At 62.1% G+C, this 55,441-nt stretch carries 53 protein-coding genes and 1 pseudogene (2 of these 54 only partly in view); 25 read left to right on the top strand and 29 right to left on the bottom strand.

All coding sequences use genetic code 11. The annotated features are described in order from the left end of the window. Both tagQ and DWF74_RS15020 read left to right on the top strand, forming a co-directional pair. Positions 1–441 carry the 3' end of a type VI secretion system-associated lipoprotein TagQ gene (tagQ, locus tag DWF74_RS15025; protein WP_102862278.1) on the top strand. Its footprint begins 489 nt before the window's first position, so the window shows 441 of its 930 coding nt (coding positions 490–930); its start codon lies beyond the left edge, outside the window; its stop codon occupies positions 439–441. A gap of 140 nt (positions 442–581) precedes the next feature. After that, positions 582–965 carry a helicase gene (locus DWF74_RS15020; RefSeq protein ID WP_102862277.1) on the top strand — a complete coding sequence of 128 codons (384 nt, stop codon included), beginning with the start codon at positions 582–584 and terminating at the stop codon, positions 963–965. A 34-nt stretch (positions 966–999) separates the two neighbouring features. On the opposite strand, the gene DWF74_RS15015 is transcribed toward DWF74_RS15020, so the two are convergent. From DWF74_RS15015 to exbB, 6 genes are all read right to left on the bottom strand, one after another. After that, positions 1,000–2,400, bottom strand: coding sequence for an aminoacyl-tRNA deacylase and HDOD domain-containing protein (locus tag DWF74_RS15015; RefSeq protein ID WP_102862276.1), 1,401 nt, complete (start codon positions 2,398–2,400; stop codon positions 1,000–1,002). A 79-nt stretch (positions 2,401–2,479) separates the two neighbouring features. Further along, on the bottom strand, positions 2,480–4,555 hold the full coding sequence (recG, locus tag DWF74_RS15010; protein ID WP_102862275.1) for an ATP-dependent DNA helicase RecG: 2,076 nt from the start codon (positions 4,553–4,555) through the stop codon (positions 2,480–2,482). A 9-nt stretch (positions 4,556–4,564) separates the two neighbouring features. Beyond that, positions 4,565–5,485, bottom strand: coding sequence for a hydrogen peroxide-inducible genes activator (locus tag DWF74_RS15005; protein WP_102881293.1), 921 nt, complete (start codon positions 5,483–5,485; stop codon positions 4,565–4,567). A 147-nt stretch (positions 5,486–5,632) separates the two neighbouring features. Then, positions 5,633–6,385, bottom strand: coding sequence for an energy transducer TonB family protein (locus DWF74_RS15000; RefSeq protein ID WP_102862273.1), 753 nt, complete (start codon positions 6,383–6,385; stop codon positions 5,633–5,635). Beyond that, positions 6,382–6,810: a TonB system transport protein ExbD gene (gene exbD, locus DWF74_RS14995; RefSeq protein ID WP_102862272.1), complete on the bottom strand. Its 429-nt coding sequence runs from the start codon at positions 6,808–6,810 to the stop codon at positions 6,382–6,384. The genes DWF74_RS15000 and exbD overlap by 4 nt, the downstream gene beginning before the upstream one ends. A 6-nt stretch (positions 6,811–6,816) precedes the next feature. Then, positions 6,817–7,821, bottom strand: coding sequence for a tonB-system energizer ExbB (gene exbB / locus DWF74_RS14990; RefSeq protein WP_102862271.1), 1,005 nt, complete (start codon positions 7,819–7,821; stop codon positions 6,817–6,819). A 190-nt stretch (positions 7,822–8,011) separates the two neighbouring features. On the opposite strand from exbB, the gene DWF74_RS14985 reads away from it, so the two are divergent. Then, positions 8,012–8,869, top strand: a complete 858-nt coding sequence (locus tag DWF74_RS14985; protein ID WP_115581210.1) for an SDR family oxidoreductase — start codon at positions 8,012–8,014, stop codon at positions 8,867–8,869. Positions 8,870–8,911: 42 nt separating this feature from the next. On the opposite strand, the gene DWF74_RS14980 is transcribed toward DWF74_RS14985, so the two are convergent. The 6 genes from DWF74_RS14980 to DWF74_RS14955 all read right to left on the bottom strand — a co-directional run bounded on the left by DWF74_RS14980 (position 8,912) and on the right by DWF74_RS14955 (position 14,201). Continuing rightward, on the bottom strand, positions 8,912–9,652 hold the full coding sequence (locus tag DWF74_RS14980) for a hypothetical protein (protein WP_115581209.1): 741 nt from the start codon (positions 9,650–9,652) through the stop codon (positions 8,912–8,914). A gap of 55 nt (positions 9,653–9,707) precedes the next feature. After that, positions 9,708–10,088, bottom strand: a complete 381-nt coding sequence (locus tag DWF74_RS14975; protein ID WP_007921133.1) for a RidA family protein — start codon at positions 10,086–10,088, stop codon at positions 9,708–9,710. A 24-nt stretch (positions 10,089–10,112) separates the two neighbouring features. Continuing rightward, positions 10,113–12,218 carry a bifunctional GTP diphosphokinase/guanosine-3',5'-bis pyrophosphate 3'-pyrophosphohydrolase gene (gene spoT, locus DWF74_RS14970; protein ID WP_102862268.1) on the bottom strand — a complete coding sequence of 702 codons (2,106 nt, stop codon included), beginning with the start codon at positions 12,216–12,218 and terminating at the stop codon, positions 10,113–10,115. 57 nt (positions 12,219–12,275) lie between these two features. After that, complete coding sequence (rpoZ, locus tag DWF74_RS14965) at positions 12,276–12,539, bottom strand: DNA-directed RNA polymerase subunit omega (RefSeq protein ID WP_007921129.1); 264 nt, start codon at positions 12,537–12,539, stop codon at positions 12,276–12,278. A 167-nt stretch (positions 12,540–12,706) separates the two neighbouring features. Further along, on the bottom strand, positions 12,707–13,327 hold the full coding sequence (gene gmk, locus DWF74_RS14960) for a guanylate kinase (RefSeq protein ID WP_102862267.1): 621 nt from the start codon (positions 13,325–13,327) through the stop codon (positions 12,707–12,709). A gap of 10 nt (positions 13,328–13,337) precedes the next feature. Then, the gene (locus DWF74_RS14955) at positions 13,338–14,201 is read right to left on the bottom strand and encodes a YicC/YloC family endoribonuclease (protein WP_102862266.1); all 864 of its coding nucleotides are present in this window, start codon (positions 14,199–14,201) and stop codon (positions 13,338–13,340) included. A 272-nt stretch (positions 14,202–14,473) separates the two neighbouring features. Here DWF74_RS14955 and rph point away from each other — a divergent pair, with 272 nt between their 5' ends. Both rph and DWF74_RS14945 read left to right on the top strand, forming a co-directional pair. After that, on the top strand, positions 14,474–15,196 hold the full coding sequence (rph, locus tag DWF74_RS14950) for a ribonuclease PH (RefSeq protein ID WP_016964145.1): 723 nt from the start codon (positions 14,474–14,476) through the stop codon (positions 15,194–15,196). A 30-nt stretch (positions 15,197–15,226) separates the two neighbouring features. Beyond that, entirely contained in the window at positions 15,227–15,595 is a 369-nt protein-coding gene (locus tag DWF74_RS14945; RefSeq protein WP_102862265.1) for a DUF4870 domain-containing protein, read from the top strand. 57 nt (positions 15,596–15,652) lie between these two features. Here DWF74_RS14945 and DWF74_RS14940 read toward each other — a convergent pair whose 3' ends face one another. Continuing rightward, on the bottom strand, positions 15,653–16,432 hold the full coding sequence (locus DWF74_RS14940) for an exodeoxyribonuclease III (RefSeq protein WP_102862264.1): 780 nt from the start codon (positions 16,430–16,432) through the stop codon (positions 15,653–15,655). 81 nt (positions 16,433–16,513) lie between these two features. Between DWF74_RS14940 and pyrE the strand changes: the two genes are divergently transcribed. Continuing rightward, positions 16,514–17,158: an orotate phosphoribosyltransferase gene (pyrE, locus tag DWF74_RS14935; RefSeq protein WP_102862263.1), complete on the top strand. Its 645-nt coding sequence runs from the start codon at positions 16,514–16,516 to the stop codon at positions 17,156–17,158. A gap of 168 nt (positions 17,159–17,326) precedes the next feature. On the opposite strand, the gene argB is transcribed toward pyrE, so the two are convergent. The 4 genes and pseudogenes from argB to coaBC form a co-directional block, all read right to left on the bottom strand. After that, entirely contained in the window at positions 17,327–18,232 is a 906-nt protein-coding gene (argB, locus tag DWF74_RS14930; RefSeq protein ID WP_011064225.1) for an acetylglutamate kinase, read from the bottom strand. Between the two features lie 24 nt (positions 18,233–18,256). Beyond that, positions 18,257–19,657 (bottom strand): annotated as a pseudogene (locus DWF74_RS14925) (phosphomannomutase/phosphoglucomutase); the annotation flags it as partial. A 262-nt stretch (positions 19,658–19,919) separates the two neighbouring features. After that, positions 19,920–20,375 (bottom strand): dUTP diphosphatase, encoded by a 456-nt coding sequence (dut, locus tag DWF74_RS14920; protein ID WP_102862261.1) that lies wholly within the window; start codon positions 20,373–20,375, stop codon positions 19,920–19,922. A gap of 5 nt (positions 20,376–20,380) precedes the next feature. After that, positions 20,381–21,589: a bifunctional phosphopantothenoylcysteine decarboxylase/phosphopantothenate--cysteine ligase CoaBC gene (coaBC, locus tag DWF74_RS14915; RefSeq protein ID WP_102862260.1), complete on the bottom strand. Its 1,209-nt coding sequence runs from the start codon at positions 21,587–21,589 to the stop codon at positions 20,381–20,383. Positions 21,590–21,721: 132 nt separating this feature from the next. Between coaBC and radC the strand changes: the two genes are divergently transcribed. Beyond that, a complete protein-coding gene (gene radC, locus DWF74_RS14910) occupies positions 21,722–22,396 on the top strand; it encodes a RadC family protein (protein ID WP_102862259.1) in 675 nt (224 codons plus the stop codon). Positions 22,397–22,444: 48 nt separating this feature from the next. Here radC and DWF74_RS14905 read toward each other — a convergent pair whose 3' ends face one another. Beyond that, complete coding sequence (locus DWF74_RS14905; RefSeq protein ID WP_102862258.1) at positions 22,445–24,028, bottom strand: ABC transporter substrate-binding protein; 1,584 nt, start codon at positions 24,026–24,028, stop codon at positions 22,445–22,447. Between the two features lie 475 nt (positions 24,029–24,503). Here DWF74_RS14905 and rpmB point away from each other — a divergent pair, with 475 nt between their 5' ends. Then, the gene (rpmB, locus tag DWF74_RS14900; RefSeq protein WP_011064219.1) at positions 24,504–24,740 is read left to right on the top strand and encodes a 50S ribosomal protein L28; all 237 of its coding nucleotides are present in this window, start codon (positions 24,504–24,506) and stop codon (positions 24,738–24,740) included. A gap of 11 nt (positions 24,741–24,751) precedes the next feature. Further along, on the top strand, positions 24,752–24,907 hold the full coding sequence (gene rpmG / locus DWF74_RS14895; protein ID WP_003177274.1) for a 50S ribosomal protein L33: 156 nt from the start codon (positions 24,752–24,754) through the stop codon (positions 24,905–24,907). A 58-nt stretch (positions 24,908–24,965) separates the two neighbouring features. Here the strand turns inward: rpmG and DWF74_RS14890 are convergent, their stop codons facing one another. Beyond that, positions 24,966–25,328, bottom strand: coding sequence for a cupin domain-containing protein (locus tag DWF74_RS14890; protein WP_102862257.1), 363 nt, complete (start codon positions 25,326–25,328; stop codon positions 24,966–24,968). Positions 25,329–25,566: 238 nt separating this feature from the next. Between DWF74_RS14890 and DWF74_RS14885 the strand changes: the two genes are divergently transcribed. Then, the gene (locus DWF74_RS14885; protein ID WP_102862256.1) at positions 25,567–27,060 is read left to right on the top strand and encodes an aldehyde dehydrogenase; all 1,494 of its coding nucleotides are present in this window, start codon (positions 25,567–25,569) and stop codon (positions 27,058–27,060) included. Between the two features lie 173 nt (positions 27,061–27,233). Then, positions 27,234–28,382, top strand: a complete 1,149-nt coding sequence (locus DWF74_RS14880; RefSeq protein WP_102862255.1) for an MFS transporter — start codon at positions 27,234–27,236, stop codon at positions 28,380–28,382. A 4-nt stretch (positions 28,383–28,386) separates the two neighbouring features. Here DWF74_RS14880 and DWF74_RS14875 read toward each other — a convergent pair whose 3' ends face one another. Then, positions 28,387–29,937 carry a phospholipase D family protein gene (locus DWF74_RS14875; RefSeq protein WP_430757471.1) on the bottom strand — a complete coding sequence of 517 codons (1,551 nt, stop codon included), beginning with the start codon at positions 29,935–29,937 and terminating at the stop codon, positions 28,387–28,389. A 90-nt stretch (positions 29,938–30,027) separates the two neighbouring features. Continuing rightward, on the bottom strand, positions 30,028–31,452 hold the full coding sequence (locus DWF74_RS14870; RefSeq protein ID WP_102862253.1) for a PLP-dependent aminotransferase family protein: 1,425 nt from the start codon (positions 31,450–31,452) through the stop codon (positions 30,028–30,030). A gap of 180 nt (positions 31,453–31,632) precedes the next feature. Between DWF74_RS14870 and DWF74_RS14865 the strand changes: the two genes are divergently transcribed. Then, positions 31,633–31,875: a DUF1127 domain-containing protein gene (locus DWF74_RS14865; RefSeq protein WP_115581207.1), complete on the top strand. Its 243-nt coding sequence runs from the start codon at positions 31,633–31,635 to the stop codon at positions 31,873–31,875. Positions 31,876–31,902: 27 nt separating this feature from the next. On the opposite strand, the gene DWF74_RS14860 is transcribed toward DWF74_RS14865, so the two are convergent. Next, complete coding sequence (locus DWF74_RS14860) at positions 31,903–33,216, bottom strand: NAD(P)/FAD-dependent oxidoreductase (RefSeq protein WP_115581206.1); 1,314 nt, start codon at positions 33,214–33,216, stop codon at positions 31,903–31,905. 148 nt (positions 33,217–33,364) lie between these two features. On the opposite strand from DWF74_RS14860, the gene DWF74_RS14855 reads away from it, so the two are divergent. Further along, positions 33,365–33,718, top strand: coding sequence for a YkgJ family cysteine cluster protein (locus tag DWF74_RS14855; RefSeq protein WP_102862531.1), 354 nt, complete (start codon positions 33,365–33,367; stop codon positions 33,716–33,718). 47 nt (positions 33,719–33,765) lie between these two features. On the opposite strand, the gene DWF74_RS14850 is transcribed toward DWF74_RS14855, so the two are convergent. After that, entirely contained in the window at positions 33,766–34,254 is a 489-nt protein-coding gene (locus DWF74_RS14850) for an Lrp/AsnC ligand binding domain-containing protein (RefSeq protein WP_011064210.1), read from the bottom strand. Positions 34,255–34,411: 157 nt separating this feature from the next. Here DWF74_RS14850 and dadA point away from each other — a divergent pair, with 157 nt between their 5' ends. The 6 genes from dadA to DWF74_RS14820 all read left to right on the top strand — a co-directional run bounded on the left by dadA (position 34,412) and on the right by DWF74_RS14820 (position 40,549). Next, positions 34,412–35,713 (top strand): D-amino acid dehydrogenase, encoded by a 1,302-nt coding sequence (gene dadA, locus DWF74_RS14845; protein WP_102862530.1) that lies wholly within the window; start codon positions 34,412–34,414, stop codon positions 35,711–35,713. Next, on the top strand, positions 35,685–36,038 hold the full coding sequence (locus DWF74_RS14840) for a RidA family protein (RefSeq protein ID WP_115581205.1): 354 nt from the start codon (positions 35,685–35,687) through the stop codon (positions 36,036–36,038). The genes dadA and DWF74_RS14840 overlap by 29 nt, the downstream gene beginning before the upstream one ends. Before the next feature lie 92 nt (positions 36,039–36,130). Continuing rightward, positions 36,131–37,204, top strand: a complete 1,074-nt coding sequence (alr, locus tag DWF74_RS14835; protein WP_115581204.1) for an alanine racemase — start codon at positions 36,131–36,133, stop codon at positions 37,202–37,204. 132 nt (positions 37,205–37,336) lie between these two features. Further along, complete coding sequence (locus DWF74_RS14830; RefSeq protein ID WP_102862248.1) at positions 37,337–37,885, top strand: cupin domain-containing protein; 549 nt, start codon at positions 37,337–37,339, stop codon at positions 37,883–37,885. A gap of 182 nt (positions 37,886–38,067) precedes the next feature. Then, positions 38,068–38,484, top strand: coding sequence for a c-type cytochrome (locus DWF74_RS14825; RefSeq protein WP_115581203.1), 417 nt, complete (start codon positions 38,068–38,070; stop codon positions 38,482–38,484). Between the two features lie 136 nt (positions 38,485–38,620). Next, positions 38,621–40,549, top strand: a complete 1,929-nt coding sequence (locus DWF74_RS14820) for an acetyl-CoA hydrolase/transferase C-terminal domain-containing protein (protein WP_102862246.1) — start codon at positions 38,621–38,623, stop codon at positions 40,547–40,549. 113 nt (positions 40,550–40,662) lie between these two features. Here DWF74_RS14820 and DWF74_RS14810 read toward each other — a convergent pair whose 3' ends face one another. Further along, on the bottom strand, positions 40,663–41,235 hold the full coding sequence (locus DWF74_RS14810) for a xanthine phosphoribosyltransferase (RefSeq protein WP_016968070.1): 573 nt from the start codon (positions 41,233–41,235) through the stop codon (positions 40,663–40,665). Positions 41,236–41,290: 55 nt separating this feature from the next. Beyond that, positions 41,291–43,300, bottom strand: coding sequence for a DNA helicase Rep (gene rep / locus DWF74_RS14805; RefSeq protein ID WP_102862245.1), 2,010 nt, complete (start codon positions 43,298–43,300; stop codon positions 41,291–41,293). Between the two features lie 267 nt (positions 43,301–43,567). On the opposite strand from rep, the gene DWF74_RS14800 reads away from it, so the two are divergent. Next, complete coding sequence (locus DWF74_RS14800) at positions 43,568–45,241, top strand: putative bifunctional diguanylate cyclase/phosphodiesterase (RefSeq protein WP_102862244.1); 1,674 nt, start codon at positions 43,568–43,570, stop codon at positions 45,239–45,241. A 54-nt stretch (positions 45,242–45,295) separates the two neighbouring features. Here the strand turns inward: DWF74_RS14800 and DWF74_RS14795 are convergent, their stop codons facing one another. Further along, positions 45,296–46,696: a NorM family multidrug efflux MATE transporter gene (locus tag DWF74_RS14795; RefSeq protein ID WP_205413492.1), complete on the bottom strand. Its 1,401-nt coding sequence runs from the start codon at positions 46,694–46,696 to the stop codon at positions 45,296–45,298. A 157-nt stretch (positions 46,697–46,853) separates the two neighbouring features. Between DWF74_RS14795 and DWF74_RS14790 the strand changes: the two genes are divergently transcribed. Together DWF74_RS14790 and DWF74_RS14785 are read left to right on the top strand one after the other, a co-directional pair. After that, positions 46,854–47,774, top strand: coding sequence for a LysR substrate-binding domain-containing protein (locus tag DWF74_RS14790; RefSeq protein WP_102862242.1), 921 nt, complete (start codon positions 46,854–46,856; stop codon positions 47,772–47,774). 193 nt (positions 47,775–47,967) lie between these two features. Further along, positions 47,968–49,944 (top strand): methyl-accepting chemotaxis protein, encoded by a 1,977-nt coding sequence (locus DWF74_RS14785; protein ID WP_115581201.1) that lies wholly within the window; start codon positions 47,968–47,970, stop codon positions 49,942–49,944. An 86-nt stretch (positions 49,945–50,030) separates the two neighbouring features. Here DWF74_RS14785 and DWF74_RS14780 read toward each other — a convergent pair whose 3' ends face one another. Beyond that, positions 50,031–50,957 (bottom strand): ABC transporter six-transmembrane domain-containing protein, encoded by a 927-nt coding sequence (locus tag DWF74_RS14780; RefSeq protein WP_205413491.1) that lies wholly within the window; start codon positions 50,955–50,957, stop codon positions 50,031–50,033. Positions 50,958–51,070: 113 nt separating this feature from the next. On the opposite strand from DWF74_RS14780, the gene DWF74_RS14775 reads away from it, so the two are divergent. Then, on the top strand, positions 51,071–51,649 hold the full coding sequence (locus DWF74_RS14775; RefSeq protein WP_102862239.1) for a TetR/AcrR family transcriptional regulator: 579 nt from the start codon (positions 51,071–51,073) through the stop codon (positions 51,647–51,649). Between the two features lie 113 nt (positions 51,650–51,762). Next, on the top strand, positions 51,763–52,977 hold the full coding sequence (locus DWF74_RS14770; protein ID WP_115581199.1) for an aldose 1-epimerase family protein: 1,215 nt from the start codon (positions 51,763–51,765) through the stop codon (positions 52,975–52,977). A 4-nt stretch (positions 52,978–52,981) separates the two neighbouring features. On the opposite strand, the gene DWF74_RS14765 is transcribed toward DWF74_RS14770, so the two are convergent. Further along, a complete protein-coding gene (locus DWF74_RS14765) occupies positions 52,982–54,475 on the bottom strand; it encodes a YifB family Mg chelatase-like AAA ATPase (RefSeq protein ID WP_115581198.1) in 1,494 nt (497 codons plus the stop codon). A gap of 178 nt (positions 54,476–54,653) precedes the next feature. Next, the gene (locus DWF74_RS14760) at positions 54,654–54,914 is read right to left on the bottom strand and encodes an accessory factor UbiK family protein (RefSeq protein ID WP_072451854.1); all 261 of its coding nucleotides are present in this window, start codon (positions 54,912–54,914) and stop codon (positions 54,654–54,656) included. Positions 54,915–55,330: 416 nt separating this feature from the next. On the opposite strand from DWF74_RS14760, the gene glnK reads away from it, so the two are divergent. Continuing rightward, positions 55,331–55,441: the 5' portion of a P-II family nitrogen regulator gene (gene glnK / locus DWF74_RS14755; protein WP_002555808.1), read on the top strand. It continues 228 nt past the right edge of the window; 111 of the gene's 339 nt are visible here — the first part of the coding sequence; the start codon lies at positions 55,331–55,333; its stop codon lies beyond the right edge, outside the window.

Raw genomic sequence — 55,441 nt, 5'->3', positions numbered from 1 at the left:
ACTGCCCGCAAGGCCAACAGCATTAATGATGTGGAAGGGCGCAAGCGCCTGGCGGAGATCGTCAGCGGCCTGAAAGAGTCCAATGACCTGATCGCCGCGGTGAACGGCCGGGCCAGCGAAGACCTGAGCAAGTACAACCAGGCCTACGAGCAGGATCTGCAGCAAGTGGGCGTGCAACGTACCGACGTGGTGAAAGTCGCCACCGCCGACACCACCCCGGTGACCACCACCGGTGGCAGGAAGAAGCAGCAGAAGGTCAAGCAACCCAAGCTGCCGACTGTACCGACGGAAGCGGTGAGCACCGAGAAGTCGATCCAGCAGGCCAAGACCAAGCAGGCCGAGAGCAACAAGGTCGCTACCACCGGCCAGACCCAGGTCAACAGCATGTGCAAGAGCCCGGACCTGGGTGATTGGGCACCGGTGCCTTGCCCTAACGTGTGAGTCAGTGATTGTCTGACAAGATGTAGCGATAAGCGTTGAACGCCAGTCGATCTCCGAGTAATCGAGCAGATCGGCTGGCGCTCTTCGAGTTACAGGTTAAACTGCGGCGGCCATCCAATAATTCCACTGAGGCGCCGTGCATGAAATTCCGTTTTCTTCTCTGGGTGCTTGGCCTGTTGATGGGCAAAGCCAGCCGCAACAATCCTGCTTTTCAGCAACAGTTGGGTGACAAGGAACTGGTATTCCAGTTGCAGACGCTCGACGGCAAGGTTGCTCGACACTTCTTCGTCAAAGACCAGCGCGTGACCAGTCGTTCGGGGTTCTATCCGGAGCCGGCGTTCGCCATTGCCTTCAAGGATGCCGCTTATGGCTTCGCCACGATGCAGGCGAAGAACAAGCAGTTGGCGTTCATGACCGGGATTCAGGACAAATCGATCCAGATCAAGGGCAATCCGGCGCTGGTGATCTGGTTCCAGGGCTTGACCAAGTATTTGAAACCGAAGAAGGCCAAGCCCAAGGCTTGAGGGTGGGACTTCGCCGGCTAGCCGGCGAATGGGGTCAGGCCTGGCTGAACTGCGAAGCCAGTTCCCGCAGCAGCACTTCCGCTTCCAGCACTTTGCTCACCACGTCTTCGGCCTTGTCGCGGCTCAGGCCCAGGCGCTCGAACAGGGCGTCGGGAATTTCCTCGTGGGGGCCGGAACCGATGCCACGGCTGCGCAGCAGGCGCACCGCCAGGCACACCAGATTCGGGTACTCGGCGTAGGCGCCGTCGTAGCTCGGGTCGTGCTGGAAGCGCAGGGCGGTGGACAGCTCGTCCGGCATGTCCCAGTAACGCATCAGCCAGGAGCCGATCTGTTCGCGGCTGATGCCCAGCAGGTGCTGCTCGACATAGCTGTGGCACAGGTGCGGGTTAACCTCCAGGTGCCGGCAGATCAGCGAGAAGTGCGGTGGGAATACGTGGGCCAGCAGCAGGTAGCCGAAGTTGTGCAGCAGGCCGGCGAGGTAGGTCAGGCCGGCTTCCGGGCGCTGTGCGCGGGGCATGGCGCGGGTCAGGCCTTCGATCACCGCGGCGGTGTAGATCGATTGCTGCCAGTAGGGCGTGGCGTGCTGCGGCTGGTCCTTGGGCAGGCTCAGGGTCTTGCCCAGGGCCAGGCCCAGGGCGAGGTTGATCACCAGGTCAAAGCCCAGCACGCGGACGATGGCGTCCTCCACCGAGCGGATCTTGCCCGGCGACGCGTAGTAGGGCGAGGCGGCCCAGCTGACCACTTGCGCGGCCAGGGCCGGGTCGGTCTCCACCACGCCGGTGATGTCGTCGATGGTGGCGTTGGGGTCGACCCGCAGCTTGATGATCTTCTGCGCGGTTTCCGCCAGCGGTGGGATCTCGATGGTGGCTTCCAGGCGTTGCTGGATACGCCGCGCGGTGAACGCCTGCATGGCCTGGGTGATTTCCTCGCGGTCGTCATCCGGGCGATCGAGGTTGGGGCGGATGCTGCTCAGGGGTTCGCCGAAATGCCCGGCGCTGGCCTTGTTGAGCATGCTCTTGAAGGCTTCGCTGGTGATTTCCAGAAGCACGCCCGGCTCGCCCGAATAGATCAGCAGGCTGGGTTCGCGCAGCAGGCTTTCTTCGTACAGGCAGGGGGAACTGGTGAGTGCCGGCAGGCCGGGCAGCAGGCTCAGGCTGTGTTTGCCGAGCATGCGCTCCAGGCGTTCGGTGGACACCGCGGTGAGACGGCGGCCGGTGAGTTCGGTGAGGCGGTTGAGGTCCAGTAGCTGGCTCTGCGGAAACAGCACCATCAGCGCGCCGACGGCGTCGTCCAGCAGCACCGCCTGGACCTTGCGCGCAGCCGGCAGGCCCGGCTGGTCGAGCACTTCGTTGTAGCTGATGGCCAGCTTGCCGAGCAGCAACCGGATAACAGACGGAGCGTGTGGGGTTGCAATGTCGAGGGCAACTTCTGTCATGGTCTGGTATCCGTTTTTCTACAATTTGACGAGTATAACCAGCTTGGTTATGCCCATGGTCCATTAACTGAGCGTTGGTTCACACTTGGCCGTATTGCTGGCCGTGGCGCAGCCAGCGTTCCAGCAGCGGGCTCACATGGTCCGGCCAACGCTCCAGCAAGGCCTGCGCGGCGTCGCGCACGGCCGGTAGCAGGTCAGCGTCACGCATCAGGTCGGCGACCTTGAATTGCAGCAGGCCGGTCTGGCGGGTGCCGAGCATTTCCCCGGGGCCGCGCAGTTCCAGATCCTTTTCGGCGATGACGAAACCGTCGTTGGTCTCGCGCATGATGCCCAGGCGCTGCCGCCCTATTTGTGAAAGCGGCGGATGGTAGAGCAGCACGCAGTGGCTGGCGGCGCTGCCGCGTCCGACCCGACCGCGCAGCTGGTGCAGTTGCGCCAGGCCCAGGCGCTCCGGGTTCTCGATGATCATCAGGCTGGCATTGGGCACATCGACCCCGACCTCGATCACGGTGGTGGCCACCAACAGTTGCAGGTTGCCGGCCTTGAACTCGGCCATCACCGCGGCTTTCTCCGCCGGTTTCATGCGGCCGTGAATCAGCCCCACCCGCAGTTCGCCCAGGGCGCTGGAGAGGTCTTCGAAGGTGGTTTCGGCCGCCTGGCAGGTGAGCTCTTCAGACTCTTCGATCAGGGTGCAGACCCAATAGGCCTGGCGCCCTTCGGCGCAGGCCGCGCGCACCCGCTCGATCACTTCGACGCGGCGGCTGTCGGTCACCAGCACGGTGTTGACCGGGGTCCGGCCGGGGGGCAGTTCGTCGAGGATCGAGGTATCCAGGTCGGCGTAGGCGCTCATCGCCAGGGTTCGCGGAATCGGTGTGGCGGTCATGATCAGCTGGTGCGGGCAGAGGCGGCCACCCACGCCTTTCTGGCGCAGGGCCAGGCGCTGCTGGACGCCGAAGCGGTGCTGTTCGTCGATGATCACCAGGGCCAGGTTCTTGAACTGCACTTCATCCTGGAACAGGGCGTGGGTGCCCACCACCATCGGCGCGCCGCCGGCAATCTGTTCCAGGGCCGCAGCGCGGTTCTTGCCCTTGAGCTTGCCCGCCAGCCAGGCGACTTCCAGGCCCAGGGGCTCGAGCCAGCGCTTGAAGGTAATGAAGTGCTGCTCGGCGAGGATTTCCGTCGGCGCCATCAGCGCCACCTGGTAACCGGCTTCCAGGGCCTGCAGGGCGGCGAGGGCGGCGACCACGGTCTTGCCGGCGCCGACGTCGCCCTGGATCAGGCGCAACATGGGCTCCGGCTGGCTCAGGTCGTAGGCGATTTCGTTGCCGACTCGCTGTTGCGCGCCGGTGGGGGCGAAGCCGAGGTTCTTCAGGTATTTGGCCGGCAGCTTCTTGGCCAGGGGCAGCACCGGGGCGCGCTGGGAGCGCAGGCTGTCGCGCAGGCGTTGCTGGGACAGCTGATGGGTCAGCAGCTCTTCGAACGCCAGACGGTGCTGGGCCCAGTGGTGCCCCAGGGCCAGTTCGTCGACATCGGCGTCCGCCGGCGGGTGATGCAGGTAGCGGATCGCATCGTCCAGGGGCGCCAGCTGATAGTCGCGGGCCAGTTCTTCGGGCAGCCAGTCGGGCAGGCTACGCGGGCCCAGCAGCGCCAGGCTCTGCTGGCAGAGCAGGCGCAGGCGCTGTTGGGTCAGGCCTTCGGTCAGGGGGTAGATGGGCGTCAGGGTCTGATCCACCGGCGGCGGCTCGTCACCACTGATGGCGCGGTATTCGGGGTGGTAGATCTCCAGTCCTGAGGCGCCGGGTCGGGCTTCGCCGTAGCAGCGCACGCGGGTGCCGCGTTTCAGGCCGTCTTTCTGGGCGTTGCTGAAATGGTAGAAGCGCAGGCTCAGGCCGCCGGTGCCGTCTTGCAGGCGCACCAGCAGGCTGCGGCGTTTGCCCATGACCACATCGGCGCCGCTGACGGTACCTTCGATCACCGCATCCTGGCCGGGGCGCAGAGCGCCGATCGGCACCACGCGGGTACGGTCCTGATAGCGCAGGGGCAGGTGGAACAGCACGTCCTGAAGGTTCTCCAGGCCGACCTTGGCCAGCTTCTCGGCCATGGCTTCGCCGACGCCCTTGAGTGCCGTGACCGGCACTTTCGACAGCTCAGTCATTGCGCTTGCTTAGCTCGCGGCGGGCGGCTTGGCCACCGAGCACAGGCGGATCGAGTCGGCGAGGATCTCGATGGCCTTGGGCCGCGGGAAGCTGGCGCGCCAGGCGATGGCGACGGTGCGAAACGGTACCGGCGGGGTCAGTGGGCGGACTTCGATCACGCCGGGAGCGTAGTGATGGCTGTCCACTGCCGACAGCGGCAGGATCGAGATGCCCAGGCCAGAGGCGACCATGTGGCGGATGGTTTCCAGGGAACTGGATTCCACGGTGGTGTGCTTGGCGCCGTCGTTGCCCTTGGTCAGGGTCGGGCAGGCTTCCAGTACCTGATCGCGGAAGCAGTGGCCTTCGCCCAGCAGCAACAGGCTCTTGTCGTTGAGCAGGCTGGCGTCGATGGTTTCCTTCTTGGTCCAGGAATGGCCGCTGGGCATCAGCACATAGAAGGGTTCGTCATACAGCGGCAGGGTCAGGACATCGGCCTCGTTGAACGGCAGGGCGATGATGATGGCGTCCAGCTCGCCGTTGCGCAGTTTGTCGCGCAGGACGTGGGTGAAGTTCTCTTCGATATACAGCGGCATCTGCGGAGCGACCCGGTGCAGCTGGGGAATCAGGTGCGGGAACAGATAAGGGCCGACGGTGTAGATGGCGCCCACCTTCAGCGGTGCGGTCAGCTGGTTCTTGCCGGCCTGGGCCAGTTCGCGGATGCCTTGGGCCTGTTCCAGGACCTTCTGCGCCTGGGCAACGATGGTTTCGCCTACCGGCGTCAGGCGTACCGCGCTCTTGCTGCGCTCGAAAATCAGCACACCGAGTTCGTCTTCAAGCTTCTTCACGCCTACCGAAAGGGTCGGCTGGCTGACATGGCAACGCTCGGCGGCGTGGCCGAAGTGCTGCTCTTGGGCGAGGGTAACGATGTAGCGCAATTCTGTGAGAGTCATAGCGGGCGTCCATGAGGTTGCGGCCAAGCATAACGGCTGCAATCGATAGACGCACGTTATCAGACAGAGGGTGGAGTACGACACCCGCCAATGTCTGCTTCAGGCTGCACAAGCGACAAGGGCACCCTGAGGTGCCCTTGCGTTGTATCAGCGGCGGCCGCGGCTTCTGTCGATCTCGTAGTTGTACGAGGCGGTGATTTCCACGCTGCCGTTGGTGAGCATGTCGGCCGGTGGCTTGGGCAGTGGTTGGGCCCGCCGGATCATGTCCAGGGTGGCCCGGTCCAGATCAGCGTTGCCCGAGCGTCCCACCAGCTCGTAGGACAGCACCTTGCCTTCGGCATCCACCACGAAGCGCAAGGAGTTGGTGCCTTCCTTGCCGCGCCGCTGGGCTTCGCCCGGGTAGCGCTTGTACTTCGCCAGGTGGGCCTGCAACTCACCCTGCCAGTTGGCCTTGGCGGCGGCCTGGGCCGGTGATGGGCCTGGGGTCGCTGGAGCGGGCTGCTTGGACGGCGACGGGGTTACCGGAGCGTCGCTGGGCTTTTCCTCGGAAGGTTTCTCCTTGGGCGGCTCGGGCTTGACCACCGGTTTTGGCGGCTGCGGCTTGGGCTTCTGCTTGGCCGGCTTGGGCACCGAAATAGTCGGCTTCGGTGCTTCGGCGAGCTTGGGCAGCGGCAGTTCTTCCACGGGCGCCGGCGGTTGCGGCGGGGTCACCACTTTCGGTGGTGCCGGGGGAGGCGGCACAGGGGCAGGCGCCAGTTCGACCACCATGGCTTGTGGTGGAATGGGCATCGGCTGTGGCTTGGACCAGTTGAGGGCGAGCAGGATCGCCACCGCATGGACGCCCAGCACCACCGCCAGGCTACCGCTGTAACGCGTCAGTCTTTGGCGCGTCGTGATCATTTCTTGGCTGCCGTCTCAAGTCCGACCAGGCCGACTTTCAGGTAGCCGGCGGCGCGCAGGGTGTCCATCACGCTCATCAGGTCGCCGTAGTCCACGCCCTTGTCAGCCTGGAAGAAGATCGTGGTGTCCTTCTTGCCCTGGGTACGGGCGTCAAGGATGGCCCCGAGGGTTTCGGCCTTGACCTCATCTTCACCCAGGAACAGACGCTGATCGGCCTTGACGCTGAGGAACACCGGTTTCTCTGGGCGCGGCGCCGGCTTGGCGCTGGAGGCAGGAAGATCAACCTTGATGTCCACGGTGGCCAGAGGGGCGGCCACCATGAAGATGATCAGCAGCACCAGCATCACGTCGATGAACGGCGTGACGTTGATTTCGTGGTTTTCGGCCAGGTCGTCGCCTGCGCCTTCTTTCAAATGCAAGCCCATGGCTGATTACCCCACTTTCACCATGTGCGGTTGTGCGGAGCGCTCGGTCGGCTGGTGATCCAGGTCACGGCTGACCAGCAGCAGGACTTCTGCCGAGGCGTCTGCCACCTGGGCCCGATAGCCGGTGATGGAGCGAGCGAAGACGTTGTAGATCACCACCGCGGGAATCGCTGCGACCAGGCCCAGGGCGGTGGCCAGCAGGGCTTCGGCGATACCCGGGGCGACCACGGCGAGGTTGGTGGTCTGGGTTTTGGCGATGCCGATGAAGCTGTTCATGATGCCCCAAACGGTACCGAACAGACCGACGAACGGTGCGGTAGAGCCGATGGTGGCCAGTACCCCGGTGCCGCTGCTCATGTTGCGGCCGCAGGCGGCTACCAGGCGCTCCAGGCGGAAGCTGACCCGTTCCTTGATGCCTTCTTTCTCACGGCTGTTGGTCGACAGGCGCATTTCTTCCAGGGCGTCGTGCACCAGCAGGTGGGCGAGGGTGCCCTCCTTGGCGGCCGTGGCGCTGGCTTCTTTGAGCGTGGTGGCTTTTTTCAGGGCGGCGATTTCGCTGCGCAGGCGGCGCTTGGCGCCCAGCAGTTCGAAGCCTTTGGCGATCCAGATGGTCCAGGTGATGATCGAGGCGATGGCCAGCCCGATCATTACCAGTTTCACGATGATGTCGGCGTTCTGGTACATGCCCCACGGCGACAGGTCGTGGGCCATGCCCAGGCTGTTGTCGGCTTCGAGGACTTCGGGAGCGTCTTCAGCAAGCACTGGCTGGCCTTCGACCTGAGCCGGTTCGCCAGCCACTGGGGCGGCGGCGGGAGTTGCCGGGTTGGCAGCCGGAAGCTCGGCGGCCGGGGCAGTCGCGGTCGGTGCGGCGGCGGTGGCCGGTGCGTGTTGGTCGGCGAAGGCTGCGGTCGGTGCCAGCAGCAGGCTGCACAGCAGCGCTGCAACCGCGCTCACGGCGCGCAGTGGGCTTGGGCGTTTGGTTGGCGAGGCGGAGAGTTGATTGCTTGTCATGCTGGCCGGACCTGAGAGGAAAAAAGGGTGAAATGTCCTTCTAGGCCTCGCAGGGCCGAGAACAAAATGGGTGGGCATTATTGCAAGTAATTCTTGTTAACAGAAGTAATAGAGTATCTTTTTTTCCTTGATTGCTAGCCGTTCGTCCAGTGCCGAGGCTAGTCTTGACCTTTCTGAAAGGAGTTTTCTGATGTCCTTCCCCTCTGTTTTGATCGCCGGTTGCGGTGATGTCGGGAGTCGCCTGGCGACCCAATTGCTGGCCGAGCAATGGCAGGTTTATGGCCTGCGTCGCAACGTTTCGCGCTTGCCGCAGGGGGTGGTGGGTGTCGCCGCAGACCTGTTCAGCGAGCAATGTCCGGCCCAGTGGCCGCAAGCGCCCGTGGATTATCTGGTGTACTGCGCGGCGGCCACGGAGCATGACGAGGCCGGGTATCGTGCGGCCTATGTCGATGGCTTGCAGCATGTCCTGAGCTGGCTCCAGCAGCATGGCCAGCAGCCCAAGCGCTTGTTGTTCGTGTCCAGCAGCAGTGTTTACGAGCAAAAGGGCGGCGAGTGGGTCGACGAGAACTCCCCGACCCTGGCGAGCGGCTACTCGGGCCGTTTGATGCTGGAGGCGGAGCAGGTGGCCTTGAACAGTGGGATTCCTGCCAGTCGGGTGCGTCTGACCGGAATCTATGGACCGGGCCGTGAATGGTTGCTGACTCAGGTGCGTCGCGGCTATCGGGTGGCGATTGATCCGCCGTTGTATGGCAATCGCATTCATGCCGACGATGCGGCGGGGTTGCTGGCGTTTTTGCTCAAGGCTGACCAGGGTGGTGCTGTCCTGGACGACTGCTATATAGGCGTGGATGACGCGCCTGCGCCTCTGGCGGAAGTGGTTGGCTGGCTGCGTGAACGCCTGGGCGTGACTGAGTGGTCCGATGATGCCAGCGTTCGGCGCACGGGCAGCAAGCGTTGCAGCAATGCCCGGGCCCGGGCCTTGGGCTGGGTGCCGCGTTACTCGAGTTATCGCGAGGGGTATGCGGAGATTCTTCAGGGCCAAGCTTGAACCGGGCTGTAGCCGCTAGCGTTGGCAGCGGCTACAGGAGGGTCATTGTTTTTCCAGCAGCCATTGCTGACTGCCCGGTGTCAGCGAGGGCACTTCATCCGCCAGTGCGGTATTCACCGCCTGGAAAATTTCCAGCTGCTGATCCTTGCGGACGAAGATCCAGGAGTTGCCCTGGCCATTGAGCTGCAGCCAGATGCTGTCGTTGCCACCGCTCATGGAGGCGCAGTCACCGGCCAGGCACAGGGCGTAGCGATCGGCGCCTGGCAGGCCTTGCACGGCGCCGTTGGCCTGGAACTGTACTTCGTTGCCCAGCCCCGGACCGCTGACGATTTTCCATTTGCCACCCAGATAGGCCGCATACAAGGCCCGCTCGAAGTTGGCGCCCAGTGGTGCGCCTTCAGGTGCCGGGTCTTTGGGCGTGGCAAACACTTGTTCAGGCTCGTTGTCGTTGGCCACTTGCAGCAATTGCTTGCCGTTGCGTTTGAGTTCGGTGGCGGCGCTGCCATAGAACTCGACCTTTGTGGTGTTTGAGCCGTCGCCGATGATCTTGCCTTCGATGGTCTCGAAGCCATTGGTGTAGCGTGCCTGGCCGGCTTTGGTGTTGAGTTCCCATTCCAGGTTCGGGCCGTAAGCCTGGAGGGCTTCACGCAAAGGGCCGCCCTTGGAGGCTGCGTCGATCGCTACCTGATTGATCCAGATGCCGCCTACATCGTTTTTGGCGGGGTCGCTGGCACAACCGCCGAGCAATAAGGCGAGCAGCGAAACAGCTAGCGCTTGGCGCATGACGAAATCCTTTCAGAACGAAAACGGCGCAGCCTGAAGAGCTGCGCCGCGGGTGTTACTCGATGACCAGAATGGCATCCATTTCAACCTGTGCGCCCTTGGGCAGGGCGGCCACGCCGATGGCGGCGCGGGCTGGGTAAGGCTGTTGGAAGTACTTGCCCATGATCTCGTTGACCTTGGCGAAGTGGCTCAGGTCGGTGAGGAAGATGTTCAGTTTGACGATGTCCTTGAACGAACCGCCAGCGGCCTCGGCTACCGACTTGAGGTTCTCGAAGACCTGGACGGTCTGGGCTTCGAAGCCCTCCACCAGTTCCATGGTTTTTGGATCGAGGGGAATCTGGCCCGACATGTAGACAGTGTTGCCCGCCTTGATGGCCTGGGAGTAGGTGCCGATGGCGGCCGGGGCCTTGTCGCTGGTGATAACGGTCTTGGTCATGAATGACTCCTTGTAATGGACGGGCTACGCGCGCATGCGGGTGATGCGGATGACCCCGGTCAGGGCGCGCAGTTTCTTGATCACGCGAGCCAGGTGCACGCGGTCGTGCACGCTGACCACCAGTTGGACCACGCTGATGCGACCATCGCGTTCGTCCATGCTGATTTTCTCGATGTTGCCGTCGGCGGCATTGACGCTGCTGGCCAGCAGCGCGATCAGGCCGCGCTGGTGTTCCAGCTCGACGCGCAGTTCGACGTTGAATTCGCCGGTGACATCCTTGGCCCAGGACAGCTGGATGCATTTTTCCGGGTTGTGACGGATTTCGCTGATATTGCGGCAGTTGTCCAGGTGCACCACCATCCCCTTGCCGGCGGACAGGTGGCCGACGATCGGGTCGCCGGGGATCGGCGTGCAGCATTTGGCGTAGCTCAGCACCAGGCCTTCGGTGCCGCGGATCGCCAGCGGGCCTTCCGGGCTCGGCAATTGTTCGCCTTCGCCCAGCAGCCGGCGGGCGACCACGTAGGCCATGCGGTTGCCCAGGCCGATGTCTTCCAACAGGTCTTCGATCAGCTCCAGGCGGTACTCCTGAAGAATCGCCTGGATACGCTCCGTCGGGATTTTTTCCAGGGAGCTGTCGAAGCCGTTGAGCACCTTGTTCAGCAGGCGTTCGCCAAGGCTGATGGACTCGGAGCGACGTTGCAGCTTGAGGGCGTGACGAATATGGGTGCGAGCCTTGCCGGTGACCACGAAGTTGAGCCAGGCCGGGTTCGGCCGCGCTCCCGGGGCGCTGACGATCTCCACGGTGGAACCGCTTTGCAGGGGCTCCGACAGCGGGGCCAGGCGGCGGTTGATCCGGCAGGCGATGCAGCTGTTGCCCACGTCGGTGTGCACCGCATAGGCAAAGTCCACCGCGGTGGAGCCTTTGGGCAGCTCCATGATCCGGCCTTTGGGCGTGAACACGTAGACCTCGTCCGGGAACAGGTCGATCTTCACGCTTTCGATGAATTCCAGGGAGTTGCCAGCGCGCTGCTGCATCTCCAGAACGCCCTTGACCCATTGGCGGGCGCGGGCATGGGTGCTTTTCGGCTGTTCGTCGCCACTGGATTTGTACAGCCAGTGAGCGGCGATGCCGTTGTTGGCCATTTCTTCCATTTCCCGGGTACGAATCTGGATCTCGATTGGTACTCCGTGCATACCGAACAGCGTGGTATGCAGCGACTGATAGCCGTTGGCCTTGGGAATGGCGATGTAGTCCTTGAAGCGTCCCGGCAGTGGCTTGTACAAATTATGTACAGCGCCGAGCACGCGATAGCAGGTGTCTACTTTGTCGACGATGATACGGAACGCATAGACGTCCATGATCTCGTTGAAGGCCCGGCGTTTGCCGCGCATCTTCTTGTAGATGCCATACAGGTGCTTCTGGCGACCGCTGACCTCGCCCTGTATGCCGTCGATGGCCAGGCAGTGGCTGAGGGACTCTTCGATCTTGTTGACGATTTCCTTGCGGTTGCCCCGGGCGCGCTTGACCGCCTGGTAGATCCGCGCGGAGCGCATCGGGTGCATCGCCCTGAAACCCAGGTCTTCGAATTCGATGCGGATGCTGTGCATGCCCAAGCGGTTGGCTATGGGAGCGTAGATCTCCAGGGTTTCCTTGGCGATCCGCCGACGTTTTTCGCCGGACAGCACTTCCAGGGTGCGCATGTTGTGCAGGCGGTCGGCCAACTTGACCAGGATCACGCGAATGTCGCGAGCCATGGCCATGGCCATCTTCTGGAAGTTTTCCGCCTGGGCTTCGGCCTTGGTCTCGAAGTTCATCTGGGTCAGTTTGCTGACCCCGTCCACGAGTTCGGCCACGGTTTCACCAAACTGCGCACTGAGCGCTTCCTTGGCAATTCCGGTGTCTTCGATCACGTCATGCAGCATCGCAGCCATCAGGCTCTGATGGTCCATGTGCATGTCGGCAAGAATGTTCGCTACCGCGAGTGGGTGCGTGACGTACGCCTCGCCGCTGCGACGGCGTTGACCGTCATGGGCTTGTTCGGCGTAGAAATACGCTCGGCGGACCAGATTGACCTGGTCCGTGCCGAGATAGGTCGATAAGCGATCGGCGAGGGCGTCTATGCTCGGCATGATATCTCCTGCCGTAAGCTGTGATCCCGCGCCGTGCTACGTCGACCAGGCATAGGCTCAGACGGCCTCGTTGGACTCGTCCTCGAAAGCAGCAAAAAGCGGTTCATCTTCAACGATTTCGGCTTCGGCGATAGCTGCGTAGTCGATCAGGCCTTCAGCGATTTCGCGCAGGGCGACAACGGTAGGCTTGTCGTTTTCCCATGCTACTTTCGGCTCTTTGCCGCCGGTTGCCAGTTGACGGGCACGCTTGGTAGAGAGCATGACCAGCTCAAAGCGGTTATCCACGTGTTCTAGACAGTCTTCAACGGTTACGCGGGCCATGGTCTTCCTCGTAGCAAATGCAATATGCGCGCTGCCCGGATGGGCGAGCGGACTCAACAGTTTAAAAAATCACCAGCGTTTAGGGAAGCGCTGATTTTTTGACCAAGCTCTTCAACGCGCTGCAAGTGCCAATGTAAAGCGCTTGCAGCGGTTTTGGGAAGTGCTGTTTAACCAAGCAATTCAGCGAGCAGTTTGCCAAAGCGCTGCTGCTGACGTTTCTGTTGCAGCTGATTGGAGCGGAAAATCGCTTTCAGATCTTCCAGCGCGTGGGCGAAGTCGTCGTTGATGATCAGGTAGTCATAGTCGACGTAGTGGCTCATTTCGCTGACGGCTTCACGCATCCGCCCTTCGATGATTTCGTCGCTGTCCTGCCCGCGGTTGGTCAGGCGCTGGTGCAGGGCCTGCAGTGACGGCGGCAGAATGAAGATCGAGCGTGCCTGAGGCATGAGCTTGCGCACCTGCTCGGCACCCTGCCAGTCGATTTCCAGGATCAGGTCGTGGCCTTCGTCCAGGGTCTGCTGCAGGTGGCTTTGTGAGGTGCCATAAAGGTTGCCGAAGACTTCGGCGCGTTCGAGAAAGTCGCCGTGCTCGATCATCTTCACGAACTCGCTGCGTTCGACGAAGTGATAGTTCACGCCATTCACTTCACCTGGGCGCATGGCGCGGGTGGTGTGGGAGACGGAGACGCGGATCTCCTGGTCGGCGTCGGTCAGGGCCTTGACCAGACTGCTTTTGCCCGCGCCCGACGGGGCGGAAATGATGTACAGGGTGCCGGTGCTGTGGGTCATGTCAGTTGCCTTACTCAATGTTCTGCACTTGTTCGCGCATCTGCTCGATCAACACCTTGAGGTTGACCGCAGCCTGGGTGCTGCGCGGGTCGAAGGCCTTGGAGCCCAGTGTGTTGGCTTCGCGATTGAGCTCCTGCATCAGGAAGTCCAGGCGCCGACCTGCAGCGCCGCCGGACTTGAGCACGCGGCGTACTTCGATGATGTGGGTGCTCAGGCGGTCCAGTTCTTCAGCGACATCGCTCTTCTGCGCCAACAGGACCATTTCCTGCTCGAGACGGGTAGGGTCCAGTTCGGCCTGCATGTCGGCGAAGCGGTCGAGGACTTTCTGGCGCTGGGTCGCGAGCATCTGCGGGACCAGCTCACGCAAGGTCGCCACGTCTTCTTCAATGGAGGACAGGCGCTCGTTGATCAGCCGGGCCAGTTCGGCGCCTTCGCGCTCGCGGCCATTCTTCAGGTCTTTCAGACCCTGGTTGAACAGGGCCAGGGCATCGCTGTTCAAGGCTTGCGGGTCGGTGGCGTCGGCCACCAGCACGCCTGGCCAGGCCAGGACTTCCAGTGGATTCAGGGCTGCCGGCTGCTTGATCAGGCTGGCGACGGTTTCAGCGGCGGCCACCAGTTGTGCCGCACGTTCACGGTCGACTTGCAGCGGCTTGCCGGTGGTCTCTTCAGTGAAGCGCAGGGTGCATTCGACCTTGCCCCGGGACAGGCCCTGGCGCAAGGCTTCGCGGACTGCGCTTTCGAGGTCGCGAAAGGCTTCCGGCAAACGCAGGTGCGGCTCCAGGTAGCGGCTGTTGACCGAGCGCAATTCCCAGCTCAGGGTGCCCTGAGTGCCGGCCCGTTCGACTCGGGCGAAGGCGGTCATGCTGTGCACCATGGAGGTACCTCCGATTCAGCGCCGGCACCAACCCCAGGAGGATTGAGCGGGCCTGATAGTGATGAATTGAAGCCGACAGGCTGCGAAGGCGCAGGATTGTAGCGCAGTGCGGCCGGAGGCCCCAATCCCTGGCGCTGACAATGGGCTGCAGGTCATCGCTACAGGACCGATCTGACGCGTAAATATGCCTTTGGCCGTTTTAGGCGTGCCCTGGCGCGGTTGCGGGCTTTATAATGCTCGGCAGTTTTCCGTCCTCGTACAGGTGTTCCCCTATGAAACGTCCAAGTGGTCGCGCTGCCGATCAGCTCCGCTCGATCCGCATCACCCGCAACTACACCAAACACGCCGAGGGATCTGTACTGGTCGAGTTCGGTGATACCAAGGTGATTTGCACTGTCAGTGTCGAGAATGGCGTGCCGCGCTTCCTCAAGGGGCAGGGTCAAGGTTGGCTGACAGCCGAATACGGCATGCTGCCGCGGTCCACCGGCGAGCGTAACCAGCGTGAAGCCAGCCGTGGCAAGCAAGGCGGCCGCACCCTGGAGATCCAGCGCCTTATCGGTCGCTCCCTGCGCGCCGCCCTGGACATGTCCAAGCTGGGCGACATCACCCTGTATGTCGATTGCGATGTGATCCAGGCTGATGGTGGCACCCGTACCGCATCGATCACTGGCGCGATGGTGGCTCTGGTCGACGCCTTAAAAGTGATCAAGAAGCGCGGTGGCCTGAAAGGCGGCGATCCATTGAAGCAGATGATTGCGGCAGTATCGGTGGGTATGTACCAGGGTGAGCCGGTCCTGGACCTGGATTACCTGGAAGACTCGGCCGCCGAAACCGACCTCAATGTCGTCATGACCAGCACCGGTGGTTTCATCGAAGTGCAGGGCACTGCCGAAGGTGCGCCGTTCCAGCCGGCCGAACTGAATGCGATGCTGGCCCTGGCCCAGCAAGGCATGAATGAAATCTTCCAACTGCAGCAGGCGGCACTCGCCGATTGATGGGCGCCGGTCTTCAGCAAGGAGAGCAGCATGAGTGATGAGCAGCTACCCCAGCCCACCCCGAGCCATGAAGTTCGGCAATGGGCAATGTTTTGTCACTTGTCCGCCTTGCTGGGGATCTGGGTTCCATTCGGTACATTGATCGGGCCGCTGATTCTTTGGCAGATGAAGCGCGAGACCGATCCCTTCATTGATGCACAAGGTAAGGAAGCGCTGAACTTTCAGTTGACTGTCGCTATCGCTTCGGCAGTCTGTTTCCTGCTGATGATCGTGATAATCGGTTTCTTTATGTTCGGCCTGCTGGCGATTGGTGCCCTGGTGTTGACCATCATCGGCGGAGTCAAGGCTGGAGAGGGAGTGCCATATCGGTACCCTTTCACCTGGCGCCTGATCAAATAGAGCGAGCACAAAAAAGCCGACTGTGATGTCGGCTTTTTTGTGGCTGTGAACGGACGCTTAGATGGTCAGTGTCCAGTCATAGTCCACGATCAGCGGCGCATGCTGCGAAAAACGCGGCTGACGCGGCAAGCGTGCGCTGCGGACAAAACGGCGCAGGCCGGGAGTCAGCAACTGATAGTCGAAGCGCGAGCCCAAGTTGAGCATCTCAGCCTGTTCGTTGTCCGGCCACCAGCTGTACTGGTCGCCTTCGCGACTGACTTCGCGCAGGGCATCGACATAGCCCATGTTGCCGATAATCTCGTCCATCCAGGCGCGCTCAGGTGCCAGGAAGCCCGGAGATTGCTGGCCGTCACGCCAGTTCTTGATATCCAGCTTCTGTTGCGCCACGTACAGCGAGCCACAATAAATGTACTCGCGACGTTTGCGTCGCTGCTTATCCAGATAGCGGGCGAAGTCGTCCATTAACTTGAACTTCTGGTTCAAGTCTTCATCGCCGTTCTGCCCTGATGGAAGCAGCAAGGTCGCGATGCTGACCTTGTCGAAATCGGCTTGCAGGTAGCGCCCGTAACGATCGGCTGTCTCGAAGCCGAGGCCGCTGATGACCGCCTTCGGCTGCAACCGCGAATACAAAGCCACACCGCCTTGGGCAGGGACTTCAGCATCGCAGGCATAAAGGAAGTAGCCATCCAGTTGGAAGGCTGGGTCGTCCAGTTCAAAGGCAGAGGCGCGGGTGTCCTGCAGGCAGATGACGTCGGCATTCTGTGCCTGCAGCCAACTGAGCAAACCACGCTCCACTGCAGCCTGAATACCATTGACGTTCACACTGATGATCCGCATAAATGGCCCCAAAAATCACGTGCGTGTATGATACCCGAGCTCTACCTAATTAGCTAAATCCGTGGTATCTGGGGTTTTTTCATGCAGGCGTATCAGCGCGATTTCATTCGTTTTGCCATCGATCGCGGGGTTTTGCGCTTCGGTGAGTTCACCCTGAAGTCCGGGCGCACCAGCCCTTACTTCTTCAATGCCGGCCTGTTCAACAGCGGTTCGGCCCTGGCCCAGCTGGGGCGTTTCTATGCGGCGGCGATTGTCGACAGCGGCATTCCCTTCGATGTGCTGTTTGGCCCGGCTTATAAAGGCATTCCCTTGGCAGCAGCCACTGCAGTGGCTCTGGCTGAACATCATCAGCGCGATCTGCCTTGGTGCTTCAACCGCAAGGAAGCCAAGGCGCACGGTGAAGGCGGTAGCCTGGTGGGTGCGCCATTGACCGGCGATGTGCTGATCATCGATGACGTGATCACCGCCGGCACGGCAATTCGCGAGGTGATGCAGATCATCGAGTCCCAGGAAGGCGCCAAGGCGGCAGGTGTATTGATCGCACTGAACCGCGAGGAGCGTGGCAACGGTGAGTTGTCGGCGATCCAGGAAGTCGAGCGTGACTTCGGCATTCCAGTGGTGAGCATCGTTTCCCTGACCCAGGTCCTGCAGTTCCTGGCGGACGATCCGGCGCTCAAGCAACATCTGCCGGCAGTGCAAGCCTATCGCGCGCAGTACGGAATCTGACACTGTAGGAGCCGGCTTACCGGTGAAGAGACCTTTGAGTCCTGAGTTGCGCGTGTGAGTGCCTTCCCTGGCAAGCCTGCTCCTACACAAGCCAGCTCCTACAAAGATTGCGTAGATAAAAAAGCCCCCGCCCGAGATACCGGGCGGGGGCTTTTTTGTGGCTGTCGCTTAAGGGCGCTTGCGGTTGCTGATCAGGGTGCCGACACCGGTATCGGTGAAGATCTCCAGCAGAATCGCATTGGGTACGCGACCGTCGATGATCAGGGAGCTGCCGACGCCACCTTGTACCGCTTCCAGGGCGCAGCGGATTTTCGGCAGCATGCCGCCGTAGATAGTGCCATCGGCAATCAGTTCGTCCACCTGCTGGGTGCTCAGGCCGGTCAGGACCTTGCCGGACTTGTCCATCAGGCCAGCGATGTTGGTCAACAGCATCAGTTTTTCAGCTTTCAGTGCTTCAGCCACCTTCCCGGCGACCAGGTCGGCGTTGATGTTGTAGGACTCACCGTTGGCGCCCACGCCAATCGGCGCGATCACCGGAATGAAATCGCCCTTGACCAGCAGGTTCAGCAGATCGGTATTGATCCCGACCACTTCGCCCACATGGCCGATATCGATGATTTCCGGCGTGGTCATCTCTGGAGTCTGGCGGGTCACGGTGAGCTTTTTCGCACGAATCAGCTCGGCATCTTTACCGGTCAGGCCGATGGCGCTGCCGCCGTGACGGTTGATCAGGTTGACGATGTCCTTGTTGACCTGGCCGCCGAGGACCATCTCCACCACGTCCATGGTTTGCGCGTCGGTCACGCGCATGCCATCGACGAAGTGGCTTTCGATCGACAGGCGCTTGAGCAGGTCACCGATTTGCGGGCCACCGCCGTGCACCACCACCGGGTTGATCCCGACAGCCTTCATCAGGACGATGTCGCGGGCGAAGCCGGTTTTCAGCTCCTCGCTCTCCATAGCGTTGCCGCCGTACTTGATCACCAGGGTCTTGCCGACATAGCGGCGAATGTAAGGCAGCGCTTCGGATAGGACCTTGGCGGTATTGGCGGCGGCATCGCGTTCGATGGTCATTCAGGGCTCCGGTGCTTCAAACAGTCAAAACGGTAGTTGGAGGTCAGGTGCAACACGTTTCAGCTGGACGTGGAACACGTCCTTAATCCGCTGCAGCTCGGCTTCGTCATCAGCCTCGAAGCGCAGCACCAGCACAGGGGTGGTATTGGAGGCGCGAACCAGGCCCCAGCCCTTGGCATAGTCGACTCGCACCCCGTCAATGGTGGTCAGGTCAGCGCCTGCGCCCCACTGCGCGTCGTGCAAGGCATCAATGATGCTGAATTTGCTCTCTTCGGTCACATGGATATTGATTTCCGGCGTAGAAATATCGTTCGGGAAGGTCGCGAACAGCTCTTCTGCGGTGGATGTTTCCTTGCTGAGGATCTCCAGCAACCGTGCGGCGCTGTAAATGCCGTCGTCGAAACCGAACCAGCGCTCCTTGAAGAACACATGGCCGCTCATCTCGCCGGCCAGCAGGGCGCCGGTCTGTTTCATTTTCTTTTTGATCAACGAGTGACCGGTCTTCCACATTAGCGGGCGACCGCCATATTCCTTGATCAGCGGAATCAGGCGCCGAGTGCACTTGACGTCGAAGATGATCTCCGCATCCGGGTTGCGCGCCACCACGTCCTTGGCGAACAGCATCAGCAGGCGATCGGGGAAGACGATGCTGCCAGTGTTGGTCACCACGCCGACGCGATCGCCGTCACCGTCGAAGGCCAGGCCCAGGTCGGCGCCGGTTTCCTTGACCTTGGCGATCAGGTCTTCAAGGTTCTCGGGTTTGCCCGGGTCCGGGTGATGATTGGGGAAGTTGCCGTCTACCTCGCAGAACAACGGAATGACTTCGCAGTTCAAGGCTTCGATCAGTTGTGGGGCAATGACCCCGGCGGCGCCGTTGCCGCAATCCACCACGACTTTCAGGCGGCGAGCCAGCTTCACGTCTCGGGCGATCTCTTCGGCGTAGCGCGGCAGGATATCGACCTTGGTGATGCTGCCCTGGGCGCTGCTCAGGTTGTTGGTCTTGAGGCGCTGGTGCAGGGCTTGGATCTGTTCGTTGGCCAGGGTGTCGCCGGCGATGACGATCTTGAAACCGTTGTAGTTCGACGGGTTGTGGCTGCCGGTGAGCATCACCCCGGACTTGCCGGCCAGGACGTTGGCGGCGTAGTACAGGGCGGGGGTCGGCACCAGGCCGACATCGCTGACGTGGCAGCCGCTGTCGTGCAGGCCCTGAATCAGTTGCTCCACCAGCTCCGGGCCGGACAGGCGGCCGTCCCTGCCTACGCAGACGTTGGGTTCGCCCTGAGCCAGGCTCTGGGAGCCAACGGCGCGGCCGATCCAGTAGGCGGTCTCTGCGGTCAGGGTTTGCGGTACAACACCGCGGATGTCATAGGCGCGGAAGATGCTCTCGGGAAATGTCGGGGCGACTTTGGCTGCGTTGCTCATCACTGAGGGTGCTCCATTTGAAGAGGGGGCAGTACGGCCGGGGAAATGACGGGCCGGCGGGCTCAAACTGAAGGGTATGACGGCGTTTTCAGCGTAGAGTTCGTACTGTGTAAGTGCCATCTGGAGGGCACTTGCCGCTCCGCGGACGCTCAAGGGCCTGATTTGACGGGCCCGAGGGGGCATGCGGAAACCGGCGGTCATTTATCCTGAAGTGCCCTGCCGTCACCCTGGGGGCGGACCAGGTGTCCGGCCCCAGGGCACGCAATCAGTGACTGCCGGAGTGGCCGAAACCGCCTGCGCCGCGCTGGCTTTCATCAAAAGCCTCAACCACTTCGAAGTGCGCCTGCACTACCGGCACCAGCACCAGTTGGGCGATACGCTCGCCGACGGCGATATTGAAGGCGGTCTGGCCGCGGTTCCAGCAGGAAACCATCAGTTCGCCCTGGTAGTCCGAGTCGATCAGGCCGACCAGGTTACCCAGCACGATGCCGTGTTTGTGGCCCAGGCCGGAGCGCGGCAGGATCAGCGCCGCCAGGCCCGGATCGCCAATGTAGACCGACAGCCCGGTCGGGATCAGCAGCGTCTGGCCTGGCTCCAGGATGGTGTCTTCCTTGAGCATGGCGCGCAGGTCGAGGCCGGCGGAGCCCGGCGTGGCGTACTGCGGCAGAGGGAATTCGTTGCCGATGCGTGGGTCGAGGATCTTGGCTTGTAGAGCGTGCATTGAAGTTAAACCTGGTTCAGCCGTTCGGCGATAAAAGAGATCAGTTGGCGGGCAATCTTGCCCTTGCTGGTCTGGGCGAAGAGAGTTGCGTGCAACTCCCGGTCAATCACGCTGCAGGCGTTTTCCTCGCTGTTGAAGCCAATGCTCGGGTTGGCGACGTCGTTGGCGACGATCAGGTCGAGGTTCTTGTCCTTCAATTTGCGTGCAGCGTAGTCGAGCAGATTTTCGGTTTCGGCGGCGAAACCGACACTGAATGGCCGATCTGGCCGCGTAGCGATGGTGGCCAGGATATCTGGATTGCGCACCATCTGTAGTAGCAGGCCGTCACCTTTCGTAGGGTCTTTCTTTAATTTCTGTGGGGCGACGACTTCCGGGCGGTAGTCCGCGACCGCCGCGGAGGCGATGAAAACGTCGCACGGAATGGCCGCCTCGCAGGCCGCGAGCATGTCGCGAGCGCTGACTACGTCGATCCGAGTGACTCTGTCGGGGGTCGGCAGGTGCACCGGTCCGGTGATCAGGGTGACCCGGGCGCCGGCCTCGACGGCTGCCTCGGCCAGGGCGAAGCCCATTTTTCCTGAGCTATGGTTGGTGATGTAGCGCACCGGATCGATGTTTTCCTGAGTCGGCCCGGCGGTGATCAGCAAGTGTTTGCCGGTCAGTGCCAGGTGCTGGAAGCAGTCGGCGGCGCACAGCGCCAGATCGTTGGCTTCCAGCATGCGGCCCAGGCCGACGTCGCCACAGGCCTGGCTTCCGGAGGCTGGGCCGAAGACTCGCAGGCCACGGCTTTGCAGCAATTGGGTGTTGGCCTGGGTGGCCGGGTCGCGCCACATGGCCTGGTTCATCGCTGGAGCGATGGCGACGATGGCGTCCGTGGCCAGGACCAGGGTGGTCAGCAGGTCATCGGCGATGCCCTGGGCCAGACGGGCGATCAGGTCGGCCGTGGCGGGGGCGATCAGCACCAGATCGGCCCATTTGGCCAGTTCGATGTGACCCATGGCGGCTTCGGCGGCCGGGTCCAGCAGGTCGAGGTGGACCGGGTGCCCGGAGAGGGCCTGCATGGTCAGCGGGGTGATGAACTCACTGCCGCCCCGGGTCATGACCACACGCACTTCGGCGCCCTGGTCGAGGAGTCGGCGAACCAGCTCCGCGCTCTTATAGGCGGCAATGCCGCCGCCGACGCCGAGCACGATGCGTTTCCGATACAGCCGCTGCATAGGCCTGTTTTTCCGTTAAGTGATTGCTGCGTGGCATGCCCCCTCCCCAGGTGAAATACCACGCAAAAAAGAGGGGGCTAAGATAGCACAGCGCCCGCTGCCGAACAGCGGCGCCATGCACAGGGAGGTGTGATGAGTATTCGTGATTGGCCTGCGGCGGAGCGCCCGCGGGAACGGCTTCTGGAGCAGGGCGCCATCAGCCTTTCCGACGCCGAATTGCTGGCTATTTTCTTGCGCACCGGGGTGGCTGGAAAAAGTGCGGTCGACCTGGCGCGGCACCTGTTGCATCGCTTCGGCAGCTTGCGCAGTCTGCTGGAAGCCGATCAGCTGACCTTCACCCGCCAGCTGGGATTGGGGCCGGCCAAGTACGCACTGTTGCAAGCGGTGTTGGAGATGGCGCGTCGGCATCTGGCAGAAAAACTCCACCGCCAGTCAGCCTTGGAAAGTCCGTTGGTGGTGCGCGATTACCTGAAGTCGATGTTGCGACATGAGCCCCACGAGGTGTTTGGCTGTCTGTTTCTCGACACCAAGCATCGGGTGCTGGCCTTTGAGGTGCTGTTCCACGGTTCCATCGACAGCACCACGGTGTACCCGCGACAAGTGCTCAAGCGCACCCTGGCGCATAACGCGGCAGCGGTAATTCTCTGTCACAACCACCCATCGGGCATCTCTGAGCCCAGCCCGGCCGATCGGGTGGTGACCCGGCGTTTGCAAGAAGCCCTGGAGTTGATCGATGTAAGGGTGCTGGATCACTTCATCGTGGGAGAGGGCGATCCGTTGTCCATGGCCGAGTATGGCTGGATCTGAAGGAAGCCAGCCTCAAGGTCGGTACTGACCCTGAAGCTGGCCGACGTGTCACTTGACGCTGACCTTCGAGTAATCCTGGCGGCCGAAGGGGCTCACTTGATAGCCCTCGACCTGTTTGCGGGTCAGGGCGAAAGCGGTCGGGTGAGCCAGAGGGAGCCACAGCGCTTGCTGCTGGATCTGGGTCTGGGCCTGCTGGTACAGCTTGCTGCGCACACCCTGTTCGCTGGTGGTCTTGCCGGCGGTAATCAGCTTGTCCAGGTTCTGATCGCAGTAGCGTGCGAAGTTGGTGCCGGATTTGACTGCTGCGCAGGTGAACTGTGGTGTGAGGAAGTTATCCGGGTCGCCATTGTCGCCGGCCCAGCCCATGAACAGCAGGTCATGTTCGCCGGCCTTGGCCCGGCGGATCAGCTCGCCCCATTCGATCACGCGGATTTCTGCCTGGATTCCCACTTGGGCCAGGTCCGCCTGCAGCAGTTGGGCGCCCAGGCTCGGGTTGGGGTTGAGCAGGCTGCCGGAAGGGCGGGTCCAGATTGTGGTCTCGAAGCCGTTTTTAAGGCCTGCCTTGGCCAGCAGCTGACGAGCCTTTTCCGGGTCGTGGGTGTAGCCCGGCAGCTCTTTGGCGTAGCTCCAGGTATTAGCCGGGTAGGGGCCATTGGCGGCCTCGGCGGTGCCTTCGAACACAGTCTTGAGGTAATGGGCCTTGTCGAAGGCCAGGTTGATCGCCTGGCGCACTTCGGGTTTGTCCAGGGGCGGATGCTGGCTGTTGATCGCAACGAAGGCCGTCATGAAGGCTGCCGTTTTCTCGATCTTCAGCGTTGGATCATCACTGGCGGCTTGTACGTCCAGGGGCTTGGGTGACAGGGCGATCTGGCACTCATTGCGCCGCAGTTTCTGCAGGCGCACGTTGGCGTCCGGAGTGATGGCGAAAATCAGGGAGTCCAGCGCCGGTTTGCCAGCAAAGTAGTCGCGGTTGGCCTTGTAGCGGATCGAGGCGTCTTTCTGGAAGCGCCCGAAAATGAACGGGCCGCTGCCGATGGGCTGGCTGTTGAGCTTCTCCGGGGTGCCGGCCTTGAGTAACTGATCGGCGTACTCCGCGGAGTAGATCGAGGCAAAGCCCATGCTCAGGGTGGGGAGAAAGGTCGAGTCGGCGTGATCCAGGGTAAAGCGCACCGTCAGCGGGTCCAGGGCGTCGATCTTCTTGATCAGGCTGGGCAACTGCAGGGATTGTGCGTGTGGGAAGCCGCTCTGGGCGATCTTGTGCCACGGGTGGGCTGGGTCGAGCATGCGCTCGAAGCTGAATTTGACGTCTTCGGCGGTCAGCTCGCGGCTGGGATTGAAGTAGTCGGTACGGTGAAACTTGACCTTGGGATGCAGCTTGAAGACATAGCTCAAGCCATCCGGTGAGACTTCCCAGCTATCGGCGAGGCTGGGGACCACCTTGCCGCTGACGGCGTCGAATTCCACCAGGCGGTTCATCAGCACGTCGGCGGACGCGTTGGTGGTGGTCAGCGAGTTGTACTGCACCACGTCGAAGCCCTCCGGGCTGGCTTCGGTGCAGACGCTCAACGCGGCGGCCTGGGCCAATGGGCTCAGAAGAGGGGCGAGCAGGAGCGGGAGGGCGGCAAGACGCATGGTCGGGTTCCTTGTGCAGATCGAAAGCCCATCTGCGAGTGCAGTCTGGAAATGCCTTACCCTAGTGGCCTCTTTGTAAAATGACTATCCCTTTTGTATTCGACATTGAAACCTGGGACGCGGTCAGGGTTGTAGCCGTGATTTTGTGTAGGGATGCCCGTGTTCAGCAGCAGATTTTTTCCCGGGGTTTCGAGAGAAATATATTCTGCGACGAGCGGTAGATTTCTGCGGTAGCCTTTGCCGCAGGCGTCCGGCGCAAGAAAATCAGGACTTTTCATCATCCTGCACACAGCGGCTGTTGTTGCTATGGGGTCTTTCTGGTATAAAGCAGCGCTCTTTTCTAGGGGCCCGGTTCCTTCGCTTGTAGGTGTAGCCGGTAAGACCCTAAAGAAACGCGGCGCCTGGCGCCAAATGACTGAGAGATTAAGCGGCCAACCCATGCCGGGTTGGGCATGTGGTTTTAGAGGGCTGAGGCATGTCTAGAGTCTGTCAAGTTACCGGTAAGGGTCCGGTGACTGGGAATAACATTTCCCACGCAAACAACAAAACCCGTCGTCGTTTCCTGCCGAACCTGCAGCATCACCGCTTCTGGGTTGAGTCCGAGAAACGCTTTGTGCGTCTGCGCGTATCTGCCAAAGGCATGCGTATCATCGACAAGCGCGGCATTGATGTCGTGCTGGCCGAAATCCGTCGCGATGGCGGCAAGGTTTAAGGGAGCTAATCATGCGTGAATTGATTCGTTTGATCTCGAGCGCCGGTACTGGTCACTTCTACACTACCGACAAGAACAAGCGTACTACTCCGGACAAAATCGAGATCAAGAAATATGATCCGGTTGTTCGTAAGCACGTGATCTACAAGGAAGGCAAAATCAAGTAATTGATTTTTCTTCTGACAAAAAAACCCGCCTTCAAGCGGGTTTTTTTGTGCCTGGGATTCAGGCCTTCTGTTCGAAGGCCACGTAGACCTTGCGGCAGGGCTCCAGCACTTCCCAGGTGCCTTTGAAGCCGGCCGGGATCACAAAGCGGTCGCCAGAGCGCAGGGTCTTGGCGTTGCCATCGTTGTCTCGCAGCACCGACACGCCCTGGAGAATCTCGCAGTATTCGTGCTCGGTGAAGTTCACCGTCCATTGGCCCACCGCGCCTTCCCAGATCCCGGCATTGAGTTGCCCGCACGGGCTGGCGTAGTGGTTGAACACCGCTTGCTCGGGATCGCCCTTGAGCACTTTTTCCGGAGCGGGGCGGTAGCGTTCGCCCTCGGTGTTGGCCTGGCTGAAGTCGACGACGTTGTGGATGCTCATTCTTGTATTCCCCCGTGATTGCGGCGCGAGTGGCTATGAAGGCCAGAGTCTATGTTTATTAAAATGCACATAGCAATGCTGTTTGCCCGGGCTTTGTCAAATATATTGAAAGTACAGGGGTCGCTGGTTTAGGGTGGCGGGTGCCTTTGGCCGAAAACAGGCTGGCCGGGCAGAATTCTTCATGAGTGCCGGCGTAGTTCGCATGGCGCTTGTATTCAAATAAGAGGAGGACACTCGTATGACCACCCTGACTCGTGCCGATTGGGAACAACGTGCCCGCGACCTGAAAATCGAAGGCCGCGCCTACATCAATGGTGAATACACCGCTGCTGTTTCCAATGACACCTTCGAGTGCATCAGCCCGGTAGACGGTCGTGTGCTGGCAACCATTGCCAGCTGTGACGCCGCCGATGCCCAGCGTGCCGTGGACAATGCCCGCGCCACCTTCAACTCTGGCGTCTGGTCGCGCCTGGCGCCGGCCAAGCGCAAGTCCGTCATGATTCGTTTTGCCGGCCTGCTCAAGCAACACGCCCAGGAGCTCGCGCTCCTGGAAACCCTGGACATGGGCAAGCCCATCACCGACTCCCTGGAAATCGACGTGCCCGGCGCGGCGCAAGCCCTGAGCTGGAGCGGCGAGGCCATCGACAAGATCTACGACGAAGTCGCGGCCACCCCCCATGACCAACTGGGCCTGGTAACCCGTGAGCCGGTGGGTGTAGTCGCGGCCATCGTGCCGTGGAACTTCCCACTGATGATGGCCTGCTGGAAGCTGGGGCCGGCGCTGTCCACCGGTAACTCGGTGATCCTCAAGCCTTCGGAAAAATCCCCGCTGACCGCAATTCGCATTGCGGCTCTGGCGGTGGAAGCCGGGATTCCGGCTGGCGTGTTCAACGTGCTGCCCGGCTACGGTCACACCGTCGGCAAGGCCCTGGCCCTGCACATGGACGTGGACACCCTGGTGTTCACCGGCTCCACCAAGATCGCCAAGCAACTGCTGGTGTACTCCGGTGAATCCAACATGAAGCGCGTCTGGCTGGAAGCCGGTGGCAAAAGCCCGAACATCGTATTTGCCGATGCCCCGGACCTGCAGGCCGCCGCCGAATCGGCCGCCAGCGCCATTGCCTTCAACCAGGGCGAAGTCTGCACCGCCGGTTCCCGTCTGCTGGTGGAGCGTTCCATCAAGGACAAATTCCTGCCGCTGGTGATCGAGGCCCTGAAAGCCTGGAAACCGGGCAACCCACTGGACCCGGCCACCAACGTCGGCGCCCTGGTGGACACCCAGCAGATGAACACCGTGCTGTCCTACATCGAGGCCGGTCACGCCGATGGCGCCAAGTTGGTGGCCGGTGGCAAGCGCACCCTGCAGGAGACAGGTGGTACCTACGTCGAACCGACGATTTTCGACGGCGTCAGCAACGCGATGAAGATTGCCCAGGAAGAAATCTTCGGCCCAGTGCTGTCAGTGATTGCGTTCGACAGCGTGGAAGAGGCGATCCAGATTGCCAACGACACTCCGTACGGATTGGCGGCGGCGGTCTGGACTGCAAACATCTCCAAGGCGCACCTGACGGCCAAGGCGCTGCGTGCCGGCAGCGTCTGGATCAACCAGTACGACGGTGGCGACATGACCGCGCCGTTCGGCGGCTTCAAGCAGTCGGGCAATGGTCGGGACAAGTCGCTGCACGCGTTCGACAAGTACACCGAGCTGAAAGCGACCTGGATCAAGCTCTGAGTCTTCGGGGTTGAGGCAATGGCGTCCGCAAGGACGCTTGCGCCGGCAAGCGCCACGCCTTACAGGCGTCTTTGTCCGAAGCTGTTGATCCACAGCGCAGCCGGACTTCCCGCGAGGGGAGTCCGGCTGTGTTGTCTGTGGCTTGCAGAATAATCATCCACAGGAGTGTGGAAATGCCTTGGGCGACTTATTTCGCCGTTTTATCCGCTGTGTTGAGTGTCGGCCTGGCCTTGGGCATGACCATGCCGCTGGTGTCCTTGCGCCTGGAAAGCTGGGGCTACGGACCCTTTGCCATCGGCGTGGTAGCGGCGATGCCGGCCATTGGCGTGCTGCTGGGCGCGAAGATTTCCAGTCGGCTGGCGGCCCGCTTCGGTACCGCCAACCTGATGCGCCTGTGCCTGTGGGCGGGTGCGCTCTCTATTGGACTGCTGGCGCTGTTGCCCAGCTATCCGGTGTGGCTGGCGTTGCGCCTGATTCTGGGCGTGGTGCTGACCATCATCTTCATTCTGGGGGAAAGCTGGATCAATCAGCTGGTGGTGGAGCAGTGGCGGGGACGGCTGGTGGCGTTGTATGGCAGCGGCTATGCCCTGAGTCAGCTGGCCGGCCCCTTGCTGCTTGGCGTCCTGGGGACCACGCAGGACTACGGCTTCTGGGTCTCGGTGGGATTGCTGGTGGCGGCGCCCTTGCTGCTGTTGGGGCGTAGCGGAGCGCCGAGCACCGAGTCTTGCAATGTCACCCTGATCGACCTCTGGCGCTTCTGTCAGACGTTGCCGGCGATTGGTTGGGCGGTGGCCTTGTTCGCGACTTTCGAGGCTCTGATCCTGACCTTGCTTCCGGTTTATTGCTTGAGCCAGGGCTTCACCGAGGACGTGGCCCTGGCCATGGTCAGCACCGTAGTGGTGGGCGATGCATTGTTGCAGCTGCCGATCGGCGCCTTGGCTGATCGCGTCTCCCGGCGCGGCCTGTTCACCGGTTGCGCGGTGATCCTGCTGTGCTCCAGCCTGGCCATTCCCCTGCTGTTGGACAGCGTATTGATCTGGCCGTTGTGGGTGCTGTTCGGGGCCAGCGCTGGTGGGCTGTTCACCTTGTCGCTGATCCTGATCGGCGAGCGTTATCGCGACGATGCTTTGGTACGAGCCAATGCTCATGTGGCGCAGCTGTGGGGTATCGGTTGTCTGATCGGTCCCTTGGTGGCAGGTGCGGGCAGCCAGTGGGTCAGCGGCCATGCGATGTTGCTGCTGGTGGCGGCGGGCGCCTTTGGCCTGTTGCTTCTGCTGCTGCGTCAGGGCGCTTTTGGCAGCGTCCAGGCGCAACCCTTGTAGCGCTTCAAAGCATGCGCTCCAGACCGATGCGAGTGCTCAGCCAGGCATTGATGCGTCGCCACCAACTGCCGGGCTCGTGGCTCAGACTGTGCAACTGCCCATGGTCCTCGGTGATCCAGACCAGCTTGCCGTCCTCCAGTTTGACCTGGTAGCTGAGGGGCGGCGCCATCCCTTGCAGGGCCAGGGCGCGTACATGCTCGGCCAGTTCGGGGCTGTCCACCAGCACCCCGACCTCGGTGTTCCACAGCACTGAGCGTGAATCGAAATTGAACGAGCCGATAAAGCTCTTCTGTCGGTCGAAGACCATCGCCTTGCTGTGCAGGCTGGAGTCCGAGCCCTTCAAGGAACGGCTGTGGAACAGCCGCGGACCGCTGCCGCCGCCCCGCTCTGCGGGTTGCCTGCGCAACTCGTAGAGCTTCACGCCGTGTTCCAGCAAGGCCTTGCGATAGGGCGCGTAGCCGCCATGCACCACCGGCACGTCGGTGGCTTCCAGGGCGTTGGTCAAGAGGCTGACCGCGACCCCGGCGTCAGCCCGGCCGGTCAGGTACACCAGCCCCGGCTGGCCCGGGACGAAGTAGGCCGAGACCATGATCAGTTCCTTGCTCACGCCCTTGAGTTCCGGTGCCAACTGGGTGGTCAGCAGCAAGTGCGGGTCGGGATCGCCCTTGGCCAGGACCTTGGTGGGGGCGTCCCACAGGGCTTGGTTCCAGGCCCAGATCAGTTCCTTGCGCCAGATATCCATGCGCGGCTGGGTCTGGTAGGTCATCAGCTGGCGATACAGGGCCTGGTTTTGCCGGTGGCTGTCCTGTAGCGACTCTTCCAGGCGCTGGCGGGTGTTGTTCAGGGCCTGGGTTGAAGGTGCGTAAGACAGGAACTCGCCTATGGGCCGGCTCAGGGCACTGTTCCAGTATTGATCGAAGCTATGGCCCAGCTGTTCGGCCACGGGGCCTGCGCTGAACATGTCGATGTCGGTGAAGTTGAGATTGGGTTCGGCATCGAAGTATTCATCGCCGATGTTGCGCCCGCCGACGATGGCCACGCTGTTGTCCGCCAGCCACAGCTTGTTGTGCATCCGGCGATGCTGTTGCGACAGGTTGAACAGACGGCCCACGGCTCGGGTAACGCCGGTGCTGCGGCCCAGGTGCAGCGGGTTGAACAGGCGGACCTGGATCTGCGGGTGGGCGGCCAGGGTGGCGATGATCTGGTCCAGCCCGTCGCTGGTGGTGTCGTCCAGCAGGATGCGTACCCGCACACCTCGATCGGCAGCCTTGAGCAACTCGTCCACCAGCATCCGGGTGCTGATGCCGTCATGAACGATGTAGTACTGCAGGTCGAGGCTGCTCTGGGCGTTGCGGATCAGCTCGGCGCGGGCCATGAAGGCTTCGGTGCTGTTGGGCAGCAGGCGAAAGCCGGAGCGTCCCTGATAGGGGGCGGCCTGGGCCCGGATGGACTGGGCGAAGCTGGAGTCACTGGCGGCCAACGCTTGGCTGGGCTGGTAAGGCACTTCCTGGGTGGCGCAGCCGACTAGCCCGAGGGTCAGGATCAGCGGCAGGATAAACCCCTGTTTACGGCTCAAGTCAGGTCGTCTCGCATCGCGGCGCGGGTTGGCATGGGGCAGTGGGCTTCCTGCAACGTGACCCGGGGTTCAGTCCTGGGTTTCGCTGAGCAGCTTGATGGCTGCGGAGCCGACTTTGCGTACCGCGTCTTCGATCTGCGCGGTTGGCTTGGCAGCGTAGTTCATCCGCAGGCAATTGCGGTATTTGCCCGAGGCGGAAAAGATACTGCCCACGGCGATCTGCACGCCTTGGTCGAGCAATGCCCGGTTGAGTTTCAGAGCGTCGAAGCCTTCGGGCAGTTCGATCCACAGCATGAAACTGCCCTGGGGGCGACTGGCGCGGGTGCCCGTGGGGAAATAGCGGCTGACCCAATCGAGCATCAGGTCGCGATTGCGCTGGTATTGAGTGCGCATCTTGCGCAAATGGGGCTCGAAATGACCGCTTTTCAGGAATTCGGCGATGGCCACCTGGGGTTGCGGGGCGGTGGAGCCGGTACTGATGTACTTCATGTGCAGCACCCGCTCCAAGTAGCGGCCGGGTGCGACCCAGCCGATACGCAGGCCGGGGGCCAGGGTCTTGGAGAAGGAACTGCACAGCAGAACCCTGCCGTCGTCGTCGAAGGACTTGATGGTTCGCGGGCGTGGGTAGGTGTAGGCCAGTTCGCCATACACGTCGTCCTCGATGATCGCCACGTCGAAGCGCTGGGCCAGGGTCAGCAGGGCCCGCTTGCGCGACTCCGGCATGATGTAGCCCAAGGGATTGTTGCAGTTGGGGGTCAACTGTATGGCCTTGATCGGCCACTGCTCCAGGGCCAGTTCCAGGGCTTCCAGGCTGATCCCGGTAATAGGGTCGGTGGGGATTTCCAGGGCCTTCATGCCCAGCCCCTTGAGGGTCTGCATGGCGCCGTGAAAGCTCGGCGAGTCTACGGCGACGATGTCCCCGGGCTCGCAGATAGCGCGAATGCTGGAGGACAGGGCTTCATGGCAGCCAGTGGTGATCACCAGGTCATTGGCCCCCAGCTGGCAGCCCGAATCCAGCATCAGCCGCGCCACTTGCTCGCGCAATTCCAGCACGCCGTAGATGTTGTCGTAGTGCAGGCCGGGCATGTCCTGGCGCCGGCTGAGCCGGGCCAGGGCCCGTAGCAAGGGCTTCATGGTTGGCGTGGTGATGTCCGGCATGCCGCGGCCCAGTTGCACCACATCCTTGCGCGGCACCGCGCGGATCAATTCCAACACCTGGTCCCACTGGGAGATTTCCACCGGCCGCTGGGCCGGGCGACCGACTGCCGGCAGCGCAGGCAACTCACGGCTGGGGGGGACGAAGTACCCGGATTTTGGCTTGGGCATGGCCAGGCCGTTGTCTTCCAGTACGCGGTAGGCCTGCTGCACGGTACTCAGGCTGACCCCGTGTTCTACGCTCAGCGCGCGCACCGAGGGCAGTCGATCACCGGGGCGATAGAAGCCCTGTTCGATGCGGGTGCCCAGGAGTTCGGCGAGGTTCACGTAGAGGGTCATGGCGTTGGCTCGAAGTGGCAGTCATGGAGGACCAGTACAGATGAGGCAAAAATACGGCATTCAGCGGGAATTTTGGCAAATCTGTATGGAAGTAATGCCGCTGTATTGGGTCTGTATTGGTTTTGCTATGGCGCCCATCATGCTCGCTCATGGCAACTTGAGTAAACAGGAGCAATGGAGATGAACGGCTTGAGCGATGTGCGGCTGTCGTTACGCGGTCAGGAGCTGGAAGTCGAGCAGGAGCGGGCGGCGGCGACCCTGTCGCGCACTGCGCCGTCCGGGCTGGGAACCTGGGATCTGTACTGGCATCGATTGCGTACCCGCAAGGCGTTGCTGGAGTTGACCGCCGAGGAGTTGCGGGATGTGGGGCTGAGCCGCGAGGAGGCGCGGGCCGAAGGCCTCAAGCCTTTCTGGCGGCTGTAATCCGCGGCGACAAGGAGCCGCGGAAGATCAGGCCAGCTCTTTCAGGCGATGCCAGAGCATGCCCAGGGCCAACAGTGGCGAGCGCAGGTGCTTGCCGCCGGGAAAGGTGATGTGCGGCACCTTGGCGAACAGGTCGAAGCCGCCGCCCTGTTGACCGCTGATGGCCTCTCCCAGCAACTTGCCCGCCAGGTGCGTGGCGTTCAGCCCATGGCCTGAATAGGCCTGGGCGTAATACACATTGGGCTGGTCCTTGAGTCGGCCGATCTGTGGCAGGCGGTTGGCGCCGATGCCGATCATGCCGCCCCACTGGTAGTCGATCTTCACCTTGGCCAGTTGCGGGAACACTTCCAGCATCTTCGGCCGCATGTACGCGGCGATGTCCTTGGGGTCGCGTCCCGAGTAGTGGCAGGCACCGCCGAACAACAGGCGCCGATCGGCCGAGAGCCGGTAGTAGTCCAGAGCGACGCGCTGGTCGCAGACCGCCATGTTCTGTGGCAATAGCTCTTGCGCCTGGGCCTCACTCAAGGGTTCGGTGGCAATGATGTAGCTGCCGGCCGGCAGCACCTTGCCCCCCAGCTCCGGGTTGAGGTCGTTGAGGTAGGCGTTACAGCCCAGCACCAGGGTCTTGGCGCGGACCGTGCCGCGATGGCTGTGGACCTTGACCTCGGGCCCGTAGTCGATGCGAGTCACCGCCGAATGCTCGAACAGACGCACGCCCATCTGCTGCGCCGCCCGGGCTTCGCCCAGGGCCAGGTTCAGTGGATGCAGATGGCCCGAGCCCATGTCGATCAGCCCGCCAACGTAGCGTGTGGAGCCCACTACGCTGTGCATTTCACTGGCCTGCAACAGGCGGGTTTCGTGGCGATAGCCCAGGCTGCGCAGCTCTTCGGCGTCTTCGGCAAAACCCTCAAGGTCTGCTGGCTTGTTGGCCAGGTCGCAGTAGCCCCAGGTCAGATCGCAGGGGATCTGCAGGCGTTCGATACGCTGGCGGACGATTTCCACCGCCTCCAGGCCCATGAGCTTCATCTGCCGCACGCCGTCGCTACCGATCACCTTGGTGAACTGCTCCAGGCCGTGGCCGACCCCGCGAATCAACTGCCCACCGTTGCGGCCGCTGGCGCCCCAGCCGATCTTGCGGGCTTCCAGCAGGATCACGCTGAACCCGCGTTCGGCCAGTTCCAGCGCGGTATTGAGCCCCGAGAATCCGCCGCCTACCACGCACACGTCCGCTGTCAGCTCGCCTGCCAGTGTCGGGTAGTCCGGCTGCGGCAGGCTGCTGGCGGCATAGTAAGAGGCGGCGTGCCGATCGCTGGCGGCGGATGGCTGAGCACTGGCGGGCATGGAAAGTGTCCTGATCAGGGGGGCTTTAAAAATTGCCGGAGCATAAGCCGCGGCTTTCGTTTGCGGCAACCGCAGGACGCCCGGCCCTGTCTGCTGCCAGGCATTTAGGGCAGAATTCATGGCTATTCATGCCCCGGTAGCCTTTTTCATGAGCTGTAACCGTCAAATCGTCCGTAGTTTGCGTCAGCAGATTCCCTCGTTCGAGTGCGTTCCTGGTTGCCACGACTGCTGCGGCCCAGTCACCACTTCGCCTGAGGAGATGTCCCGCCTGCCGCGCAAGACCGCTGCCGAGCAGGACGCCGCCATGGACGAGCTCAACTGTGTGCACCTGGGGCCCAATGGCTGCACGGTGTATGACGAACGCCCGCTGATCTGTCGCTTGTTCGGCACCACGCCGAGCCTGCCGTGCCCCAACGGCCGGCGTCCCGTGGAGATGATCCACCCCCGGGTCGAGAAGCAGATCCACGACTACATGGCCAGCAATCGTCAGGTCCTGGTCTAGCCCCTCGCGCTCCGAGCCAGCTTGCCGCGGAACCGGCGCCCCTCATCTCAATCCGGAATCGGCAGGCTCAGGCTTTCCTTCACTTCCTCCATCACGATGTAGCTCTTGGATTCCCGTACATGGGGCAGCTTGAGCAGGATGTCCCCCAGCAGCTTGCGATAGGACGCCATCTCCGAGATCCGCGCCTTGACCAGATAGTCGAAGTCCCCGGATACCAGGTGGCACTCCAGCACGTGCGGCAGCTTCAGTACCGCCCGGCGAAACTCCTCGAAGGTATCCCCTGACTTGTAGTCCAGGCTGATCTCGACGAACACCAGCAGGCTGCCCTTCAAGTGCTGCGGGTTGAGCCGGGCGTTGTAGCCCATGATGATTCCTTCGCGTTCCAGGCGGCGCACTCGCTCGGTGCAAGGGGTGGTGGAGAGTCCGACCCGTTCCCCCAGCTCGGTGAAGGAAATGCGTCCATCGGCCTGCAGAATTCGCAGGATATTGCGATCTATCTTGTCCAGGGCACGACGGGTCTGATGATTGGTGCGCATAGGGGATGCCCCTCCGTGAAAAGCGATATTGCCGAGAATTCTCGCCAAATATAGGCGGTTATATAGTGAAAATCACTGCTCAATGTTTCTTACACTGCGCCCATCTTTGCTCTGAATAACAAACGTCAGCGGTCAAGCCGCGATGAGGGATATGAAAATGCGCGTTCTGGTCTTGGGCAGTGGCGTTATCGGAACCACCAGTGCCTATTACCTGGCTCGAGCCGGGTTTGATGTGACCGTGGTGGACCGCCAGCCGGCTGCAGCCATGGAAACCAGTTTCGCCAACGCCGGCCAGGTTTCCCCTGGCTATGCCTCGCCCTGGGCTGCTCCGGGCGTGCCGCTCAAGGCCATCAAATGGCTGCTGCAGCGCCACGCACCGCTGGCAATCAAGGCCACCGCCGATATCGACCAATACCTGTGGATGGCGCAGATGCTGCGTAACTGCACTGCCAGCCGTTATGCAGTGAACAAAGAGCGCATGGTGCGTCTGTCCGAATACAGCCGTGACTGCCTCGACGAATTGCGTGCGGAAACCGGCATCGCCTACGAAGGTCGCAGCCTGGGCACCACCCAGCTGTTCCGCACCCAGGCGCAACTGGACGGCGCGGCGAAAGACATCGCCGTGCTCAAGGAATCCGGCGTACCGTTCGAGCTGTTGGATCGCGAGGGCATCGCCCGGGTCGAGCCGGCTCTGGCCAGCGTCACCGACATCCTTGCCGGTGCCCTGCGCCTGCCGAATGACCAGACCGGCGACTGCCAGATCTTCACCACGCGCCTGGCTGAAATGGCCATCAAGCTGGGTGTGGAGTTCCGTTTTGGCCAGGACATCCAGCGCCTCGACTTCGCCGGCGACCGGATCAATGGCGTGTGGATCGACGGCAAACTGGAAACCGCCGACCGCTACGTGCTGGCCCTGGGCAGCTACTCGCCGCAATTGCTCAAGCCGCTGGGCATCAAGGCCCCGGTGTACCCACTCAAGGGCTACTCCCTGACCGTGCCGATCACCAACCCGGCCATGGCCCCGACTTCGACCATCCTCGACGAGACCTACAAGGTCGCGATCACTCGTTTCGATAACCGTATCCGGGTCGGTGGCATGGCCGAAATCGCCGGTTTTGACCTGTCGCTGAACCCGCGCCGGCGTGAAACGCTGGAGATGATCGTCAACGATCTCTATCCTCAGGGCGGCGATCTGTCCCAGGCCAGTTTCTGGACCGGGCTGCGTCCTACCACCCCGGATGGCACGCCAATCGTCGGTGCCACGCCGTTCCGCAATCTGTTCTTGAACACCGGTCATGGCACCCTCGGTTGGACCATGGCCTGTGGTTCCGGTCGTTTGCTGGCGGACCTGATGGCCAAGAAAAAGCCGCAGATCAGTGCCGAAGGCCTCGATATTTCCCGTTATGGCAACCCTCAGGAGTCAGCTAAACATGTCAATCCAGCGCCAGCTCACCAATGAGCGCATGAGTCAGATCGTCGTTCACAGCGGTACGGTGTATCTGTCCGGGCAAGTCGGCGATGACATGAGTGCCGGGATCGAACAGCAAACCCGGGAAACCCTGGCCAACATCGAGCGTCTGCTGGACCTGGCGGGCACCGACAAGAGCAAGCTGCTGTCGGTGACCATCTACCTCAAGGACATCGATGCCCACTTCGCAGGCATGAACAGTGTCTGGGACCAGTGGCTGCCAAAAGGCGTGGCCCCGGCCCGGGCCACTGTGGAGACCAAGCTCTGCGAGCCGGAAATCCTCATCGAGCTTTCCGTGGTGGCTGCTCTGCCTTGAGCGACAAGATCCCTCTCCCGGTGCCGGTGGCGGCCAGCCGTCATCCAGCACCGGTTTTTTATTCCCCCATGACCGCCTAGAAGTCTGCCGCCATGCGCCCTGCCCGTGCCCTGATCGATCTCCAAGCCCTGCGTCACAACTACCAACTGGCCCGTGAAGTCTCGGGTGTTCGCGCCCTTGCGGTGATCAAGGCTGATGCCTACGGTCATGGCGCCGTGCGTTGCGCCCGGGCGCTGGAGGCCGAGGCCGACGGCTTTGCCGTGGCCTGCATCGAAGAGGCCCTGGAACTGCGCGCCGCCGGTATTGGTGCGCCGATCCTGCTGTTGGAAGGTTTCTTTGAGGCCTCCGAGTTGGCGCTGATCGTCGAGCATGATTTCTGGTGTGTGGTGCATTCGCTGTGGCAGCTCGAGGCTATCGAGCAGACACCGGTGGCCAAGCCGCTGACGGTCTGGCTCAAGCTGGATTCGGGCATGCACCGGGTTGGCCTGCATCCCAAGGATTACCAGACGGCCTATCAACGGCTGCAGGCCAGCGGCAAGGTCGAGAAGATCGTGCTGATGAGCCACTTCGCCCGTGCTGACGAGCTGGACTGCCCGCGCAGCAGTGAACAGGTCGCGGTATTCGAGGCGGCTCGTCAGGGGCTGGGGGCTGAAATCAGCTTGCGTAACTCGCCGGCGGTCATGGGCTGGCCGAGCGTGCCCAGTGACTGGGTGCGTCCCGGCATCATGCTTTATGGCTCTACGCCGTTCGAAGAAAACAACTCCGTGGCTGAGCGACTGCAGCCGGTCATGACCCTGGAATCCAAGGTGATCTGTGTGCGTGAGCTGCCCGCCGGCGAGCCGGTGGGCTATGGCGCCAAGTTCATCACCGACAAGCCGATGCGCATCGGCGTGGTCGCCATGGGTTATGCCGATGGCTATCCGCGCCACGCGCCGACCGGCACTCCGATGCTGGTGGACGGCCAGCGCAGCCGCCTGCTGGGCCGGGTGTCCATGGACATGCTGTGTGTCGACCTGACGGATGTGCCACAGGCCGGGCTGGGTTCCCGGGTGGAGTTGTGGGGCAAGAACATCCTCGCCAGCGAGGTTGCCCTGGCCGCCAATACCATCCCTTATCAGCTGTTCTGCAACCTGCGTCGGGTGCCGCTGGTGTACTGCGAAGACTGAGATTACGCGGGTTGTACCGAAAGTCGCCTGCCCTCGGGGGAATCGGGGCCAAGTGTTGTAAATACTGAACGCTGTCGCCATGATAACGCTCAATTACAACAACGCCTGATTCCCGCCTAGGAGGCTGCCGCATTGGACGTCGGTGAACGACTACAATCCATCCGTAAACTGAAAGGTCTTTCCCAGCGTGAACTCGCCAAGCGTGCGGGCGTCACCAATAGCACCATTTCAATGATCGAAAAGAACAGTGTCAGCCCCTCGATCAGCTCGCTGCGAAAGGTGCTGGGCGGCATTCCCATGTCCATGGTCGAGTTCTTTTCCGAGGAAATCCTCCAGGAAACGCCTTCTCAGATTGTCTACAAGGCCCACGAACTGATCGATATCTCCGATGGCGCAGTCACCATGAAGCTGGTGGGCCGGGCGCATCCGAGTCGTGCTATTGCGTTTCTCAACGAAATCTACCCGCCCGGCGCCGATACTGGGGAAGAGATGCTCACCCACGACGGCGAGGAAACCGGCATTCTTCTCGAAGGTCGCCTGGAACTGGTGGTAGGGCTGGAAACATTTGTCCTGGAGGCCGGTGACAGCTACTACTTTGAGAGTACGAAGCCGCACCGTTTCCGTAATCCGTTCGATGCTCCGGCGCGACTAATCAGCGCAGCCACTCCGGCAAATTTCTAGACCAAGAGGCATCCTGCAAGGTTTGCAGAGAGGCCCCCAGCGACATTTCGCCGCGATTAAGACCCCTTCGACTTTGGGGTTGTTTCAGTGTGGCGGGCTAACCGTTATACTTTCGCCCGCCTGCGAAACCGTGGCCGCAGGCGTGACTAGCCACCATTGAGGGTGTACGCGTGAACCTAATTATGAAAATGCTGGCCGCACCAGCAACCGTATTGGCCCTTTGGGCAGTCAGCGCTCAAGCTGCGACTAATGATGACATTGCCAAGCGTCTTGAGCCTGTTGGCCAGGTCTGCGTTCAGGGGCAGGAATGCAAGGGTATGGAAGTCGCTGCTACTGCAGGTGGTGGCGGTGGTGCGAAATCCCCGGATGACGTGATTGCCAAGCATTGCAATGCTTGTCACGGCACCGGCCTGTTGGGTGCGCCGAAAATCGGTGACACCGCAGCCTGGAAAGAGCGCGCCGATCACCAGGGCGGCCTCGACGGCATCCTGGCCAAGGCCATCACCGGTATCAACGCCATGCCGCCTAAAGGCACCTGCGCCGATTGCACCGATGATGATCTCAAAGCTGCTATCCAGAAGATGTCCGGCCTGAAATAAGTCGCCATCTTCAGCGAAAAAGCCGCTTACGAGCGGCTTTTTTGTGGGCGTAATTCAGCCAGTGCACTGTTCAAGGCAGCAAACTCCCGGCAAGCTCGGTCCAACCTCAATTCATGGATGGTCCCCGGAGGGTCAGATGCTGCAATCCTGTTCTATCGAGCATGCGGTAGATGAAGTGCTCGCCCGTTTGCCGCAACACATTCACATGGGCATGCCCCTGGGCCTGGGCAAACCCAACCGTTTTGCCAACGCTCTGTATCGCCGCATTGGCCAATTGCCCGAACGCCAACTGACGATCTATACCGCCCTGAGCCTGGGCCGTCCGTCCCTGGGCGACGGTTTGCAGAAGCGCTTTCTCGAACCCTTCGTGGAGCGGGTGTTCGGCGACTATCCGGAACTGGATTTCCTTGCCGACCTGCACCGTGACAGCCTGCCGGCGAACATCCGCGTCGAGCAGTTCTTCATGCAGCCCGGCAGCCTTTTGCACAGCGCCGCAGCGCAGCAGGACTACGTCAGCAGCAACTACAGCCATGCCGCCCGGGACATCAACGCCGCCGGCCTCAACCTGGTGGCGCAACTGCTGGCCCGCGATCCGCAACACCCCGGCCGCCTGAGCCTGAGCTGCAACCCGGATATCACCCTCGACATGCTGCCGATGATCGCCAAGCGTCGTGCGGCGGGGGAGACCATCCTGATTCTCGGCCAGGTCCACAGTGACCTGCCTTATATGCCCGGGGACTCCGAGATCGATGCTGCGGACCTCGATCTGCTGATCGACGAAGAAGAGCGCAGCACCCTGTTTTCCACGCCGAACATGCCGGTGGGGATTCAGGACCATTGCATCGGCTTGCATGCCAGCACCCTGGTGCGCGACGGCGGCACCTTGCAGATCGGCATTGGCTCCATGGGCGACGCGCTGACCGCAGCCTTGCTGGCACGGCAGGCCGACAACGACGGTTATCGTGCCCTGCTGGCGGATCTGCAGGTTGACCACTGGCAGGCGCTGATCGACCGCGAAGGCGGCGTCGAGCCCTTTGCCCAGGGGCTCTATGGTTGCAGTGAAATGTTCGTCAACGGTCTGCTGGCCCTGGCGGATGCCGGCATCGTGCGGCGCAAGGTCTACCCGACCCTGGAGCTGCAACAGCAAGCCAACGCCGGCACTCTGGATGCGGCCACGGCTGGCGGGGTCTCGGTCCACGGTGGTTTCTTCCTTGGCCCGCGCAGTTTCTATCAGCGGTTGCGCGAGCTGCCCAAGAGCAAGCTGGCGCAGTTCAACATGACCGCCATCAGCTACATCAACGAGCTGTATGGCCATGAAGAACTCAAGCGCCTGCAGCGCCGGGATGCGCGATTCATCAACAGCGCGTTCACCATGACCCTGATGGGCGCGGCGGTGTCCGATCAGTTGCAGGGCGGGAAGGTGCTCAGCGGTGTGGGCGGGCAGTACAACTTCGTTGCCCAGGGACATGCTTTGGCAGATGCCCGATCAGTGCTGATCCTGCGCAGTTGGCGCGAATCCGCTGGCGAGGTCAGTTCCAACATTGTCTGGGAGTACGGCCATTGCACCATCCCGCGCCATCTGCGGGACATCGTGATCACCGAGTACGGTATTGCCGATCTGCGGGGTAAAACGGATGCGCATGTGATCGAGGCGCTGCTCAACATCAGCGACTCACGCTTTCAGCCGGGGTTGCTGGAGCAGGCACAGAAGGCCGGAAAACTGCCGAAGGATTTTCGTCTGAACCCGCGTTTTACCGACAACAGCCCACAGCGTTTGCAGAACATTCAGGCGCGTCATCGCCACCTGTTTCCCGAGTATCCGTTGGGCAGTGATTTCAGCGATGAAGAGCGTGACCTGCTGCGGGCGCTGAACTGGCTCAAGAGCAAGTTCAAGCTCAGCGAGATCCTTGAGCTGGGCAAGGCGGCACTCGATGCGCCGGAGCCTGAGGCATTTGCGGCGCACCTTGAGCGCATGGGGCTGGAGCAGCCCGATGGGCTGCGCGAGGAACTGTATCAGCGCTTCCTGCTGGCCGGGCTGCAGGCCACGGCACCCACCTTGTCGTAGGTGCCGGCTTGCCGGCGAATGGGCCATCAAGCCTTGCGCTGCTCTCAAGGGCGTCTTCGCTGGCAAGCCAGCTCCTGCACAATTCAACTCCTGAGCAGGCCTGGCGGGCGAGGTTACTCGATGAAGGTGACCACGCCACCGGCCAGGGATTTGACCCGGGCCAGGGATTCCACGCGGTAGCCCTGAGCGTCCAGCTCGGCACGGCCGCCCTGGAAGGACTTCTCGATCACGATGCCCAGGCCGGCCACGGTGGCACCGGCCTGCTTGATGATCGAAATCAGTGCCTGGGACGCCTTACCGTTGGCCAGGAAGTCATCGATGATCAGCACACGATCGCTGCTGGTCAGGTGCCGTGGGGAGATGGCGACGGTGCTTTCCACCTGTTTGGTGAAGGAGTACACAGTGGCCGACAGCAGGTTCTCGGTCAGGGTCAGGGACTGGTGCTTGCGGGCGAAGATCACCGGCACGCCCAGGTTCAGGCCGGTCATGATGGCCGGGGCAATCCCCGAGGCTTCGATGGTGACGATCTTGGTGATGCCCGAGTCCTTGAACAACGTGGCGAATTCATCGCCGATCAGCTTCATCAACTGCGGGTCGATCTGATGGTTCAGAAAGGCGTCGACTTTCAGTACTTGATCGGAAAGCACGATGCCTTCTTCGCGAATTTTCTTGTGCAGTGCTTCCACGGAGCTTCCTCAAATAGCGCCTGTTGCGCCAAAGGTCAGTTAAAAATAGTCGATTTTAGCGCTTTAACATCGCGCGTATATCCGCCAAAGCGCTATTGCCGCGAACGGCTTTGACTTCGGTCGGCGTGTCGTCGTTGCCTTCCCAGGCCAGGTCGTCCGGGGGCAATTCATCGAGGAAGCGGCTCGGTGCGCAGTCGATGATTTCACCGTATTGCTTGCGCTTGGCCGCGAAAGTGAAGGCCAGGGTCTGGCGAGCACGGGTAATGCCCACGTAGGCCAGGCGTCGTTCTTCCTCGATGGTATCGGCTTCGATACTGGAGCGGTGCGGGAGGATTTCCTCTTCCATGCCCATGATGAACACGTAGGGAAACTCCAGCCCCTTGGAGGCATGCAAGGTCATCATTTGTACACCTTCGGCGCCGTCTTCCTCTTCCTGCTGGCGTTCCAGCATGTCCCGCAGGACCAGCTTGCCGATGGCGTCCTCGACGGTCATTTCGCCGTCTTCGTCTTTTTCCAGGGTGTTCTTCAAGGCCTCGATCAGGAACCAGACGTTGCCCATCCGGTAGTCCGCGGCCTTGTCGCTGGAGCTGTTGGTGCGCAGCCAGTTCTCGTAGTCGATGTCCATGACCATGCTGCGCAGGGCAGATATCGGGTCTTCGCCGGCGCATTGTTCACGGACCCGGTCCATGAAGCGCTTGAAGCGCGCCAGGCGATCAGTGAAACGGCTGTCCAGGTGCTCGCCCAGGCCGATCTCATCGGTGGCGGCGTACATCGAGATCTTGCGCTCGGTGGCGTAGTTGCCGAGTTTTTCCAGGGTCGTGGAGCCGATTTCCCGGCGCGGCACGTTGATCACCCGGAGGAAGGCGTTGTCGTCGTCCGGGTTCACGATCAGGCGGAAGTAGGCCATCAGATCCTTGACTTCCTGGCGTCCGAAGAAGCTGTTCCCGCCGGACAGGCGATAGGGCACCTGGTGGTGCTGCAGCTTCAGTTCGATCAGCTTGGCCTGGTAGTTGCCCCGGTAAAGAATGGCGAAGTCGCTGTAGGGCCGGTCGGTGCGCAGGTGCAGGCTGAGGATCTCCATGGCCACCCGTTCGGCCTCGGCGTCTTCGTTGCGGCAGCGGATCACGCGGATCTCGTCGCCGTGGCCCATCTCGCTCCACAACTGCTTTTCGAACTCGTGGGGGTTGTTGGAGATCAGCACGTTGGCGCAGCGCAGGATACGGCTGGTGGAGCGATAGTTCTGCTCCAGCATCACCACTTTCAGGGACGGGTAGTCGTCCTTGAGCAGCATCAGGTTTTCCGGGCGCGCGCCACGCCAGGCGTAGATCGACTGGTCGTCGTCGCCCACCACGGTGAACTGGTTGCGTTTGCCGATGAGCATTTTCACCAGCAGGTACTGGCTGGCGTTGGTGTCCTGGTATTCGTCCACCAGCAGGTAGCGGACCTTGTTCTGCCATTTCTCCAGGATGTCGGCGTGTTCTTCGAACAGCTTCACCGGCAGCAGGATCAAGTCATCGAAGTCCACCGCGTTGAACGCCTTGAGCGTGCGTTGGTAATGGGTGTAGACGATGGCTGCGGTCTGTTCCTTGGGGTTGCGGGCATTTTCCAGGGCTTGGGCCGGCAGGATCAGGTCGTTCTTCCACGAACCGATCATGTTCTTGATCTCGTCGACACCGTCGTCCCCGGAGTACTCCTTCTGCATGATGTCGGTCATCAGGGCCTTGACGTCGGCTTCGTCGAAGATCGAGAAGCCCGGCTTGTAGCCCAGCCGCGCATGCTCCTTGCGGATGATGTTCAGGCCCAGGTTGTGGAAGGTCGACACGGTCAGGCCACGGCCTTCGCCGGCGCGTAGCAGGGTGCCGACCCGCTCCTTCATTTCTCGCGCGGCCTTGTTGGTAAAGGTCATGGCGACGATGTACTGGGCGCGGATGCCGCAGTTCTGGATCAGGTGCGCGATCTTGCGGGTGATCACGCTGGTCTTGCCGGAGCCTGCGCCGGCGAGCACCAAAAGAGGGCCGCCGACATAGTTCACGGCTTCTTGCTGCCGGGGATTGAGTCGGGACATGACGGTAAAAAGGGATCGGTTACGAAAAGGGCGGGCATTTTAACAGGCTGGACAGATTCTGCTGCTCTCTCCGACTTGTGACGCACAACGCTATCTAAATTTGCCGGTTTTGATACTTTCCCTCAGGATGCGCGCTGAATATGCGTCTAATGTTCGAGTTAGAGCGGTACAAGAAATTGCGTATGATAATCAATATCAATTGTTATTGCTTATTTGCGCGCCATAATGCCCGCCGCCAACTCATTTTGCAGAGTCTAGGGAGCTAGCTTGTCTAAGCCTGTCGAACCCTTGCGTTTGCTGCTACTGGCCGAAGAGCCTGTGTGGACAGCGTTGTTGCGCGAGTGTGTCGCTCCGTTGGGAGACTCGGTGGTATTGATCAGTGCTCCCACCTGGGAGTCGGTCAGTCGTTTGTTCGAAGACGATCGCAATGCGGTCCTGTTGACCATTCCACGCCTGCAGCCCGGTCCCGGGCGTTGCAGTTTGCCCACCATTCTATTGCTGGACCATGAGCCCTCAGTAGCCCCGGTGGGTGTCAGCGACTGGCTGGTGGGTTCTTGCCTGAGTACCGACGCCCTGCGTCGCTGCCTGCGTCATGTACGCGAGCGCGGTGTGCTGGAAAACACCCTGCAACGCCTGGCCGAGCAAGACCCCCTGACCGGCATCGCCAACCGCCAGGGCTTCCAGACCCTGCTGGCCGCACGGCTGGCGGAAAACGACGGTCGCGGCCTGGCCCTGGGGCACCTGGACCTGGACAACTTCCGCCACGCCAACGACGCCCTCGGCCACCAGGCCGGCGACCGCCTGATCTTGCAGGTGGTGTCGCGGCTCAAGAGCCAACTGGAGGCTGGTGACCAACTGGCCCGCCTGGGCAGCGACGAGTTTGCCCTGCTGATCGACACCCGCCGCGCGCCGCAGCGCGCCGAATGGATGGCTGAACGCATCACCGAAGCCATGGCCGAACCCTATTGGGTCGATGGCGAAAGCTTGTTGATCGGCTGCAGCCTGGGGATTGCCCATGCGCGAGCCAATGCCGGCGCCGACCCGTTGATGTGGCATGCACATATCGCCATGCAGCAGGCCAAGAGCACCCAAGGCTGCACCTTTCATATCTTCAATGAGCGGATCAACCGCAACGCCCGCAGCCTCGCCGATCTGGAAAGCGAACTGCGCCGAGCCTTGCGCCGTGATGAGCTGGAGCTGCATTACCAACCCCGGCTGAACCTGCATGACGGCAAGATCGTCGGCCTCGAAGCCCTGGTGCGTTGGCGCCACGGCGAGCGCGGCTTGCTGCCTCCCAGCGAGTTTGTGCCCCTGGCGGAACAGAGCGGGCTGATCGTGCCCTTGGGCTACTGGGTGATTTCCCGTGCTCTGCGAGACATGCAGGCCCTGCGCGAGCGTGGGCTGCCCTCGCTGCACATGGCGGTCAACCTGTCGTTCCGCCAGTTTCAGGACAGCCAGTTGCTCTCGACCCTGAGCCGGCTGATCGCCGAGCGCGGGGTTGAGGCCCAGTGGCTGGAGTTCGAGCTGACGGAAACCGCAGTGATGCGCCGCAGCGATCTGGTGAAGCAGACCATGGATGCCCTGGGGCGCCTGGGGGTGCGTTTTTCCCTGGACGACTTCGGCACCGGTTTCTCTTCCTTCGTCCACCTCAACAGCCTGCCGATCACCCTGCTCAAGGTCGACAAGAGCTTTGTCGGGGGCATGGAGCAGCGTGAAGAGAACCGCAAACTGGTACACGCCATGATCAACCTGGCCCACAACCTCAATCTGGATGTGGTGGCCGAAGGTGTGGAAACCGCGGAGCAACTGGCGTTGCTACGAGGCTTTGGCTGCGATCAGGTCCAGGGCTACCTGATCAGCAAGCCGTTGCCCCTGGCGGACCTGATGGAGTACCTGACGTTCGGCAGCAGCCAGCAGTCGCTGCAGGAGGGGATGCTTTAAGCGACGGATACCGGTGCTGATCCAGCGCCTTGGGCGGCGGGGACCCGCTCCCCGTCAATCCGCGCTGCTGGCTTGAACGTTCATCGCCGCAACCACGGGCTCGTGCTTGATCATGCGGCGCATCCGCCACTCGAACGCCAGGGTCAGGCTGATGGCCGCGCAGGCCAGGCCCAGGGCCAGTCCCCACCAGACACCGGTCGGTCCCCAGCCCAGGGTAAAGGCCATCAGCCATGCCGACGGGGCACCGATCAGCCAGTAGCAGCCCAGGCCCACCAGGAAGGTGGTCTTGGCATCCTTCAGACCGCGGATGGCGCCCATGGCGATGGTCTGGGTGCCATCGAACAGCTCGAACCAGGCCGCTACCGCCAACAGGCTCACCGCCAGTTGAATCACCTCGGCGAAGGCCGGGTCGTTATGGTCGAGGAACAGCCCGATCAACTGGTTGGGCAGCAGCCAGAAAACCATCGCGAACCCCAGCATCGCCACCGCGCCGAAGGCGATGCCGACCCGTCCGGCCAACCGTGCATCCAGCAGTTGTCCGGCGCCGTAGTGCTGGCCGATGCGCATGGTGATGGCGTAGGAGATACCCGCCGGCACCATGAACGCCACCGACACGATCTGCAGGGCGATCTGGTGCGCCGCCAGCTGGGTGCTGCCCATGGTGCCCATGCACAGCGCGGCGAAGGCGAACAACCCGACTTCCACCGCATAGGTGCCGCCGATGGGCAGGCCCAGGCGCCACAGTTCGCGCAGGTAATGGGTGTTCAGCCGGGCCAGGCCCTGGCGCAATGGGTACGCGGCATAGGCTGGATGGCGCTTGATGTGCCAGGCCAGGGCCAGCGCCATGCAGTTGGCGACGATGGCGGTCACCAGGCCGATGCCCATCAGGCCGAGTTTCGGCAGGCCGAACATGCCGGTGATCAATGCATAGTTGAGCAGGAAGTTGGCCACAGTCCCTGCCAGGCTGATGACCATCACCGGCGTCGCCCGGCCGATGGCGCTGGTGAAGCCGCGCAAGGCCATGAAGCTCAAGTAGCCGGGCAGGGCGAACGGCAGGATCAGCAAGAACTGGCCGGCAGCCTGGACGTTGCTTTCAGTCTGGCCAAAAAGCAGCAACAGCGGTTTGAGGTTCCACAGCAGCAGGCCGGCGACCAGGGCCATGATCCAGGCCAGCCACAGGCCGGCCTGGGTCAGGCGGGCGGCGCCCTGAATGTCTCCGGCGCCCTGACGAATCGCCACCAGGGTGCCGACCGCGGCAATCACGCCGATGCAGAAAATCGAGACAAAGGAATAGCTGGCGGCGCCCAGGCCACCGCCGGCCAGGGCTTGCGGGCTGAGGCGGGCCATCATCAGGGTGTCGGTGAGAACCATCAGCATGTGCGCCAGCTGGGAGGCGATCAGCGGCCCCGCCAGCCGCAGGATGGCCCAGAGTTCGGTACGTGCTGGATGCTGCATGGTCATCAGGCTCGATCAGGGTAAAGTCGGGGAGAGCGCTGATTCTCGGCGCTTCCGGGCCATAGCACAAAGGGATAAAAATACTTGCTGGCATGATAAAAACTCATGCGAATATCTTTCTGGTAGCGTTGCGTCATTCCGCTGCTGGAGCGCGTCCATGTCCCGTCGTCTTCCTCCTCTTTATGCCCTGCGCGCTTTTGAAGCGGCGGCGCGGCACAGCTCGTTCACCCGCGCGGCCGAGGAACTGTCCATTACCCAGAGCGCTGTCAGCCGGCATATCCGCACCCTGGAGGAGCACTTCGCCTGCCGGCTGTTCCAGCGCAGCGGGCGCAATCTGCAACTGACCGAAGCGGCGCGCTTGCTGCTGCCGGGTATCCGCGAGGGTTTCGGTGCCCTGGAGCGGGCCTGCAATACCCTGCGGGCCGAAGACGACATCCTGCGCATGAAGGCGCCGTCGACCCTGACCATGCGCTGGTTGCTGGCCCGCCTCAGCCGCTTCCGCCATCTGCAGCCGGGCAACGAAGTGCAGCTCACCAGTGCCTGGATGGACGTGGACTCCGTGGACTTCAACCAGGAGCCCTTCGACTGCGCGGTACTGCTGAGCAACGGACACTTTCCACCGGACTGGGAAGCCAGCTACCTGTTCCCGGAGTTGCTGATCCCGGTGGGTGCTCCGAACTTGCTCGAAGACCCGCCCTGGGATGTGGCGCGGCTGGCGGCCACGGAGTTGTTGCACCCGACTCCGGACCGGCGGGACTGGCGCAGTTGGCTGGAGCAGATGGGGCTCACGGATCAGGTTTCCCTCAAGGGCGGGCAGGTGTTCGACACCCTGGAACTGGGGATGATTGCGGCGGCTCGGGGTTACGGCGTGTCCATGGGGGATCTGCTGATGGTGGCCGAAGATGTGGCTCAGGGTCGCTTGAGCCTGCCCTGGCCGACCGCCGTCGCCAGTGGCTTGAACTATTACCTGGTGTGGCCCAAGACCCGGCCGGGAGGCGAACGTTTGCGTCGCCTCAGCGACTTTCTCCAGGGCGAGGTCCAGGCCATGCAACTGCCCGAGGTAGAGCGCCTCGGCTGAAACGATGCAGTGCCCGGCCGACGGGGGCGCGGAGATATCCTTGCTAGGCGCTCAAGTATTCGTGGGCGCCGCCGAATCCATGGGTTATGGAACCAGCGTTCAGGAAGGTCCTAAATTACTAAAAATCCTAGAATAATTACTGCCGAGTGTGCTGATCGATCAGGATGATCCGCCTTCTCGGGAAGGAGCCATCATGTCCCAACCCCGTGCCCGGATAGCCTCCCAGCTAGGGCTTGCCCTTGCCCTGATACTCGCTCTGGTGATCAGCGGCAGTACCCTGTTTGCCCTGCGTTCTCTGGATTCGGCGAATCTCGACACTAGAGAGGAGCACCTGGCCAGCGAAGCGCGCCTGCTGGCGGATCAGCTCAACACCTTTCACAGCAGCCTGCGCGAAAGCACCCAGCGCCTCAGTGGCTTGTTTGAAAACCGCTTCCGCAGCGGCCTGAGTCTGCATCCCGAACAACCGGTGAGTGTGGCCGGGGTCCAGACCCCGGGCCTGCACCTGGGGGACGTGGTGCTGAACAACAACTTCGAGGAAGTGGACGAGTTCAAGCAGATGACCGCCGGGGTGGCGACCCTGTTCGTGCGCAGCGGCGACGACTTCATCCGGGTCAGTACTTCCTTGAGCAAGCAGGACGGCAGCCGGGCCATTGGCACCTTGCTCGACCACGCCCACCCGGCCTATCAGAAACTCATGGCGGGGCAGGGTTATGTCGGCCGGGCGCTGTTGTTCGAACGTTTCTACATGACCCAGTACACCCCGGTGCTGGATCGTGCCGGCAAGGTGATTGCCGTGTTGTTCGTTGGTTTTGACTACACCGATGCGCAGAACGCTCAGTTCGACAATCTCCAGCGCTTTCGCATCGGACACAGCGGCTCCCTGGCCTTGCTGGACGAACAGCACAAATGGCTGGTGCCACCGGCGGGCGTGCAAGGCCTGGATCAGGCCGCGCAGGTCATGACCGATGCAGCGCAGCAGCCGGGCAAGGGCCGCTTCTGGAGCGACCAGGGCGAAGACTTCTACAGCCTGGCGGTGCCTTTTGCCGGTGGGCCCTGGTCGGTGGTGGCGAGCATGCCCAAAGCCGAGATTCGGGCGGTGACCTGGAGCGTCGGCATCCGTCTGGTGATCGGCAGCCTGTTGGCGATGTTGTTGGCGGTGGGCGCTACGGTCTGGCTGCTGCGCAGCAAGCTGGCGCCCTTGAGTGATCTGGTGCGTCAGGCCCAGGCCTTGGGCGGCGGCGACCTGAGTGCGCGGTTGAATGTGTACCGCCACGATGAGATCGGCCAACTGGCTCGCAGTTTCAACCAGATGGGTGAAGCCTTGTCGACCATGGTCGAGCACATCCGCCGTTCTGCCGCAGAGGTCAACGGTCGGGCCCAGGCCTTGTCTGGCCTGTCCAGCGGTGCCTATGAAGGTATGGAGCAGCAGTCGGGCGAGATCACCAGCATGGCGGGGGCGGTTGAGGAGTTCAGCGCCACGTCGCTGAACATCGCCGACAACATGGGCAGCACCCAGCGCCTGGCCGAGGAAAATGCTCAGCAGACCCATATCGGTCGCGAGTCCATGGAGCAGGCGTCATCGTCCCTGGAGCAGATTGCCGGGGCGCTCAACAGCACAGCTACGGTAATCAACACCCTGGGCCAACGCTCCCAGGAGATCGGCGGAATTGTCGGGGTGATCACCGCGATTGCCGACCAGACCAACCTGCTTGCTCTCAACGCCGCCATCGAGGCGGCCCGTGCCGGCGAGCAGGGTCGCGGCTTCGCCGTGGTGGCGGATGAGGTGCGCAACCTGGCGTCGCGTACCCGCGAGGCCACCGACGAAATCTCGCAGATGATCAACAGCATCCAGCAGGAAACCGGCCATGCCATCGAGACCATGGAACAGGGCAACCGGCTGATGCAGGAAGGCTTGTCGCGCAACGCCGATGTGGCTTCGGCCCTGGCCCTGATCGACGAGCAGAGCCGCAGCGCCGGCGAGCAGTTCGCCGCCATCACCACGGCCACCCAGGAGCAGAGCAGCACCGCCACGGTGCTCAGCAGCAACCTGCAGAGCATTGCCCAGGCCAACAGCGAGCAACGGGAAGTGGTGTCCAACCTGGCGCTCACTGCTCGTGAGCTGGAAACACTGGCCGCCGACCTGCGACAGGAAGTCGACCGCTTCCGCTGACAGTGGCCCTTTCGCCCCGCAACCCTGGGTTGCGGGGCAAGGTCCTGCTGCACGCCGGCGGCTATCGCATCCGGCGGTTCTGAGGTTTAGCGGGGTTCGGTCGGTTCACCCAGCCCCGGGTCAACGCGCTTGCCGATGTCCCGCAGGCGTGCCAATTGATCGACCATGGTCGGGGCCTCGTCGACGCTGCTGACGAAGGTCCACAGATAAGTCATTACCGCATACACATGCCCGGCCTTGACCTCGGGTGACAGCGCCAGCTGACTGATGGCGATGACGAACAGAATCGCCGCCACGGTGCCCAGAAACAGATAGGCCGCCGCCTCCCGGTCCGAGAGCCAGATGCGCAGCCGCGACAGCAGCCGATAGTGACGCTTCAGCGAGGCGGCGCCGACCTTGGCCACCAGGCCGATTTCCTTTTCCAGTCGATCGTTCAGGCGTTCGTGCAACTGCTGATTGCGCCGTGCAAAGCGCGGCAGCAGGGTGACGCACAGCAGCAGGGCGCCCAGGCAGGCCAGGCCGATCCAGGGCTCAATCACCAGCAGCATGACCGCGGCACCGACAATCGATACCAGGGCGGTGGCGATGGTCGGCACATGCTTTTCGAAGAAGTCGACGAACTCCCTGGCCAGCACCACCCGCGCCGCTGCCGTGGAAGTGTTTTGCTGCTGCAGGCGCTGATTGAGGATCACCGGCACCGCCAGGTCGGCGTAGATGCGGGTGAAGGTGCGGGTGTCCACCGCTCGCCGCGCGGCCCCCACGACCCAGAAGCCCAGCACCACCAGGGCGTAGATCAGCGCGTGGGTGGTGTCACCCCGCAGGATCGAGTCTACGGCGAACCCGGCAAACAGCGGGTAGGCCAGCAGCAGGGCGTTCTCTAGCGCCACCAGGGACAACGTGACAAACAGCTTGCCCGGGTACGCCCGGGCAATGGCCTTGAGCGTCTGGCCGGCCGATTGCTGGCCGATCTTTTGTGTGGAGTCGACGATAACGGATGGGGTGACGACAGACATGAGTGCACCACAGGTGTGATAACGGTTAATATTGAGCGACTGCTCAATTATCTTTGAGCGATCGCTCAAAATGCAAGCGCCGTCCATCTCGGCGTCAAGAGGCCCGATTGCCCATGTCCCGTAACGACCGTAAAGACCAGATCATCGGCGCGGCCCTGGAGTTGTTTCGCAGCAAGGGGTTCGCCGATGTCTCCACTCGCGACCTGGCCGAACATGCCGGGTTGTCCCGCAGTCATGTCTATCACTACTTCAGCGATTGGAAGGAGCTGCGCCGCGAGGCCTTCATCCGTTTTGCCAATGAGCAACTGGAGGCGGTGGGCGAACCGCTGCAAGGCGTCGCGCCCTTGGAGGCGCTGCAGGGTTTTCTTCGCGATTGCCTGCCCGATTCCGCCGAGGACGGCTGGGCGCTGTGGCTCGATGCCTGGGACGAGGCCATGTATGACCAGGAGCTGGCCGAGGCCTACCTGAAGATCAACGGTCAGTGGCAGCAGATGTTGGCGCAGATCGTCCACCGTGGGGTCCAGGCCGGAGTGTTCCGCTGCTCCAGCCCCGAACGCGTGGCACGACAGTTGTTCGCGCAAACCATGGGCTATGCCGATGACCTGCTGCTGCGGGCCTCGCCCGAAGCTGCCGAGGCTGCCTTGGCAGAAGTCTTGGAAGTGGCGGGCTTGCTGTTGGGGTTCGAGGACTAAGGGCCTCAGTACAAATGATGGGATCTTGTGGTGGTTAGCGCGATTTATTGGCTTGCTGAAACGATTCTTCGGCGCTATAAAAATCGTACAACTCCAATAAAGGCAATCCCTCGATGAAGTCCCTCAAACTGCTTGTTTCCCTCGCCGCGCTGAGCGCCGCTTCCCATGCCATGGCCTGGGACTATGTATTGCTCGACAGCGACAAGGCCGCCGACAACCTGCACCTCACCAGCCAGCAACTGGGGGTAAAGACCGAGCGGCCTTTTTCCGTGACCTTGCGCACCTTGCATGGCGGTCGCCAGGAAGGGGTGAGCATCATCGACATCGACAATGGTGTGATGAAGCTCTCGGTGGTGCCGACCCGGGGCATGAATGTGTTGCAGGCCTCGGTGGGCGATGTGCGCCTGGGCTGGGATTCACCGGTCAAGGAAGTGGTCAATCCGGCGTTCATCGAACTCAATGGCCGTGGTGGCCTGGGCTGGCTGGAAGGCTTCAATGAGCTGGTGACGCGTTGCGGCTACGAGTGGGTCGGGCACCCTGGCCTGGACAATGGCGAGTTGCTGACACTGCATGGCCGCGCGGCGAACATTCCCGCCAGCAAGGTCACCCTGCATATCGACGAGAAACCGCCTTACGCCATTCACTTGCGGGGCGAGCTCAAGGAGCAGGCGTTCAAGAAGGTCGATTTCAGTGTCGCCACCGAACTGGTTACCGAGCCCGGCAGCACCAGTTTCACCCTCAATGACCGGTTGACTAACAACGGTGATTATCCGAAGGAATACCAGGCGCTGTACCACAGCAACTTCAGCACGCCGTTCCTCGAGCAGGGGGCCAAGTTTGCGGCACCGGTGAAACAAGTCTCGCCCTTCAACGACAAAGCCAAGGCCGATCTGGGGGACTGGCAGACCTATCGCGGCCCGACCCGCGACTATGACGAGACCGTCTACAACGTCGTGCCTTATGCCGACGCCAAGGGCGAGACCCTGGCGGTGCTGCATAACAAGGCGGGTAGTCTCGGCGTATCGCTGGGCTTCAATACCCAGCAGTTGCCGGTGTTCTCGCTATGGAAGAACACCGACACCCAGGGCCAGGGTTATGTGACGGGACTGGAGCCGGGCACCAGTTTCTCTTACAACCGCCGCTATCAGCGTCCGCTGAATCTGGTGCCGACCATCGGCGCCAAGGAGCAACGGCAATTCCAGATCCGCTACAACCTGCTGGCGGACAAGGCTGCGGTGGATGATGCGCTGAGTCTTGTCGGCAAGATTCAGGATGGACGCCAGACCGAAGTGCGTCCCACGCCGCTGGTGGATCTGTCCAAGGAGTGACCCTTCAACCTGTGCTCGGCCGGTAATGCAGGGCTTCTGCCAGATGCTCGCGGTTGATCCGTGCCGCCTGCTCCAGGTCGGCCAGGGTCCGGGCCACCTTCAGCAGGCGGTGGGCGGCTCGTAGCGACAGGTCCAGGCGTTCGCAGGCCGCTTCCAGCCAGCGTTCGTCTGCCGTGGATAGCCGGCAATGGCGCCTCAGGCCGGGGAGGTCGAGATGGGCATTGGCGCAACCCTGGCGTTGGCGTTGCAGCTCGCGAGCTTGAGCCACCCGGGCGGCGGCGCTGGCACTGTCGTCCCCCGGTTGCGGCTCGGGGTTCAGGGCGGTGGCTTCGCGGGCCACGGTCAGGTGCAGGTCGATGCGATCGAGCAAGGGGCCAGACAGCTTGTTGCGATAGCGCTGGATCTGTTCCGGCGTGCAGCGACACCGTCCGTTGGGGTCGCCAAGGTAGCCACAGGGGCAGGGGTTCATGGCGGCTACCAGTTGGAAGCGCGCTGGAAACTGTAGCCGGTCGCGGGCGCGAGAGATGACGATCTGGCCCGACTCCATGGGCTCGCGCAGAACCTCCAGGACCTTGCGGTCGAACTCCGGCAGTTCATCGAGAAACAACACACCGTGATGGGCCAGGGTGATTTCTCCCGGACGAGGTTTCGAACCGCCACCCACCAGTGCAGGGCCTGATGCCGAATGATGGGGCTGGCGGAAGGGGCGCTGCGGCCAGTGGCGCAGCGGCTTGTGGCTGCTCACCGATTGAATGGCTGCGACTTCCAGGGCTTCGTCTTCCTGCAAGGGTGGCAGCAGGCCGGGCAAGCGACTGGCCAGCAAGGTCTTGCCGGTGCCGGGCGGGCCGCTGAACAGCAGGTTGTGGGCACCGGCGGCAGCGACCAGCAAGGCACGCTTGGCGGCCAGTTGGCCCTGGACTTCCCGCAGGTCGGGGTAGGGCGTCTGATTCTCCTGCAAGCCGTCGCTGACGTAAGCCGCGATGGGGGCGTGGCCATTGAAGTGGGCGACGGCCTCCAGCAGATGGTCTACGGCGATCACCTCCAGGCCCGAGGCCAGGCAGGCTTCCTCGGCATTGGCCCGGGGCACCAGCAGGGTGCGTCCCGCCTTGCGTGCCGCCAGCGCAGCCGGGAGCACACCGCGTACTGCTCGCACCGCGCCGGACAGAGCCAGCTCACCCAGGCATTCGATGTTGTCCAGCGCCAGGGCCGGCACCTGCACGCTGGCGGCGAGGATGCCCAGGGCGATGGCCAGGTCGAATCGTCCACCGTCCTTGGGCAAATCCGCCGGAGCCAGGTTGAGGGTGATGCGTCGCGGCGGGAAGTTGAATCCGGCGTTGAGGATGGCGCTGCGCACCCGGTCCTTGCTTTCCTTGACTGCAGCTTCCGGCAGCCCGACCAGGGTCAGGCTCGGCAGGCCGTTGGCCAGGTGCACTTCAACGCTGACAGCCGGAGCCTGTACGCCCACTTGGGCACGGCTGTGGATGATTGCCAGGGACATGGGAAGATCTTCCTTGAGACAGCGGGAACCGCGTCCTGCGGTGCTGCAAGGATAGATGAGGGCTTTGGCGGGAGGAGCTTTGAATGCGCACAGGATATGTCGCCGGCGCTACGGCTTTCGTTGGCAAACCGGCTCCAGGTTTGTAGGAGCCGGCTTGCCGGCGAATCGCGGGTTCAGCTCATTGCGCTGCCGGATTGAGCCGGGCTTCCAGCTCCGCCACTTTGGCCTCCAGGCTTTCCAGGCGTGCCCGGGTGCGGGCCAGGACCACCATCTGGCTGTCGAATTCTTCCCGGCTGACCAGGTCCAGTTTGCTGAAGCCGCTTTGCAGCAGGGCCTTGAACTGGCTTTCGATTTCATTGCGAGGCAGAGGTGTTTCACCGCTGAGCAAACGCGAGGCGTGGCCGCTCAGGGCATCGAGAAGGTCTTTGGGCGCGAGCATGGGAGTGTCCTGAATAGCAGATGGGCTGCAGTGTATCACGCACGGCTCAAGGGCTTGGTGGTGCCCGCTCTGCACGTTTTTCGCGCATCCGGGCGGGCGCTCGCGCACCGTTATTGTGCGTATCCGCGGTGCCGATTTGTGGCAAGCCCGAACGGCTGTGGGCAAGAGACTGAAATCACTGATTTTTCCCGAGCTGGCAAGCTTTCTGCTTAGACCTTGGTGACCCATGCACTGATGCAGTCGCTGTGACGAATGCAGTGCGGCAGGCGGAGCGGGGAGTGTTTCGTCAGAAGCGGTTAGCTGGCGTCGGTCTGGCTGAGGAAGGCCGACGATGCGTTACAAAGCCAGGCACTGCGCTTAGACTTGAGTCGGGTTTGTTTTCCTGGGGCAAGTCCACCAATTCGGGAGAAAGTTTCATGAAGCTAGTCACTGCCATCATCAAGCCGTTCAAGTTGGACGACGTGCGCGAGTCGCTGTCCGAGATCGGCGTGCAGGGCATTACCGTCACTGAGGTCAAAGGCTTCGGC

The organism is Pseudomonas protegens (assembly GCF_003363755.1).
GTDB lineage: Bacteria > Pseudomonadota > Gammaproteobacteria > Pseudomonadales > Pseudomonadaceae > Aquipseudomonas > Aquipseudomonas danubii.
The sequence above is the reverse complement of the archived record's forward strand: the minus strand, read 5'-3'. Positions and strand labels throughout refer to the sequence as shown.

What these genes read in the sequence shown, in the direction of transcription:
- DWF74_RS15020 (WP_102862277.1), top strand. Translation starts at nt 582, where the DNA reads ATGAAATTCCGTTTTCTTCTCTGGGTGCTTGGCCTGTTGATGGGCAAA.
- DWF74_RS15015 (WP_102862276.1), bottom strand. Translation starts at nt 2,400, where the DNA reads ATGACAGAAGTTGCCCTCGACATTGCAACCCCACACGCTCCGTCTGTT.
- recG (WP_102862275.1), bottom strand. Translation starts at nt 4,555, where the DNA reads ATGACTGAGCTGTCGAAAGTGCCGGTCACGGCACTCAAGGGCGTCGGC.
- DWF74_RS15005 (WP_102881293.1), bottom strand. Translation starts at nt 5,485, where the DNA reads ATGACTCTCACAGAATTGCGCTACATCGTTACCCTCGCCCAAGAGCAG.
- DWF74_RS15000 (WP_102862273.1), bottom strand. Translation starts at nt 6,385, where the DNA reads ATGATCACGACGCGCCAAAGACTGACGCGTTACAGCGGTAGCCTGGCG.
- exbD (WP_102862272.1), bottom strand. Translation starts at nt 6,810, where the DNA reads ATGGGCTTGCATTTGAAAGAAGGCGCAGGCGACGACCTGGCCGAAAAC.
- exbB (WP_102862271.1), bottom strand. Translation starts at nt 7,821, where the DNA reads ATGACAAGCAATCAACTCTCCGCCTCGCCAACCAAACGCCCAAGCCCA.
- DWF74_RS14985 (WP_115581210.1), top strand. Translation starts at nt 8,012, where the DNA reads ATGTCCTTCCCCTCTGTTTTGATCGCCGGTTGCGGTGATGTCGGGAGT.
- DWF74_RS14980 (WP_115581209.1), bottom strand. Translation starts at nt 9,652, where the DNA reads ATGCGCCAAGCGCTAGCTGTTTCGCTGCTCGCCTTATTGCTCGGCGGT.
- DWF74_RS14975 (WP_007921133.1), bottom strand. Translation starts at nt 10,088, where the DNA reads ATGACCAAGACCGTTATCACCAGCGACAAGGCCCCGGCCGCCATCGGC.
- spoT (WP_102862268.1), bottom strand. Translation starts at nt 12,218, where the DNA reads ATGCCGAGCATAGACGCCCTCGCCGATCGCTTATCGACCTATCTCGGC.
- rpoZ (WP_007921129.1), bottom strand. Translation starts at nt 12,539, where the DNA reads ATGGCCCGCGTAACCGTTGAAGACTGTCTAGAACACGTGGATAACCGC.
- gmk (WP_102862267.1), bottom strand. Translation starts at nt 13,327, where the DNA reads ATGACCCACAGCACCGGCACCCTGTACATCATTTCCGCCCCGTCGGGC.
- DWF74_RS14955 (WP_102862266.1), bottom strand. Translation starts at nt 14,201, where the DNA reads ATGGTGCACAGCATGACCGCCTTCGCCCGAGTCGAACGGGCCGGCACT.
- rph (WP_016964145.1), top strand. Translation starts at nt 14,474, where the DNA reads ATGAAACGTCCAAGTGGTCGCGCTGCCGATCAGCTCCGCTCGATCCGC.
- DWF74_RS14945 (WP_102862265.1), top strand. Translation starts at nt 15,227, where the DNA reads ATGAGTGATGAGCAGCTACCCCAGCCCACCCCGAGCCATGAAGTTCGG.
- DWF74_RS14940 (WP_102862264.1), bottom strand. Translation starts at nt 16,432, where the DNA reads ATGCGGATCATCAGTGTGAACGTCAATGGTATTCAGGCTGCAGTGGAG.
- pyrE (WP_102862263.1), top strand. Translation starts at nt 16,514, where the DNA reads ATGCAGGCGTATCAGCGCGATTTCATTCGTTTTGCCATCGATCGCGGG.
- argB (WP_011064225.1), bottom strand. Translation starts at nt 18,232, where the DNA reads ATGACCATCGAACGCGATGCCGCCGCCAATACCGCCAAGGTCCTATCC.
- dut (WP_102862261.1), bottom strand. Translation starts at nt 20,375, where the DNA reads ATGCACGCTCTACAAGCCAAGATCCTCGACCCACGCATCGGCAACGAA.
- coaBC (WP_102862260.1), bottom strand. Translation starts at nt 21,589, where the DNA reads ATGCAGCGGCTGTATCGGAAACGCATCGTGCTCGGCGTCGGCGGCGGC.
- radC (WP_102862259.1), top strand. Translation starts at nt 21,722, where the DNA reads ATGAGTATTCGTGATTGGCCTGCGGCGGAGCGCCCGCGGGAACGGCTT.
- DWF74_RS14905 (WP_102862258.1), bottom strand. Translation starts at nt 24,028, where the DNA reads ATGCGTCTTGCCGCCCTCCCGCTCCTGCTCGCCCCTCTTCTGAGCCCA.
- rpmB (WP_011064219.1), top strand. Translation starts at nt 24,504, where the DNA reads ATGTCTAGAGTCTGTCAAGTTACCGGTAAGGGTCCGGTGACTGGGAAT.
- rpmG (WP_003177274.1), top strand. Translation starts at nt 24,752, where the DNA reads ATGCGTGAATTGATTCGTTTGATCTCGAGCGCCGGTACTGGTCACTTC.
- DWF74_RS14890 (WP_102862257.1), bottom strand. Translation starts at nt 25,328, where the DNA reads ATGAGCATCCACAACGTCGTCGACTTCAGCCAGGCCAACACCGAGGGC.
- DWF74_RS14885 (WP_102862256.1), top strand. Translation starts at nt 25,567, where the DNA reads ATGACCACCCTGACTCGTGCCGATTGGGAACAACGTGCCCGCGACCTG.
- DWF74_RS14880 (WP_102862255.1), top strand. Translation starts at nt 27,234, where the DNA reads ATGCCTTGGGCGACTTATTTCGCCGTTTTATCCGCTGTGTTGAGTGTC.
- DWF74_RS14870 (WP_102862253.1), bottom strand. Translation starts at nt 31,452, where the DNA reads ATGACCCTCTACGTGAACCTCGCCGAACTCCTGGGCACCCGCATCGAA.
- DWF74_RS14865 (WP_115581207.1), top strand. Translation starts at nt 31,633, where the DNA reads ATGAACGGCTTGAGCGATGTGCGGCTGTCGTTACGCGGTCAGGAGCTG.
- DWF74_RS14860 (WP_115581206.1), bottom strand. Translation starts at nt 33,216, where the DNA reads ATGCCCGCCAGTGCTCAGCCATCCGCCGCCAGCGATCGGCACGCCGCC.
- DWF74_RS14855 (WP_102862531.1), top strand. Translation starts at nt 33,365, where the DNA reads ATGAGCTGTAACCGTCAAATCGTCCGTAGTTTGCGTCAGCAGATTCCC.
- DWF74_RS14850 (WP_011064210.1), bottom strand. Translation starts at nt 34,254, where the DNA reads ATGCGCACCAATCATCAGACCCGTCGTGCCCTGGACAAGATAGATCGC.
- dadA (WP_102862530.1), top strand. Translation starts at nt 34,412, where the DNA reads ATGCGCGTTCTGGTCTTGGGCAGTGGCGTTATCGGAACCACCAGTGCC.
- DWF74_RS14840 (WP_115581205.1), top strand. Translation starts at nt 35,685, where the DNA reads ATGTCAATCCAGCGCCAGCTCACCAATGAGCGCATGAGTCAGATCGTC.
- alr (WP_115581204.1), top strand. Translation starts at nt 36,131, where the DNA reads ATGCGCCCTGCCCGTGCCCTGATCGATCTCCAAGCCCTGCGTCACAAC.
- DWF74_RS14825 (WP_115581203.1), top strand. Translation starts at nt 38,068, where the DNA reads ATGAAAATGCTGGCCGCACCAGCAACCGTATTGGCCCTTTGGGCAGTC.
- DWF74_RS14820 (WP_102862246.1), top strand. Translation starts at nt 38,621, where the DNA reads ATGCTGCAATCCTGTTCTATCGAGCATGCGGTAGATGAAGTGCTCGCC.
- rep (WP_102862245.1), bottom strand. Translation starts at nt 43,300, where the DNA reads ATGTCCCGACTCAATCCCCGGCAGCAAGAAGCCGTGAACTATGTCGGC.
- DWF74_RS14795 (WP_205413492.1), bottom strand. Translation starts at nt 46,696, where the DNA reads ATGCAGCATCCAGCACGTACCGAACTCTGGGCCATCCTGCGGCTGGCG.
- DWF74_RS14790 (WP_102862242.1), top strand. Translation starts at nt 46,854, where the DNA reads ATGTCCCGTCGTCTTCCTCCTCTTTATGCCCTGCGCGCTTTTGAAGCG.
- DWF74_RS14785 (WP_115581201.1), top strand. Translation starts at nt 47,968, where the DNA reads ATGTCCCAACCCCGTGCCCGGATAGCCTCCCAGCTAGGGCTTGCCCTT.
- DWF74_RS14780 (WP_205413491.1), bottom strand. Translation starts at nt 50,957, where the DNA reads ATGTCTGTCGTCACCCCATCCGTTATCGTCGACTCCACACAAAAGATC.
- DWF74_RS14775 (WP_102862239.1), top strand. Translation starts at nt 51,071, where the DNA reads ATGTCCCGTAACGACCGTAAAGACCAGATCATCGGCGCGGCCCTGGAG.
- DWF74_RS14770 (WP_115581199.1), top strand. Translation starts at nt 51,763, where the DNA reads ATGAAGTCCCTCAAACTGCTTGTTTCCCTCGCCGCGCTGAGCGCCGCT.
- DWF74_RS14765 (WP_115581198.1), bottom strand. Translation starts at nt 54,475, where the DNA reads ATGTCCCTGGCAATCATCCACAGCCGTGCCCAAGTGGGCGTACAGGCT.
- DWF74_RS14760 (WP_072451854.1), bottom strand. Translation starts at nt 54,914, where the DNA reads ATGCTCGCGCCCAAAGACCTTCTCGATGCCCTGAGCGGCCACGCCTCG.